Source organism: Azospirillum sp. TSO5 (assembly GCF_003116065.1).
GTDB lineage: Bacteria > Pseudomonadota > Alphaproteobacteria > Azospirillales > Azospirillaceae > Azospirillum.
Window position 1 is genome coordinate 173015 of the sequence record NZ_LGQY01000039.1, and the last position, 57671, is coordinate 230685.

The following is a 57671-nucleotide window of genomic DNA, read 5'->3' on the forward strand; positions in this document are numbered from 1 at the left end:
AACGATACGATGGCGCGCGCCGACATGGGTTGTCTCCTGTCCCCTGTCCCGATTTTCCCAAAACCTTGAAATTTGTCGCGGCCTTCTGGCCGTCTGTCCGGCGCCGCACCCCATCCCCATATCGACCAGGGAGATGGGCGGATGCGTCCGCTCACCGCAAAGCCTGCCACAGCCGCCACCCGTGCGGGGGCGTGGCATCCTGTCACTGCGCGGGCGCGCCGCACCCGTTAGTGACTGAACAGTTCCGGCCAACCAGTTTTCCAGGCGGTTCGGCAAACTGGTTTGCGTGGTCAACAAGTCTGTTGACAGCAAGGGGCACCTACCTTACCTTTACGTAAACGTCAGGGAAAGGAGCGGACAGCGTGGATCGGCTTTCGGTCGGCAAGGGCATGATGGACGGCGGGGAGGATGCGGGCGACGACCTGATGTCCGGCCCGCGCCTCGCCATCGGCGAACTGGCCGGGGAGTTCGGTCTGACCCACCGCACCATCCGCCATTACGAGGATGAGGGACTGCTGTCGCCCGAGCGGATCGGCAGCGCCCGTGGAAGCGCCCGTGTCTACGGCCACCGCGACCGCGCCCGGCTGGCGCTGATCTGCCGGGGCAAGCGGCTGGGTTTCAGCCTCGCCGAGATCAAGGATTTCCTGAACCTCTACGACACCGACGACGCCCAGATCGAACAGATGCGCTACATGCGCACGATCGCGCGCCGGCGGATTTCCGCGCTTGAACAGCAGCTCGCCGACGTCAAACAGACACTGTCGGAGCTGTGCACCATCGACACCCAGATCTCCGAGCATCTTCGCCGCAACGGCATCACGGAGACGCAGGACATGGAGGAGAAGCACTCATGAAGTCGGTCGTCATCGCCGGTTATGCCCGTTCGCCCTTCGCCTTCGCCCACAAGGGCGAGCTGACCAAGGTCCGCCCCGACGATCTGCTGGCCCGCGTCATCGCGGCGCTGGTCGAGCGCACCGGCCTGAAGACCGACGACATCGAGGATGTGATCGTCGGCTGCTCCTTCCCCGAAGGCGAGCAGGGGCTGAACGTCGCCCGCAGCATCTCCTTCCTGGCCAAGCTGCCGCAGACCGCGGCGGCCACCACGGTCAACCGCTATTGCGGCTCCTCCATGCAGTCGATCCATCAGGCGGCGGGCGCCATCCAGATGGGCGCCGGCGAGGTGTTCATCTGCGGCGGCGTCGAGTCGATGACCCGCGTGCCGATCATGGGCTTCAACCCGATGCCGAACCCGGCGCTGAAGGCCTCCTATCCGGAAGCCTACTGCTCCATGGGCATCACGGCGGAGAATGTAGCCCGCAAATACGCGATCTCCCGCGCCGAGCAGGAGGCGCTGGCCGTCGCGTCCCACGCCAAGGCGGCGGAGGCCCAGGCCGCCGGCCGCATGGCTAACGAGATCGTCGGCATCCAGACCCCGGCCGGTCTGGTCGACAAGGACGGCTGCATCCGTCCCGGCACCACCGCCGAAGGCCTGTCGGGCCTGAAGCCCGCCTTCATCGCCGACGGCACGGTGACCGCCGGCACCTCCTCGCCGCTGACCGATGGCGCTTCGGTCGTTCTGGTGACGACGGAGGAGTATGCCCGCGCCAACGGCCTGCCGATCCTGGCGAAGATCCGCTCGGTCGCCGTCGCCGGCTGCGCGCCGGAGCTGATGGGGCTGGGTCCGGTCCCGGCCACTCGCAAGGCGCTGGCCCGTGCCGGGCTGTCGATCAACGACATCGACATCATCGAGATCAACGAGGCCTTCTCGTCCCAGGCCATCGCCTGCATGCGCGACCTCGACATCGACCCGTCGCGCATCAACCCGGACGGCGGCGCGCTGGCGCTCGGCCACCCGCTGGGAGCCACCGGCGCCCGCATCACCGGCAAGGCCGCGGCGCTGCTGAAGCGCGAAGGCAAGCAGTTCGCGCTGGCCACCCAGTGCATCGGCGGCGGTCAGGGCATCGCCACCATCCTGGAAGCGGTCTGACGAACGGGATCGGGGAGGAAACGACCATGAAGATCGAACGCGCCGCCGTGATCGGTGCGGGCGTGATGGGCGCCGGCATCGCCGCCCATTTCGCCAACGCCGGCATCCCCTGCGTCCTGCTCGACATCCCAGCGAAGGAGGGTGCCGACCGCAGCGCCATCGCCAAGGGCGCCGTGGCGAAGATGCTGAAGACCGATCCGGCCCCCTTCATGCATCCCAAGAACGCCAAGCTGATCACACCCGGCAATCTTGAGGATGACCTGAACCTGCTGGCCGACGTCGACTGGATCGTCGAGGCCATCGTCGAGAACCCGGCGATCAAGGCCGACCTGTACAAGCGTATCGATCCGGTGCGCAAGGCGGGCTCGGTGGTGTCGTCCAACACCTCCACCATCCCGCTGGCGGTGCTGACGGAAGGCCAGAGCGAGCAGTTCGCCAAGGACTTCCTCATCACCCACTTCTTCAACCCGCCGCGCTACATGCGGCTGCTGGAGATCGTCGGCGGCGCCCATACGCGTCCCGACGCGCTGGCCGCCATCGCCGACGTCGGCGACCGCCGGCTCGGCAAGGGTGTCGTTCACTGCAAGGACACGCCGGGCTTCATCGCCAACCGCATCGGCGTCTTCTGGATCCAGGCGGCGGTGAATGCCGCGGTCGATCTGGGCCTGACGGTGGAGGAGGCGGACGCTGTCGGCGGGCGTCCGATGGGCATCCCCAAGACCGGCGTCTTCGGCCTGATGGACCTCGTCGGGCTGGACCTGATGCCGCACATCGCCAAGAGCATGTCGGCCACCCTGCCGGCGGGCGACGCCTATCGCGGCCAGATGCGCGAACACCCGGTCATCACCAAGATGATCGCGGAGGGCTACACCGGCCGCAAGGGCAAGGGCGGCTTCTACCGCATCAACAAGGCCGGCGGCGGCAAGGTAAAGGAGTCGGTCAACCTGCAGAGCGGCGAATACGCCCCGTCGGAGAAGGCCCGGCTGGACAGCGTGTCCGCTGCCGGCCGCGACCTGCGCAAGCTGTGCGAGCACCCGGACAAGGGCGGCCGCTTCGCCCGCCGCGTCCTGGCCCAGACGCTGGCCTATGCCGCCAGCCTGGTGCCGGAGATCGCCGACAGCATCGTGGCGGTCGATGAGGGCATGCGCCTCGGCTACAACTGGAAGCAGGGTCCGTTCGAGCTGATCGACCGGCTGGGCACCGAGTGGTTCGCCGAGCTGTGCCGCTCGGAAGGCATTCCGGTTCCGGCCCTGGTCGAAACTGCCGCCGGCCGTCCCTTCTACCGGGTCGAGGGCGGCAAGCTCCAGCACCTGACCACCGCCGGCGTCTATGACACGGTGGTGCGTCCGGACGGTGTGCTGCTGCTGTCGGATATCAAGCGCGCCGCCGGCAAGCCGGTGTGGAAGAACGGCTCCGCCAGCCTGTGGGACATCGGCGACGGCGTGTTGTGCGTCGAGTTCACCAGCAAGATGAACGCGGTCGATGCCGACATCATGGCCTCCTACGAGAAGGCCATGCGCCTGATCGGCGATGGCAAAGGCGACTGGAAGGCCCTGGTCATCCACAACGAGGCGGATAATTTCTCGGTCGGCGCCAATCTGGGCCTCGCCCTGTTTGCGCTGAACATCGGCCTGTGGCCGCAGATCGAGGAGATGGTCGAGGGCGGCCAGCGCACCTACCGCGCGCTGAAATACGCGCCCTTCCCCGTGGTGGCGGCGCCCAGCGGCATGGCGCTCGGCGGCGGCTGCGAAATCCTGCTGCATTCCGACCATGTCCAGGCCCACGCCGAGACCTATGTCGGCCTCGTCGAGGTCGGCGTCGGCCTGATCCCGGCCTGGGGCGGCTGCACCGAGATGCTGGCCCGCCATCAGGCCAACCCGAAGGCGCCGCGCGGGCCGATGCCCGGCATCGCCAAGGCCTTCGAGATCATCAGCACCGCCACCGTCGCCAAGTCGGCGGCCGAGGCCAAGGAACTGCTGTATTTCCGCGCCTCCGACGGCATCACCATGAACCGCGACCGCCTGCTGGCCGACGCCAAGGCCAAGGCGCTGGAACTGGCGGCCGACTATACCGCGCCGGAGAAGACCACGGCCTATGTCCTGCCCGGCCCCAGCGCCAAGGCGGCGATGGAGCTGGCAGTGGAGGGCTTCGCCCTGCAGGGCAAGGTCACGCCGCACGACAAGGTGGTCTGCGCCGCGCTGGCCGAGGTGCTGAGCGGCGGCGAGGAGGCTGATGTCTCCAAGCCGGTCGGCGAGGATCATGTCCTCCGCCTGGAGCGTGAGGCGTTCATGGGTCTTGTGCGCACCGGCGGCACCATCGACCGGATCGAGCACATGCTGCTCACCGGCAAGCCGCTGCGGAACTGAGGGGGAGGAACGAGAGATGCCGATCTACAAGGCTCCGCTTGAGGATGTGCGCTTCGTCCTGGACGAGATCGTCGGCCTGGACAAGCTGTCGGCCCTGCCGGGTTACGAGGACGCCACGCCGGAACTCGTCGGCCAGGTGCTGGAGGAAGGCGCCAAGCTGTGCGAGGAGGTGCTGTTCCCGCTGAACCAGTCCGGCGACGGCGAGGGCTGCCATTTCGAGAATGGCGAGGTCCGCACGCCCAAGGGCTTCAAGGAAGCCTACGACACCTACATCGCCGCCGGCTGGCAGGGTCTGGCCTGCGACCCGGCCTATGGCGGGCAGGGGCTGCCGAAGCTGGTCAACATCATGCTGGAGGAGTTCATCTGCTCCGCCAACCTCAGCTTCGGCATGTATCCCGGCCTGTCGCTCGGCGCCTACAACGCGCTGGCGATGTATGGCTCGGAAGAGCTGAAGCAGCGTTTCCTGCCCAAGCTGGTCGACGGCACCTGGTCCGGCACCATGTGCCTGACCGAGCCGCATTGCGGCACCGACCTCGGCATCATCCGCACCAAGGCGGTGCCGGACGGCGAGGGCGGCTACAAGATCACCGGCACCAAGATCTTCATCTCGGCCGGCGAGCATGACCTTACCGAGAACATCCTGCATCTGGTGCTGGCCCGCCTGCCGGACGCCCCGGCCGGGACCCGCGGCATCAGCCTGTTCCTGGTGCCGAAGTTCTTGGCCCGCGCCGACGGCACGCCGGGCGCGCGCAACGGCGTCGCCTGCGGCTCCATCGAGCACAAGATGGGCATCAAGGCGTCCTCGACCTGCGTCATGAACTTCGAGGACGCCACCGGCTGGCTGGTCGGCGAGCCGCACAAGGGCATGCGCGCCATGTTCGTGATGATGAACGCGGCCCGTCTGGCCGTGGGCATCCAGGGGCTGGGGTTGGCCGAGGTCAGCTATCAGAACGCCGTCAACTATGCCCGCGAGCGGCTCCAGGGCCGGTCGCTGTCGGGGGTGAAGGCGCCGGACAAGCCGGCCGATCCGATCATCGTCCATCCGGACGTGCGCAAGAACCTGCTGACCGCCCGCGCCTTCACCGAAGGTGCGCGCGCTCTGGGCGCCCTGACGGCCTACAAGCTCGACGTGGCGGAAAAGCACGCCGACGCCCGCACCCGCCGCGATGCCGACGAGTTCGTCCAGTTGATGACGCCGATCGTCAAGGCGCTGTTCACCGACATCGGTTTCGAGTCGGCCAACATCGCCGTGCAGGTCCATGGCGGCCACGGCTTCATCTGGGAGACCGGCGTCGAGCAATATGTCCGCGACGCCCGCATCTGCCAGATCTATGAGGGCACCAACGGCATCCAGGCGCTCGACCTCGTCGGCCGCAAGCTGCCGCAGGACATCGGCCGGCTGCTGCGCCACTTCTTCCATCCCGTCGGCCGCGACATCGAGGCGGCGATGGAAAAGGACGAGCTGGGCGAGTTCGTGATGCCGCTGGCCAAGGCCTTCGCCAAGCTGCAGCAGGCCACCGCCCTGATCGCCCAGAAGGGCCTGAAGGATCCGGAGGAGGCCGGTGCCGCCGCCAGCGACTACCTGCGCCTGTTCGGTCTGGTGGCGCTGGGCTGGAGCTGGCTGACCATGGTGGAGAAGGCGCAGGCCAAGCTCGCGGCCGGGGAGGGCAATGCCGCCTTCTATGAGGCCAAGATCAAGACCGCCCGCTTCTATATGGCCAAGCTGCTGCCCCAGACGAACAGCCTGTTCATCACCATCGCCGCCGGCGCCAAGCCGCTGATGGAGCTGGAAGAGGCCGCTTTTTAACAGACCTGTCGATCCGCGTCCTATCGTCCTCCGGGGCGCGCAACTTCAAAGCCGGTCGGGTGCCAGAAATTGGCGCCGGCCGGCTAATTTTTTAGATATTTCAAGATCCAGTGACGCATTCGCATATTGACCTAAAATTGTCATAGCGCTTTAGAAATATCACTCCCGGGAAGTGTTGCCTCCCTCCGCTAGGCCATCGGAGCGGTGACAAAAGTTAATTTCCGGTTGTCGGTCCTCGTCCCTGCGTGTTACATCTCAATAGAGATTACGTTCGGCCGGTGCCTGCTATATCCTTTGGATTTTAGGGAATATGCGGGTGGCGACAGCCCCCTCCTTTTCTCAAGCCCTTGGGGCGTCTTTCGGAGGGGCAGGCATGGTTCGGGAGTTTGAGCGATGAAGATCCTGATCGGTGATGATCACGTCCTGTTCCGGGAAGGTCTTCGCCGTCTGCTTGAGCAGCTTCGCGATAATGCTACCTTTGCGGAGGCCAGCAATTTCGACGAGCTTCTGGATATGGCGGCGTCGAAGGATGAGGCCTATGACCTTGTCCTGACGGACCTGCGCATGCCCGGCTGGCCCGGCTTCTCTGGCATCGGCATGCTGCGCGAGCGGCAGCCGAACGCCAAGGTCGTGGTCGTGTCGGCGTCGGAGGCACAGGCAGACGTGCGGGAGGCGCTGGAGAACGGCGCCGCCGGCTATATCCCGAAATCGTCCAGCGTGAAGATCATGCTGAGCGCGCTCGACCTGATCTTCTCCGGCGGCGTCTATGTGCCGGCGACGGTTCTGCGCGAGGGGATCGAGCCCGACCACCGCGGTGCCGGTGGCGTGATCCCGCCGACCGATCCGCAGCTGGAACAGCTTCTGACCCAGCGTCAGCGCGAGGTGCTGGACCGCCTGCGCGAAGGCAAGTCGAACAAGCAGATCGCCCATGAACTGGGCCTGTCCGAAGGGACGGTGAAGATCCACATGACGGCGATCTTCAAGTCGCTGGGCGTTCGCAACCGCACCCAGGCGGCGATGGCCTTCCCGCAGTCGCATTCGGCCTGACCCCACTCTTCCCGAGCAAAATGAAACGACCCGCCGGAGCGCTCCGGCGGGTCGTTTCGCGTTTCAGGCGGTGTGGACGCCTCACCCCATGCCGGCGACATAGCCCCGTAGCGACTCGACCTCCAGCTCGGCATCGTCGATGCGGGCCTTCACCACGTCGCCGATGCTGATCACGCCGATGACCCGGCCGGACTCGACGATCGGCACATGGCGGATGCGCCGCTGGGTCATCACCGCCATCATGTCGGCGACGGTGTCGGTGGGGGTGCCGGTGATCAGCTCCCGCGTCATCAGGTCGGCCGCCGGCCGGTCCAGCGCGCCGGCACCGTCGCGGGCGACGGCCCGCACCACGTCGCGTTCCGACAGGATGCCGACCGGTTGCCCGTCTTCATCGATCACCAGCACGGCGCCGATCCGGTGTTCGGTCAGCAGGCGGGTGACGGCGGCAACGCTGTCTTCCGGCGCGGCGGAGACGATCCGGTTGCCCTTGCGCTTCAATACGGCTGCAACATGCATGGCGGTACGGCCTCCCTTCCGTTGATCCCCGTAGGGGAATCATGGGGATAACCGTACAATCTGCAAGACTGATGGTAAAAAGAAAAAGACGGCCTCCCCCGTATGGGGAAGGCCGTCCTTCCGATGTCCAGAACTGGTTCCGGAAACCGGTCTTAGAAGCGGTAGCCGACGCCGACGCCGACCAGCCACGGGTCCAGCGTGACCTTCGAGGTGACCGGCAGGACGACGTTGCCCAGGCGGGCATTGGCAGTCACGTCGGTCTTCAGGAAGATCTTCTTGACGTCGAAGTTCAGCGACCAGTTGCCGGTCAGGGCGACGTCGACACCGGCCTGAAGGGCCCAGCCGAAGCGGTTCTTGTAGTTGGTGTCGGTGATGCGCAGGCCGGCCGCGTTCGGGTTCTCGGCCGCGTCCTCATTGTAGAACAGGGTGTAGTTGACGCCGGCGCCGACATACGGGCTGATACGCTCCTTCGGCATGAAGTGGTACTGCACGGTCAGGGTCGGCGGCAGCAGCGACACCTTGCCGATTTCCGTGACGCCGCCGGCGCCGGCGATCAGGTTGCCCTTCACGCGGTGACGGCTGGTGCCGGCGATCAGCTCGGCGGCGATGTTGTCGGTGAAGAAGTAGGTGAAGTCGACTTCGGGGATGTAGTCGTTGCCGACCTTGGCCGACCCGATGTCACCGAGAGCCGAGTTGTTGATCGTGCCCTTTTCCTGCGGCAGCACGGCCAGGCCGCGCGCACGGACGACGATGTCGCCGGCCGACTTGCCCTTGAAGTCCTGAGCGAGCGACGGGGAAGCGATGGCGACGAGGGCCGAGGTCGCCAGCAGGGCGGCGGCGGCGCGCGACAGGATGGTCATGGGGTCTGCTCCAGGCAATGCGTTGTTGCTGTTCTGTGGCATCAGCCGATGGAGCTATTACCAGACACCGTGTAAGGGTACTAGGGGGGCTGCAACCCTTCCTCTCCTTCTGCAGCAGCTATGCAACAGTGACGAGTTGTCGCATGGACAAGGAAATCAAGGGCTTGGTTTGATTGTCCGCTGCGGGATCAGCGCCATGCAGTTCTGAACGATGGCATAGCATTGACCAAGTCGCGCGGAGCCGCCGCTGGCGCCGCCATATACGACGCGCTCGACCACACCGTTTCTCAAACTGAAAGTTGCTTCACAGTCGAAGCTGTTGACTTCATAACCATATGACGGCCAGCCATAGCCGTAACCGTAGTGGGGCCATCCCCAGCCGCCATAATAGCCGAGGGGCGGCGCGCTGGGGTAGGAGACGATGCGGGAGCTGCGGTAGGTGAAAAACTCCCGGTTGTCGATGGTCGCCTGCCGTTCCGGCACCCCGGCGCAGGACAGCAGCGTCGCCTTGGACATGCCGATCAGCGCGGTCTGCGCCACCAGCGCCTCGTCCGCCGCAGGGTTGGCGCAGCCGCCAAGCACCCCGGCGGCGGTCAGCGCCGCGACGCCGAGCGCCCTCCGTGCCACAGGTCCCTTCGCCACCAGACGCACAGACATCGCACGCCTCCTCAGCCCTGATTCCGGGCTACCATAGCCTGCCTTATCGGGCCCTTGCCGGCGACAGGTCCGACTCGGCTACTCCCAATGCCCGTACATCCTCCGGCAGGCCGCGGCCGGTGGCCAGTCCCGCCGCCACCCGGCCCATGGCCGGCGCGGTCTGGATGCCGTAGCCGCCCTGGGCCGCCAGCCAGAAGAAGCCCTCCGCATCCGGCGCGAAACCCACCACCGGCACCTTGTCGGCGACGAAACTGCGCAAGCCCGCCCACCGGTGGGCCAATCTGCGAACGGAGAAGCGCGAGGCCTGCTCCAGCCGGTCCACCGTCACGGCGACGTCGATGTCCTCGGGCTGCACGTCGCAGGGCTCGATCGGCGTCTGGTCGGCGGGGGAGGCCAGCAGCCGGCCGGCATCCGGCTTCACATAGAAGGTCTCGGCCACGTCGGACACCATCGGCCAGCCATCCAGCCCGGTCTTGTCGGCCGGATTCTCGAACACCGGATCGAAGGTGATGGCGGTGCGCCGCTTCGGTACCAGCCCGACGGTGGCGACTCCGGCCAGCTTCGCCAACTCGTCCGCCCAGGCGCCGGCGGCATTCACCACCACCGGCGCGGCAAAGCTGCCGGCGCTGGTTTCCGCCACCCACAGCCCATCCTGCCGGGTGAGCGTCCGCACCTCCGCATCGGTCACCACCCGGCCGCCGCGCGCCTTCAGCCCGCGCAAGTAACCCTGGTGCAGGGCATGCACGTCGATGTCGCGGGCGTCCGGCTCCCAGACGCCGCCAGCGACATAGTCCGGGCGCAGGAAGGGGGCGCGGGCCAAAACCTGCTCGCGGTCATAGCGTTCAACCGACGGGGTGAGCCGCCGGCCCTGCTCGAATTCGGTATCCAGCCGGTCGATCTCATGCTCGCGACCGATGATGAGAACGCCGCGCGGCGTCAGCAGGTCGTGCTCGGCGAAGCCGGCGGGCGGGTTGGTGTAGAAGTCCCAACTCGCCACCGTCAGGGCGCGGATCGGCGCCGGGCCGTAGGTCTGGGTGTAGAGCGCCGCCGATCGGCCCGTCGAGTGATAGCCGGGCTGCGACTCGCGTTCCAGCACCAGCACCCGGCCCTGTGCGGCCAGCTCATAGGCGGCGGATGCCCCGGCGATGCCGGCCCCGACCACCAGAAAATTGACGCGCTCCACTCGTCCCGCTCCTCAAATCGTTATCGGCCGCCTATCGCGTGGCGACGCTTAGGCTTGGCATTTGATCCGGCAGGGCCACCATTTCAAGGATCAGCTTCTGCCGCAGGGCGGCGACGAAGCTGTCCCTGTCCATGGCGCTCTTCACGAAGCTGCCCGGCCCGCCGATCACGCTCTCGTCGAAATACTCCTCCAGCCAGGGGAATTCGTCGAGGATGGCGAGGCCGTTGACGATGATTCCGCGCTTCGTCACCCGGTCGCGGGCGTCGGCCGGATCGATCCCGCTGTTGGAAAAGCCGTTGGAAACCAGATCGATCACCTGCCGCGGCGCCTTGCCGCCGTGGTCGAACAGCTTCGCCGCCTCGATGATCGCGCTGCCGATGGCGGTCGAGTCGCCCTGGAAGCCGCGGGGCAGGGCGTCGATCCGGTCGGCGAAGCGCCCGGCATCCTCCGGCTTGTCCAGCGCTGTCCAGGGGATCAGCACCCGCAGGCTGTTCGGCCCCGAATAGGCGGTCAGCGTCACCCGCGTCCCGGCCGAAGCCAACGCATCGGCCACCGCGGGATCGCGGAAGGCGGCGGCATGGCCTTGCAACTGGAACTCCAGATCGCCGGTGGTGATGGAGGCGGAGCCGTCGAGCGCCAGCACCAGCGCCACCCCCGCCTTCTTCTCCGGTGTTTTCTCCGGCGTTTTCTGGGGCGGCGCGGCCAGCACCTCGCCGCACAGCGCCAGCAGGACGAACAGGACGGCGACCACGGCACGCAGCATTCTTATCGGCACTCCATCCTACGCGAGCCCTTCTCACACGTTGGAAAGGGCGTGGCGCACCACCTTCACCATCACCGACGGCAGGGCATGGTCGCCCAGCCGGTCCACCGGCACCCAGGTTCCGTCGGCCTGCCGCCAGTCGGTCCCGGCCTGCGCCGCGACCACCTCAAGCTCCAGGTGAAAATGGGTGAATGTATGGCGGACCAGACCGGGCAGCCGGCGCCAGCGCGCGGGCAGGGGCTGCTGCGCCGCCACCGCGGCCTCGCCGGGCAGTTCCGGTCCCCAGGATGTCGAGGGCACCTCCGCCATGCCGCCCAGCAGCCCTTCCTCTGCCCGGCGGCGCAGCAGGACGGCGCCGTCGGGGTTCAGCAGCCAATAGGCGACGCCGCGCCGGGTCGGCTTCTCCGCCTTGGCCGCCTTGCGCGGCAGGCTTTCGGCGATGCCGGCGGCGCGCGCCTCGCAATACTCCGCCCACGGGCACAGCATGCATTTCGGCTTGCGCGGGGTGCAGATGGTGGCGCCGAGGTCCATCATCGCCTGGGCATAGTCGCCGGGACGGAACTCCGGCGTCAGGGTAGCGGCCAGCCGGCGTAAGCTCGGCTTGGCATTGGGAAGCGGTTCCTCCACCGCGAAGATGCGGGCGATCACCCGCTCCACATTGCCGTCGACCACGGTGGCCTTGCGGCCGAAGGCGATGGCGGTGATGGCGGCTGCGGTGTAGGCGCCGATGCCCGGCAGTTCCAGCAGCGCCGCCTCGTTGTCCGGGAAACGACCGCCATGCTCGTCCGCCACCACGCGGGCGCATTTGTGCAGGTTGCGCGCCCGCGCGTAGTAGCCGAGCCCGGCCCAGGCCACCAGCAGATCGTCCAGCGGCGCATCCGCCAGATCGCGCACGGTCGGCCAGCGTTCGGTGAAGTTGCGGAAATAGGGGGCTGCGGCAGGGACGGTCGTCTGCTGCAGCATGATCTCCGACAGCCAGACCTTATAGGGATCGGCTATCTCCCCCGGCTTGGCGCGCCAGGGCAGGTCGCGGCGGTGGCGGTCGTACCAGGACAACAGCCGCCGGGCGGCCTCAGTGGAATCTGGAATCATGATGGGAAGAAATAGAGGGTCCGGAGCGTCTGGGGAAGGGAGCCGGCACAGTCTCCGGTCGGAAGCTGGGCATCGGCCCACGCTTGCGCTAGGGTGCCGGCATCCCACATGACCCGGAACCGGTGCCTCAGCCGGTGCCGCACAGGAGTGATTGCAGAGCATGAGCGGACCGCGTCGCATCGGCCAATCCGTTCCGGAGGTCGCCGGCAAGGTGCTGGGCAAGCGCGGGCTTGCCTTCGGCGCGCTGATCACCGACTGGCCGTCCATCGTCGGCCACCAGCTGTCGCTGCGCACCGCCCCCGACAAGCTCAGCTTCCCCCGCGGCAAGCGCGAGGAGGCGACCCTGCACATCCGCGCCATGGGCGCCATCGCGCTGGAACTGCAGCATCTGGAACCGCAGATCATCGAGCGCATCAACAGCTTCTTCGGTTATCGCGCGGTGGCGAAGATCAAGCTGATCCACGCGGCCCTGCCGTCCACGCCGTCGCCGGTGGTGCGTCCGCGCGCCCTGACGATGGACGAGGAGATCGGCATCACCACCACCACCGCGGCCATCGAGGACGAGGAACTGCGCGCCACCCTGGAACGCTTCGGCCGCTCGCTGATGGCGCGGCCGAAACGGGCGGCGCGCTAGCCGGCCTGCTGGACGCGCCGGGGCCTGATTGTCTATACGTCAACATCTGGTAGGAACGAGGGCAAAGTGAACCGCAAAATTTTGGGACGCAGGTACTTCGGGCTGGCCGGCCTTCTGGCCATCGGCTTCACCGCCGCCTTCGGCACCGCCGTGACGGCTCCGTCGGCCGCCCACGCCGCCGCCACCCTGCCGCCGGTGTCGGAGATGATGACCGATCGCGTCATGGGCGACGCCAAGGCGCCGGTGACGATCCTCGACTATTCGTCGATGACCTGCCCGCACTGCGCCCATTTCCACACCGACATCCTGCCGAAGATCAAGGAAGCCTACATCGACACCGGCAAGGTGAAGCTGATCTTCCGCGACTTCCCCTTCGACCAGGCGGCGCTCAGCGCCAGCATGCTGGCCCACTGCGCGCCTGCCGAGCGCTACTATCCGTTGACCGACGTGCTGTTCAAGAGCCAGTCGACCTGGAGCCGCGCCGCCGATCCGACCAAGGCGCTGGCCCAGTACGGCAAGCTGGCCGGCATGAGCCAGGAGACCATCGACGCCTGCTTCGCCAACAAGGAACTGGCCGACGCCATCCTGAACAGCCGCCTGACCGGCCAGAACCAGTATAAGGTCGAGGCCACCCCGACCTTCATCCTCAATGACGGCAAGGCCCGCATCGAAGGCGCCCAGTCGTTCGAGGAGTTCTCCAAGGCGATCGACAAGCTGTTGAAGTAAGCGCCGGCAGCATTCAAAGCCATATTGCCCCCTCCCTAACCCTCCCCCGCTGACGCGGGAGAGGGGACTGCCGCCACTTCGCATAAGGCACCCTCTCCCGCGAAGCGGGGGAGGGTCGGGGAGGGGGCAACAGTTCTCCAACGCCCGCACCTCCTCAAAGCCCAGTACACCAAAGGTTCTTCCCCAGTGCAGTTCACGCGTCTCCGCCTGTCGGGTTTCAAGTCTTTCGTCGATGCCACGGATCTGGTCATCGAACCCGGCATGACCGGCATCGTCGGTCCCAACGGCTGCGGCAAGTCCAATCTGGTGGAGGCGCTGCGCTGGGTAATGGGCGAGACGTCGGCCAAGCGCATGCGCGGCGACGACATGGACGACGTCATCTTCGGCGGCACCTCCAGCCGGCCTGCCCGCAATCTGGGCGAGGTGACGCTGGCGGTCGACAACCGGTCGCGCACGGCGCCGGCAGGTTTCAACGAGCATGACGAGCTGGAGATCACCCGCCGGATCGAGCGCGGCTCCGGCTCCGACTACCGCATCAACGGCAAGCTGGTGCGGGCGCGCGACGTCCAACTGCTGTTCGCCGACAATGCGTCGGGCGCCAGCTCCCCGGCGCTGGTCAGCCAGGGCAAGGTGGCGCAGATCATCTCGGCCAAGCCGCAGGACCGCCGCGCCCTGCTGGAAGAGGCGGCCGGCATCACCGGCCTGCACTCCCGCCGGCACGAGGCCGAATTGCGGCTGAAGGCGGCGGAGACCAACCTGACCCGCCTTGATGACGTCATCGGGGCGATGGACACCCAGTTGCAGAGCCTGAAGAAGCAGGCGCGGCAGGCCGCCCGCTATCGCAACTTGTCCGACCAGATCCGCAAGGCGGAGGCCGTGCTGTGGCACCTGCGCTGGCTCGCCGCGCAGGAGGAGCGCGCCCGCGCCCATGCCGCCTTCGCGACCGCCGAGGCCGAGGTGCGCGACCGCATGCTGGCCGTCAACCAGTTGACCGCCCGCCGGACGGAGGCTGCCGCCGGCCTGCCCGAGAAGCGCCAGGACGAGGCGCGCGCGGCTGCCGCCCTGCAACGGCTGGTAATCGCCCGCGAACAGCTGGATGCCGAGGAAAAGCGCGTCGCCGACCAGCAACGAACGCTGGAGGCGCGGCTGCGCCAGATCGCCGGAGACCTTGGCCGCGAGGAGGCGCTGGCTGCCGACGCCGGCGAGGCGCTGGCCCGGCTGGTGGCCGAACGCGACCGCCTGATCGCGGCGCAGGCCGATGAGGAAATGCTGGAGGAAGCCGCCGGCGAGGCTCTGGCCGAGGCGCGCGAGCAGGTCGATGCGCTCGACCGTGAACTGACCCGCCTGACCGAAGCCGTCGCCACCGACGAGGCCCGCCGCGCCGCCACCCAGCGGCAGGCCGCCGAACTGGAAACCCGCGCCGCCGGTCTCGCCAAGCGGCTGGCCGAGCAGCAGGCCCAGCGCGCCGCTTTGGAAGCCGAAATCGCCGCCCGTGCCGACCTGTCGGAGGCTGAACTGGCGGTCGAACTGGCCGAACAGCGGCTGGAGCAGTCCCGCGACGCCGCCGAGGCCGCCGAACAGGCGAAGGTGGAGGCCGAACCGGCGCAGTCCCGCGCCCGCGAGGCGCTGTCCGCCGCGGAGTCCGCCTGCGCCAAGCTGCGCGCGGAGGAGCGGGCGCTGGCCGAACTGCTGGAGGCTGGGGCCGGCGGACAGTTTCCGCCGCTGGTCGATGCGGTGACGGTGTCGCCCGGCTATGAGGGGGCACTCGCCGCCGCGCTTGGCGATGCGCTGACCGCTCCGCTGGACATGGCGGCGCCGGTGCATTGGCGCATGCTGCCCGCTTACGAGTCCGTGGCGCCGCTGTCCTCCGGGGCCGAGCCGCTGTCGAACCATGTGCAGGGGCCGCCGGCCGCCGCCCGCGCGCTCGCCCATATCGGCGTGGTCGCCGATGCCGGAACGGGGGTGGCGCTGGCCGCGACGCTGGCGCCGGGACAGGTGCTGGTCAGCCGCGACGGCGGGGCATGGCGCTGGGACGGGCTGACCGTGCAGGCCGGCGCCCCGACCGCCGCCGCCATCCGATTGAAGCAGCGCAATCGGTTGGCCGAACTGCGCGGCGAACTGGAGCTTGCCGAGGAACAGGTCGAGTTGGCCCGCGAGGCGCTCGACGTCGCCAAGCTGGCGGTGGAGGCGGCTGCCCAGGCCGACCGCCGCGCCCGCGACGCCGTTCGCGAGGGCTTCGCCGCGCTGAACGCTGCCCGCGACCGCCATGCCAAGCTGGCGCGCGAGGCAGACGCCGCATCCTCCCGCCTCGCCGCCTTGGTGGAGGCGGTGGAGCGACTCGCCGCTGACGAGCGCGAGGCCGCGGCCCGCCGGGACGAGGCGCTGGAACTGCTGGACTCGCTGCCCGACCCGCGCGAAGGACGGGAGCGGGTGAACGACCAGCGCGCCGCCTTGGCCGAACGCCGTGCGGTTCTGGCCGAGCGGCAGAACGCGCTGGACCGCCTGACCCGCGAAGCGCAGGCGCGGCGCCAGCGTCTGGCTGCCATCCAGTCTGAAACCGCCTCCTGGGATACCCGCTCGGCCGGGGCCGGCGGTCGCGTCGCCGAACTGCGCCAGCGCTCGCATGAGGCGGAGGGCGAGATCGCCGCGCTGTCCGGCCGCCCGGTCGCGATCGCGGCGGAACGCCAGGAGCTTCTCGACCGGATCGCCATGGCCGAGCGCGATCGCAAGCGTGCCGCCGACGCCCTGGCGGAGGCCGAAGCCCGGCTGGCCGGGACCGAACAGGCCCTGCACGAGGCCGAAGCGGCATTGGCCGATGGCCGCGAAGCCCGTGCCCGTGCCGAAGCCGCCGTTTCGGCCGCCCAGCAGCAGGAACGCACCCTGACGGAGCGCATCGCCGAACGGCTGGACTGCCGGCCGGAGGACACCCGCGCCGCCGCCGACCTCGACCCTGCCGAACCGATGCCCGATGCGGCGGCGGTGGAGTCGCGGCTCGACAAGCTGACCCGCGAGCGCGAGAACATGGGGCCGGTCAACCTGCGCGCCGAGATCGAGGCGGAGGAGCTGGAAGCCCAGATCACCGGCCTGCATGGCGAACGCGAGGATTTGACCGCCGCCATCGCCCGCCTGCGCCAGGGCATCTCCAGTCTGAACCGCGAGGCGCGCGAGCGTCTGATCGCCAGCTTCGACGTGGTGAACCGCGACTTCCAGGAGCTGTTCACCCGCCTGTTCGGCGGCGGCAAGGCCTATCTGGAGTTGGTCAACGCCGAGGATCCGCTGAATGCCGGCCTTGAGATCTACGCCAGCCCGCCGGGCAAGAAGCTGCAGGTTCTCTCATTGCTGTCGGGCGGCGAGCAGGCGCTGACGGCGCTGTCGCTGCTGTTCGCCGTCTTCCGGTCGAACCCGGCACCGATCTGCGTGCTGGACGAGGTTGACGCCCCGCTGGACGAGGCGAATGTCGGCCGCTTCTGCGATCTGGTCGAGGACATCGCCAAGCAGGGCGACACCCGCTTCCTCATCATCACCCACCACCGCCTCACCATGGCGCGGGTGGACCGCCTGTTCGGCGTGACGATGGTGGAGCGCGGGGTGTCGCAGCTGGTCAGTGTGGATCTCAGCCGCGCCAAGGAATTGCGCGGGGTGGCGTGAGACGCCCCGCCCCCTCCCGCCATGGAACGCGGAAGGGGGCGAGGGGGGTGGTTACGCCGTGACCGGCATCCGCCCGTCCCGCGTGCGCATCAGCAGCCAGACCACCGAAACGCCCAGCAGCTTCGACGCGAAGCTGGCGGCCCAGACTGTGGGGTCCCAGACGTCCAGCATGCCGAAGAAGATGGCAGTATCCACCGGCACCGACAGGGCGGCGCTGATCCACAGCCGGTCGCGCAGGGGGCGGCGGGTGATGGTGAAGACCGCCCAGTCGATCATCTCCGACACGGCGAAGGCGACGACGCTGGCGGTGGCGACGAACGGATCGGTCAGCAGATAGGACAGCACGGTGCCGCCCAGCATGGCGGCGAGCGCCCAATGGCCGAAGCGTACCTGCACCATATCGCGCAGGATGAAGATCAGGCCGGCCCAGCAGGACCAGACCAGATCCAGGTGCGGAAACAGGCTGAAGGCGTAGTTGATGGCAAGAATGCTGCCGATATAGGCGGCGAGCCAGAGCATGGCGATGTTCCTCCGAGAGCGGACCCGCGGCAATACGGGCGCTGATGACCGGAGCCGACCCCGCGTGAATGCGAGCGCCCCGAAACCGCTCTAGCTAACAGAACATCGCCATGGTGGGAAGGTGCCGTGTGCCCTGTCGCGAGCCTGTGCCCCCTCCCTAACCCTCCCCCACCTGCGGTGGGAGAGGGAACTGCCGCCGCATTGCAAGCTCACCCTCTACCGCCAAAGCTCTCGCACAAAGCTATGCTTTGTGCTGACGCGACAGGCGGACCGTAGGTCCGCTGAGAGCGGGGGAGGGGAGGGGCCCATGCGCAAGCATGGGAAGGGAGGGGGCCCCCAGCCCTTGCACTTCAGCCCCTTACACCGGCGTCGCGTCGCTCTTCATCAGGGCGTAGGTGTAGCTGTCCACCAGCGCTTCCATCGAGGCCTCAATGATGTTGGTGGACACGCCCAGCGTCGACCATTCGCTGCCGTCGGTGCGGGCGCTGCGGATCAGCACGCGCGGCATGGCGCCGGTGCCGTCCTTCGCCGCCAGGATGCGGACGCGGTAGTCGGACAGGCTGACCTTCGCCAGCGCCGGATAGACCGGCTCCAGCGCCTTGCGCATGGCGACGTCCAGCGCATGGACCGGGCCGTTGCCGTCCGCCACCTCCATCCGCACGGTGTCGCCGACGCGCACGCGCACCACCGCCTCCGACTCCACCACCAGCTTGCCGACGGCGTTGTAGCGGCGCTCGTCGGTGACGTGGAAGCGCAGCAATTCGAAGAAGCGCGGCACCTCGCCCAGTTCGCGCCGGACCAGCAGCTCGAAGCTGGCTTCCGCCGTGTCGTAGGCATAGCCGTCGCTGTCGCGCTGCTTCACCAGATCGAGCAGGCCGGCCAGCCGCTCGTCCTTGGCGTCCACCGCCATGCCGATGTCGCGCAGCCGTACGATCAGGTTGGAGCGGCCGGCCTGATCGGACATGACGATCTGGCGGCGGTTGCCGATGGCCTCCGGCGTCACATGCTCGTAGGAGGACGGGTCCTTCTCCACCGCCGAGACATGCAGCCCGCCCTTGTGGGCGAAGGCGCTGGCGCCGACGTATGGGGCGTGCCGGTTGGGGGCGCGGTTCAGCCGGTCGTCGAAGGCGCGGCTCAGCTGGGTCAGCAGCGGCAGATCCTCGCGCCGGATGCCGGTTTCGTAGCCGAGCTTCAGCATCAGCGTCGGGATCAGCGAGACGAGGTTGGCGTTGCCGCAGCGCTCGCCCAGCCCGTTGATGGTGCCCTGGACCATACGGGCGCCGGCCCGCACCGCCGCCAGCGAGTTGGCGACCGCGTTCTCGGTGTCGTTGTGGCAGTGAATGCCGAGATGGTCGCCCGGGATGCCGTGCGTCTCCACCACCTCGCGGACGATGGCGTCGATTTCGTGCGGCAGGGTGCCGCCGTTGGTGTCGCACAGCACGATCCAGCGCGCCCCGGCGTCAAAGGCCGCCTTGACGCAGGACACCGCATAGGCCGGGTTGCGCTTGTAGCCGTCGAAGAAATGCTCGGCATCGAACAGCGCCTCGCCCTTGGCGGCATGGAGGGCGGCGATGCTGTCGCGGATCAGGTCGAGATTTTCCTCGCGCGGGATGTTCAGCGCGACGTCGACATGGAAATCCCAGGTCTTGCCGACCATGCACACCGCCTTCGCGCGCGACTGGGCCAGCGCCGTCAGCTGCGGGTCGTTGGCGGCGCTGCGGCCGGGGCGGCGGGTCATGCCGAAGGCGGTGAAGGTGGCGCGGGTCAGCTCCGGCGCCTCGGCGAAGAACTGGTCGTCGGTCGGGTTGGCGCCCGGCCAGCCGCCTTCGATGTAATCGATGCCCAGCTGGTCGAGGTCCTTGGCAATCGCAATCTTGTCGGCGACCGAGAAATCCACATCCTGGGTCTGCGCCCCGTCGCGCAGCGTGGTGTCGTAGAGATAGATGCGCTCGCCCGTCATCGCCGCCTGACCTGTAAAGACAAGGGGACCGGCAATGTTTTGCCGCCCTGTGGAAAGCCGGGAGAATGGACGATGCGACGCTTATCCTCAACCGTTTTGACAAGAAACTTGCGGAAAGTGGGCTTTCGCCGCAACGGAAGGGAACGGCGGAGCGATACGCTCCGCCTTCCGGGGTCAGCGCGCGAACAGGCGGTAGAGGGCGGAATGGTCCAGCGCGCCGTCGCCCTGGTCCACCAGCATCTCGAACAGCTCCAGCGACAGGCCGAGCGTCGGCAGGTCGATGCCGGACTGCTGGGCCAGCTCCTCCGCCTGCCGCAGATCCTTGACCTGGGTGGTGACGCGACCGCCGGGGGTGAAATCGCCGCTGACCATGCGGCCGCCATGCAGGTCGAGGATGCGGGATTCGGCGAAGCCGCCGCGAATGGCGTCGCGCACCTTGGCCGGATCGGCGCCGGCCGCCTTGGCAAGCGCCAGAGCCTCCGCCACCGCGCCGATGGTCAGGGCGACGATGACCTGATTGGCGGACTTGGCGATCTGGCCGGCGCCGCTGGCCCCGACATGGGTGATGCGGCGGCCCATCGCCTGCAGCACCGGCAGGGCGCGGGCGAAGGCGGTCTCCGTCCCGCCGGCCATGATGGTCAGGATCGCCCCCTCCGCCGCCACCGTGCCGCCGGAGACGGGCGCGTCGAGCCACTCCGCCCCGGCGGCGGCGACACGCTCCGCCAGCGCGCGGGTGGCGGCGACGGCGGTGGTGCCCATGTCGATCACCAGATGGCCGGGGCGCAGGACCGGCAACAGCGCTTCGGCCACCGTTTCCACCGCGGCGGTGTCGGTCAGCATCAGGACGATGGTCCCGGCCTGTCCGGCAACGGCGGCGGGGCCGGTGGCGGCGATCATGCCTTCCCCCGCCATCTCGGCGACCGGGCCGGGGCTGCGGCTGGTCACCACCAGCTCCGCGCCGGCACGGGCGAGCGCGCGGGCCATCGGCTTGCCCATCAGGCCGAGCCCGATGAAGCCGATGCGCTGGCCGGCGAGGTCGGGGCGGAGGGTCTCTTCGGTCATGTCAAAGCTTTCAGCAAAGAATGGAAGACGGTCACAGGCGCATGTGGCGGGCGCGGGCGCCGCGTTCGATGGCGGCGGCGCACAGCCGGTCGACCCCAAGCCGGTGGCGGATCAGCTCCAGCATCCGCAGTTCCTCCTGCGAGGCCTTGGGATCGGCGGCGGCGATGTCGCAGGCCACCGCATAGGCGGTCTCGCGCAGCTTCGACGGCAGCGCCTGCTCGACGATGGTCAGCACGGTGTCCAGCCCGTCGTTGTCGGACAGCATGGCGGTGCATTCGCGCGTCGCGGCCATCACCTGATCGCCGCTGTAATCCTTGAAGATCGGCAGGTAGCGCACATTCTCGCCGATGGCTTCCAATTCAGGGTCGGTCATGTCGCCGTCGCAGGCGGACACCAGGACCATGATGTAGATGAGCGCGCTGTGGTGGTCGATCATGGCGTCGGTCGGCTTTCTCATGAGGCGGTCTCCCCTGGGGAGTGGTCGCAAGTCGGGTCGGCAATCTCGAACGCCGCCTGCGCGGCGTCAAGGGTGCCATGCCGGAAGTGGAGGGGTCGGCTTCTCGACGCGACGGTTGGCGTTGCCTATTGTCGCGCACCATGAACGTCGTCCTCAATGTCGCATTTCCCGTATTCGCCATCATTCTGGCCGGCTTCCTGTCCGGGAAGTCGAAGCTGCTCGGCGCCGCCTCGTCGGAGGCGCTGAACAAGTTCGTCTATTGGATGGCGCTGCCGCCGGTGCTGTTCCTGGGCACCGCGCGGCGGTCGATCCCGGAAATCTTCAATGGCCCCTTCATCGGCGCCTTCCTGGGGTCGATGCTGATGGTCTATGCGCTGGGCGCGATCATCGGCCGGCTTCTGCGGCGGGAGCGCACGCAAATCCAATGCATGCAGGGGCTGAACTCCGCCTTCTCCAACACCGGCTACATGGGCATTCCGCTGTTCCTGGCCGCCTTCGGCCCGGACCATCTCGCCCCGACCATCCTGGCGACCGTCATCATGAGCGCCATCATGGTCGGCATCGCCGTGATCTGGATGGAGTTCGCCAACAGCCACGGCAGCGGGCTGGGCAAGGCTTTGCGCGACGTCGGCCGGGCGCTGGCGAAGAACCCGCTGATCCTGTCCACCGCCGCCGGCCTCGCCTGGTCGGCGCTGCTGCCCGGCGTAGCGGTGCCGAAGCCGATCGCCACCTTCTGCGAACTGATGGGCTCCCCCGCCGGCCCCTGCGCGCTGTTTGCCATCGGCCTGTTCCTGGCCTCGCAACGGCTGACCGCCGGGCTGGCGGAGGCGGGATGGATCAGCGCGCTGAAGCTGCTGGTCCATCCGGCGCTGGCCTGGGTGCTGACGCAGACCCTGTTCCCGATGGACCCGTTCTGGACCGGCAGCGCCGTGATCCTGGCGGCATTGCCGACCGGCGCCCTCACCTTCGTGGTGGCGAGCCAGTACCAGACCTATGTCGAGCGCACGTCCTCGGCGATCCTGGTGTCGACGGTGTTGAGCGTGGTGACGCTGTCGGCGTTGCTGGCAGTGTATGCGCCTGGGGGGTGAGGGGCGCAGCTTCCCCCATTGCGCGTGGCCGATTTCTTCTGCACGATTTTTCGTATCAGCTATCCAAAGCGGAGAAAAGTCATGCCGTCGAGCCGCGTGCGAGAGTGGGTTCTGTTGAATGACTTTTTTGAGCACAAGGTCCGGCAGGGAAATGACGTATTCGTACCGGACACATCCTATCCCCACATACACATCGGCAAGGGCTTCGTCGTCTTCTCCAGGACTTCGAACGACCATCCGGACCTGATCCGCGGCGACATCGTTTCGACGGCGCGGGCGCAGTCACTGGTCATTGACCTGCAAGGCACTAAAGATCCCCGCAAAGAGCGGTTTGCCGACATTCTTCAGATCTGCCGCTTCATCGCGCACCAGTTCTGAACGGACGCCCTCACCACCCCCGCAGGAACTCCGCCGTCTCCTCCACCGCCTGCTTCAGCCCGACCCGGCGCATCTCCACCCCCTCGGGGAAGGCGCCGGCAAGCCGGCTGGGCATCATTGAGTCGAGCAGGACGAACACGCCCGTGTCGTCGGCGCGGCGGACCAGACGGCCGAAGGCCTGCTTCAGGCGCAGGCGGGTGATCATGTCCTCGTAGCGCCGGCGGCCGAAGGCCTCGCGCCGCGCGCGGTGCAGGATGTCGGGACGCGGCCAGGGCACGCGGTCGAAGACGATCAGGCGAAGTGAGCGGCCCGGCACGTCCACCCCGTCGCGCACCGCGTCGGTGCCGAGCAGGCAGGCGTGCTCCTCGTTGCGGAAGATGTCGATCAGGGTGGAGACGTCGAGCGGATCGACATGCTGGGCATAGAGCGGGATGCCGACCTGATCCAGCGGCTCGGCAATGCGGTCGCGCACGGCGCGCAGGCGGCTGATCGCGGTGAACAGGCCCAACCCGCCGCCGCCTGCCGCCAGGAACAGCGATTTGTAGGCCGCCGACACCTGCCCCAGATCGTCCTTGCGCACGTCGTTGACCACGAAGACGCGGGTGCGGTTCGGATAGTCGAAGGGCGAGGGGACCTGGGCGCGGATCGCCGGGGCTGGCAGGTGGCTGGCGCCGCAGCGGTCCTCCGCCGCGCGCCAGTCCTGGCCGATATCGCCGGTGCCGTCGGTCAGCGTGGCGCTGGTCACCACCAAGCCATGGGCGGGACCGGCCAGAGCCTCGGCGAAGGGAACGGTCGGGTCGACCCAGTGGCGGTACAGCCCGACATCGACGTCGCGGCCGTCGATCCGCTCCACCGCGAACCAGTCGACGAAGTGGGAGGGCGTTTCGGTCGGCAAGGTGCGCAGCATGGCACGCCACGCCTCCACCGTCAGGGTGCCGCGGCGGTGCAGGCTGCGCGACAGCGCGTCGATGCGGCGGCGCTGGTCGGAGTCGAGTTCGGCGCTCTCGTCTTCAAGCCGCTGCGCCAGCCGGCGGGCCAGCGCCTCCACCGGTTCCGACAGGCGGACCAGCGCCTGCTCCAGCTCCGCCGCGGCCTCCAGCAGCCCATCCACCGGATAGGCCTTGTCGGCCTCCAGGCTGTAGGGACCGCCTTGGCCGGCGGTGCGGGCATAGACCTGCTGGCGGGCGAGCAGAAGGAAACGCTCGGTCGGCCCCTGCGGGTTGTCGGCGGCCAGACGCGCCGACCAGCCGTCGCCGGGCAGCACGCGGGCGCCCATCAGGATGTCGTCGAGATGGCGCAGCGCCTCCTCATCGCCGGCGACGATGTCCTCCAGCCGGCGCTTCAGGCCGCGGGCGCGGCTGCGCCCGGTTTCCTCGGCACCGAGCAGCCAGCGCCGCAGTTCCTGAGTCTCGCGGCAGGTCAGATGGCCGGCGAAGGCGCTGTCGGCGGCGTCGAAGACATGGTGCCCCTCGTCGAAGACATAGCGGCTGGGAAGCGTCGGCTCCTCGCCGCCGCCAAGCGCCGCCTGCACCATCACCAGCGCGTGGTTGGCGATGACGATGTCGGCGCGCCGCGCCCGGCGCACGCTCTTCTCGATGTAGCAGCGGGCGTAATGGTCGCAGGCGGAATAGATGCACTCGCCGCGGCGGTCGGCCATCCCCATGGTCGGGCCGCGCCCGGCGATGTCGACCAGCCAACCGGGAAAGTCGCCGCCGGTCATGTCGCCGTCGCGCGTCGCCGCCGCCCAGCGCGCCATCAGCCCGACGCCGATGGCGTTGTGCGGTTGGAAGGGCATGGCGCGCACCGCCTCTTCCAAATTCAGCAAGCAAAGATAATTCTCGCGCCCCTTGCGCAGAACCACCTTGCGCGCCTTGGTCGCCGGATCGGCATAGAGCCGGTCCAACTCCGCGTCGATCTGGTGCTGGAGGTTGCGGGTGTAGGTGGAGATCCACACCGTCCCGCCATTCTTCTCCGCCCACACCGTGGCCGGGGCCAGATAGCCCAGCGTCTTGCCGACGCCGGTTCCGGCCTCCGCCAGCACGACATTCGGGGTGTCGGGCAACTGGCGCGGGGCGAAGGCGGCGGACACCGCGCTGGAGTAATCGGCCTGCTGCGGCCGCGGCTCCGCCACCTTGCCCAGCACATTGGCCGACAGCATGGCGGCGAGGCGGCGGCGCGCCTCTTCCGGATCGACCGGGTTTTGGGCAGGCGGCGGCGGGGGTGCGCCTTCCTCCCACTCCTTGATACGGGTCCAGACGCGCAGGCCGGAGCGGGCGGCACCCTTCTCCGGTCCGTCGGGCTTGCCCAGCGCCGCCAGCACGGCCGGCGCCCAGGGCCATCCGGCACGCCCCATCTCCCAGGCGAAGGCGACGGGGTCGGAGGACTCCTCCCGCCCGGCCGCACCCAGGTCGCCCAGCAAGCGGCGCACGGCGCGCTGCAGGGCCAGCGCCTCCGCCTCGTGGCCGTCGGGGGTGGGCAGGTCGAGCGCCTCGGCGATGCCGCGCGGGGTTGGGACGCAGAAGCGGGCGGGGTGGACGAAGGCGAACAGTTCCAGCACGTCGAAGGCCGGGAAGCCGTCGATCCCCAGCCGGCGGGCGAAGGCGCGGGCATGGCAGACCAGCGGCGGCTGGCGGCGTACCTTCGACGCGGCGGCGGCCAGCGACAGCTCCTCCACCTCGCCGTCGAGCGTCAGCGACACGACGCGGCGCGCGCCGGCGACCATGGCGGGCGCGTCGTCAAGGCTGTGGAGCGGGGTGGGGTCGGCGGTCAGGTCCATCGGCGGCACTATATGGCGGCGGCATGCCGCAAAGCGAGTGCCGGATGTTGACGGCCCGCCGCTTCACCCCCATTGAGGGAAGTCCGGGGAGCCAAGCGGAGACGGGACCTTATGCGGAAACTGCTGCGCTGGGCGCTGATCGGGGCGGCGGGGCTGATGGCCTTCACCATTCTATGGGCGGTGCTCTACCGGATCGTGCCACCGCCGGCCACGCCGCTGATGCTGATCCGGGCGCTGGGCGGCTCCGGCCTGTCGCGCGACTGGGAGCCGCTGGAACGCATCTCGCCGGCCCTGGCAGAGGCGGTGATCGCGTCGGAGGACACCGGCTTCTGCGGCCATGGCGGCTTCGACTGGGCGGCCATCGAGGACGCCTTCGAGGACAATGAAGAGGGCAAGCGCCTGCGCGGCGGCAGCACGATCAGCCAGCAGACCGCCAAGAACGCCTTTCTCTGGCCCGACCGCAGCTGGACCCGAAAGGGGGCGGAGACTTGGTTCACCCTGCTGATCGAAAGCCTGTGGAGCAAGCGCCGCATCCTGGAGGTCTATCTGAACATCGTGGAGTGGGACGACGGCGTCTATGGTGCCGAAGCTGCGGCGCGGCATCATTTCCACAAATCCGCGGCGGCGCTGACCCGGCGCGAGGCGGCGCTGCTGGCCGTGGTGCTGCCCAACCCGCGCAACTGGTCGCCGTCCCGCCCCGGCCCCTATGTCGCCCGCCGGGCGGGAGTGATCGAGCGGCGGATGGCGGTGGTGCGGCGCGACGGGCTGGCGGACTGCGTGAGGTGAGGGGCGTCGGGCAGCCACCCTCCACCGAATCTTAACCCCCACCGCACTACGCTTCTTGATGCCCCCGCCGCTCCGGAGGAGGCCGACCATGGCCACGCGTCGCACGCTGCACGGAACGCCGTACCCGACCCCGCCTCCCGACCCGTTGCGCGAGGAGTTGGTGCCGCACCATGCCCCGCAGCCGGAAGCGGCCCATCCCACCCGCCTGCTGATCATCGTCCTGATCTCGCTGCTGACCCTGGCCGGGCTGGCCTATGGCGGCGGCATCGCGGTGGACCGCATGCTCGAACAGCGGCGGATCGAGGCGCGGATGGGGCCGAAACCGCATCTTGCGCAGCTGCCGGCGATGGAACTGCCGCTGGGCGGGTCGCGGGCGGTGGAGATGCAGGTCTCGCTGGTGCTGGCGCCGAAGGTGACCGCCGACCGGGTGCTGCGCTACCAGGACCGCATCGCCGACCGCCTGTTCCAGACCGTCGGCCAAACCGACAGCGAAATCCTGACCGGCCCCGGCTCGGCCGCCTTCCTGAAGGCGCGTATCAGGGACGCCGTCAACCGCGAGGCGGGGACCGGCCTGATCCGCGACATCTACATCGAACGCATGGTCGTCAAGTGACGCACGCGGGGCTCGTTCGGCGATCCCCCTTGTCTTGTGCGGCGCAATAGCCTATGTAGGGCGTCTTGATCGCTGGAGGCTCGCGCGTCTCTTGAGCGAGACGCGCTGTGATTGCGCAACGGCAGCTCCTTCGGGGGCAAACGTCCCAGGGTTCTAGGGACGCTCTGGCCGCTGCATCGGATAGACGCCTCTCCCTCTATCGACCTCCTCCCGGCGAGTCCGCCGGTATGTCCCACGCCCGCCATCGGGGCGCGCGGGGCCGTGCCGTGTTGCTTTGAGAAGGTTGTTACGACTTGACGTTTTCCGAACTCGGCCTGCACCCGCTCGTCCTGAAGGCCCTCGAGGCGTTCGAATACACCGTTCCCACCCCGGTCCAGCTCGCCGCCATTCCGCCGGCGCTCCAGGGCCGCGACATCCTCGCCACCGCCGAGACCGGCACCGGCAAGACCGCCGCCTTCATGCTGCCGGCGCTGACCCGCACCGCCGAGCTGCCGCTGAACGGCGCCGCCACCCCGCGCGTGCTGGTTCTGGCTCCGACCCGCGAGCTGGCCAAGCAGGTCACCGACGCCGCCCGCAAGTACGCGAAGTTCATGAAGCTGAACATCGTGGACGTGGTCGGCGGCATGCCCTACCGCGAGCAGCTGCGCCTGCTGTCGCGCCCGGTCGACGTTCTCGTCGCCACCCCGGGCCGCCTGCTGGACCATGTCGCCCGCCGCCGCATCGCGCTGGACGAGGTCGAGGTGCTGATCCTCGACGAGGCCGACCGCATGCTGGACATGGGCTTCCTCGACGATGTCGAGACCATCGCCAAGTGCTGCCCGCCGACGCGCCAGACCCTGCTGTTCACCGCCACGCTGGACCGCCGCATGGCGCATCTGGCCGGCAACCTGCTGCGCAACCCGGAGCGCGTGGCCGTCGAGAGCCAGGCGACCGCGATCAACGTGGAACAGCGTCTGCACCATGCCGACGATCTGGACCACAAGCGCCGCCTGCTGCAGCATTTCGCCGCCCAGGAAGAGGTTGGCAAGGCGATCATCTTCGCCGCCACCAAGCGTGATGCCGACACGCTGGCCGAGGAGCTGAGCGCCGCCGGCCATGCCGCCGCCGCCCTTCACGGCGACATGGACCAGACCAAGCGCAACCGCACGCTCCAGCGCCTGCGGTCCGGCCAGGTCCGCCTGCTGGTCGCCACCGACGTCGCCGCCCGCGGCATCGACGTGCGCGACATCACCCACGTCATCAACTTCGACCTGCCGCGTTCGGCGGAGGACTATGTCCACCGCATCGGCCGCACCGGCCGCGCCGGCGCCTCGGGCGTTGCGATCTCCTTCGCCGCCCGCGCCGACCGCGAGACGCTGGTCCGCATCGAGCGCTACACGAAGGCGACGCTCGAGGTGCATGTGGTGCCCGGCCTGGAGCCGACGCGCCCCTTCACCACCGGTGGTGCCGGCCGTCCGGCCGGTCGCAACGGCCGTCCGGCTGGCGGCGCCGGCAAGCCGTGGCACCGCAACGGCGAGTCCAAGGGTCCGCACGCCCCGCGCGGCCCGCGTCCGGACTATGGCCGCAACGACAACCACCGCGGCGACGCCCGTCCGGACCATGGCCATGCCCGTCGTGAAGCCCACGGCAACGGCAAGCCGGCGGCCCGTGCCAAGAGCTGGTAAAAGATAGCTGGTAAGTCTTGTTCTTGAAGTGACGGAGGGGGCGTCGCCGGCTGGCGGCGCCCCTTTTGTTTATCCGCCCCGCTTCCACACCGTCGTTTCGATGTAGCGGCTCGCCAGGAACCGGTAGGTCTGCTTTTGCAAGGCCTCCACCTTCGGCGAGCGTTCCATCGTGATCTCGTCCCAGCCATGCAGCAGGTCTTCCCACTCCAGCAGCTTGGCGCGCAGATCGTCGCGGATCTTGCGGATGAACTGGATGGTGGGGTGGAAGTTGCGCAATGCGCCGACGATGTCGCCGGTCTGGGCGTCGGCCTGATCGAAGATCATGTCGTATTCGCGCACCGGCTTGCGGATCAGCCCTTGCATGCGGTTCAACTCGCTGCAGAAGGTGCGGTCGGTGCGATAGATGGTGGCCAGCTTCGCCATCGCCTGTTCGATGCGGCGGATGTGCCTGAAGCGGTCGCGCAGCGCCTCGATGTAGGACAGTTCCTGCGCCAGATCGTCGATGCGGTCGGTCAGATACTGCTCGGCGTTGGTGGTCAGCTTCAGCCGCTCGGCGATCTTGGCGAAGGCCGCCTTCATCTTCTCGTGTGTCTGCGGATCATCCAACAGCTGTTCCAGTTGCGACTGGTCGGAAACGATGATCTCGTTTCCGGTGAAGGAGGAGACGATCTGCATGGTCAGCCGCCCTTTGGCGGTGATGCGGTGCCTGTCCTCCACCGACCAGGAGGCCCGGCCGTCCAGCAGTTCGCCCGGAATTTCCTCGCCCGGCCGGATCTGCTTCACGAAGGCCAGCCCCTGTTCGATGATCTCCAGCAGGCGGGCGTCATGGCTGCCCTCCTCGATCTGGAAGGATTCCATCAGGGTGGGAAAGGCGAGCGCCGCCTTCAGGTCGCCCAGCAGGATGTTCAGCACCGCTTCCTTGCTGTTCGGCTCCTGGCAGAAGAAGGCGCCGGGCAGGCTGAAGACCTTGTGCTGAAAATCGAAATGCGTGTCCCGCATCGGCTGGACCAGAACATTCTCCTGCGCGGCCTTTTCGGCGATGCCGGAGTCCGGGGCGCCGTCCGGGGAGGGGGTGGTCTCGTCGCTGCTGGGGGTATCGGTCATGGGCGGGGAGGGGACTCAAGGCCGGAGGAGGGGGCTGTCGATTGCTTGCGCAGCCTACAGCAGATCGCGCAGACGGAACCACATCATTGCGAGGACCAGCGCCGGCGTGCGGAATCGTCTCCCGCCGGGGAACGGCATGTGCGGGATGCGGGCGAACACGTCGAAGCGCCCGGCGGTGCCGCTCACTGTCTCCGCCATCAGCCGCCCGGCCATGCCGGCCAGCGCCACGCCATGGCCGGAATAGCCGTGGGCGTACAGCGTCGTCGGCGACAGCCGGCCCAGATGCGGCATGCGGTTCATGGTGATGGCGACCCGCCCGCCCCAGAAATACTCGACACGGGCGTCCTTCAGCTCCGGATAGATCGCCAGCATCTTCAGCCGCATCGCCTGCTTCAGCCCCGGCGCGTCCACCCCCGAATAGCTGACGCCGCCGCCGAACAGCAGCCGGTGGTCGGCGGAGCGGCGGAAGTAATCGAGCGAGAACTTCATATCCGACACCGCGATGTTCGTCGGCAGCAGCGCGGCGGCCCGCTCCGCCCCCAGCGGCTCGGTGGCGATCATATAGGTGGCGACCGGCATGATGGTGCGGTCCAGCGCCGGGGCCAGCCCGCCGAGATAGGCGTTGCCGGCCAGGATCAGGTGCTTCGCCGTCACCCGGCCGCGTTCGGTGCGGACCCAGGGCGCGGCGCCGCTGTCCATGGCGAGGGCGCGGCTTTTCTCGAAGATGCGCACCCCGGCGGCATCGGCGGCGCGGGCGAGGCCGAGGGCGTAGTTCAGCGGGTGCAGATGGCCGCTGCCTTCGTCCAGCAGGCCGCCGATATAGGCCTCGCTGCCGACATGGGCGCGGATGCCGGCGCGGTCGAGCCGCTGCACCCGGTCATAGCCGTAGTCGTCGCGCATTTCCCGCTCCAGCGCCGCCACGTCCTGCATGTGGCGCGGCTTCAGCGCGGCATAGGCGAAGCCCCAGGTCAGATCGCAGGCGATGGCGTGACGTTCCACCCGCTCGGCCAGCTGGGCCTTGGCCTCCTCGCCGAACTCCCACAGGCGGCGGGCATCCTCCTTGCCGATCCAGCCCTCGATGGCCGCCATCGGCTTGTTGTAGCCGGTGATGATCTGCCCGCCGTTGCGGCCCGACGCCCCCCAGCCGCAACGCTCCGCCTCCAGCAGGACGACGTCGAAGCCGCGCTCCGCCAGTTCCAGCGCCGCGGTCAGACCGGTGTAGCCGCCGCCGACGATGCAGACGTCGCAGGCGACCTCCCCCTCCAGGGTCGGGCGGTCGACACGGGGCGCGGCGGAGGCCGCGTACCAGCTGTTCAGGTATGAGGCTTTCGGCATGGCGGCAGTTAAGTCCCAGCCGATGGGGGAGGTCAACGGAAAGGCGGATGTTTCACCAAAGCATCATGCGGAACCCTCTGGCGCGTCCCGCCGGAACGGCGTCATAGTGTCGCTGTCGTTCACAGCACGGAGGGGGCTGCCCATCGCCCGGAGCGGTCCGCCATACCCATGGGTTTTATGGAAGACTTCATCAAGAAGAACCGCATTACCGAAGTCGAATGCCTTGTGCCCGACATGTCGGGCATTGCGCGGGGAAAGATCGTCCCTGCCGAGAAGTTCCTCCGCATCCTGCGCGACCGCGGCCTGCGCCTGCCCGAGGCGATCTTCGTCCAGACCGTGACCGGTGAGTTCCCCGAGGACGAGGACATCACCTCGGACGAGAATTCCGACATCTACATGATCCCGGACGAACGCACGATCCGCTTCGTTCCCTGGTACAACGAGCCGACGGCCCAGGTCATCACCGACTGCGTCTATGCCGACGGCAAGCCGGTCGACGTCTCGCCCCGCCATGTCCTGAAGCGCGTGCTGTCGCTGTACGAGGAGCGCGGCTGGAAGCCGCTGGTGGCGCCGGAGCTGGAATTCTTCCTGGTCCAGGTCAACAAGGATCCCGACTATCCGCTGGTGCCGCCGGTCGGGCGCAACGGCCGGATGGAAAGCGGGCGGCAGGCCTTCGGCATCGACGCCGTCAACGAATTCGATCCGATCTTCGAGGCGGTCTATGATTTCTGCGAGAAGCAGGACATCGACATCGACACGCTGACCCACGAGGCCGGCGCCGCCCAGATCGAGATCAACTTCAACCACGGCGACGCCCTGGAACTGGCCGACCAGGCTTTCCTGTTCAAGCGCACGGCGCGCGAGGCGGCGATGCGCCACCATATCTACGCCACCTTCATGGCCAAGCCGATGCAGGGCGAACCCGGCAGCGCCATGCACATCCACCAGTCGGTGGTGGACGCCGACAGCGGCCGCAACCTGTTCGCCAATCCCGACGGCACCGACAGCGCCCTGTTCATGTCGCACATCGCCGGCCTGCAGAAATACCTGCCCTACGCGATGCCGCTGCTGGCGCCCAACGTCAACAGCTACCGCCGGCTGGTTCCCAACTCCGATGCGCCGATCAACGTGCATTGGGGCCGCGACAACCGCACCACCGGCCTGCGCGTTCCCGTCTCCCAGCCCGACGCCCGCCGGGTGGAGAACCGGGTGGCCGGCGCCGACGCCAACCCCTATCTCGCCATCGCCGCGTCGCTGGCCTGCGGCTATATCGGCATGATCCAGGGGCTGGAGCCGAACGACCCGATCAAGGGCTCCGCCTACCGCCTCGCCTTCACCCTGCCGCGCCACCAGTCGGAGGCGCTGACCAAGTTCAACGCCTGCAAGCCGCTGAAGGAAATCCTCGGCGAGCGCTTCATCGACGCCGTCGCCTGCGTCAAGGAGGCGGAGTACGAGGCCTACAACCGCGTCATCAGCTCGTGGGAACGGGAAAACCTGCTGCTGAACGTCTGAAATCTTAAGCTGACGAACGAAGGGGCGGCCCGCGGAGACATCCGTCGGCCGCCCTTTGACGTGTTTGGTTCCCTGTTCCTGCGCGGGATCCGGCAGTCCGGCACCTGCCCGGCGCTTAGCGGATCGCGCCGGCCGGCACCCCGTTCGTGCGCCGATCCGCCACGGAATTTCGCAAGTTCGGCCAGGAAGACCGGCCGTGTGCTGGCAATGGCCGCCTGTCCTACTCCGACCGGTCCGCAGCCCCACCCCGATCGATCGCCGGGCGCCGTTCCATGCCACGACCGCGCTGATCGGCCGTGTCGGCACAGCCGTGAATTTCAAAGCTGGCGTTAATCCGCTTATGGCCGCCCGAACACGAAATCGAAGACTTTCAAAGCAAAGCCGCAGTGTATTTTCGGCTGTGTCAGAGGAGGCGGAAGGAGATGCGGGCGCTGCATGGCGTTTCGGCATCGCTGCACTTTGTTATCTCCTTTGAAAATAGTCAACACACGTAACCGTTTTTCGCGGAGACGGCGCCCCCTGCCGCCGCACTGTGCCTTCGATTGCCTATTTGGATAATCCAGGCGAGCGGTCGGACCGGCGCACGGGCACTGTCTCCACACAATCGATGGGCAACCGATGGATGGCCAAGCATGAGCATGCAACCAGCGATCCCGTCCCTTCGGACCGGCCTCCACAGCGTTGGCTGGGTCCAGCGCAGCATCATCCTGGCGTCGTTGTTCATCGTGCTGACGACGGGGCTGCTCGGGCTGGCTCTGCACCGCGGCGGCCATGCCAGCAACCTGACCGACATCCAGAACCTGTTCGTGCTGGAAAACCAGGACCTGATTCCGGTCGACAGCTGGGATCCGATGATCGCGGCGCTCAACTGGCTGCACGAGCGGCCCGGCGAGAATGTCTATGAAGGGGTGTTCTTCCAGCAGCACATCAAGTTCCAGTATCCGGTGACCTCGCTGTTGCCGCTGGAGGCGATGAAGGCGCTGGGGGTGCTGAACCTCGTGGCCTTCGAGCGGGTCAACCTGCTGTTCGTGCTGGCGACCGCGGCCGGCATGGCGATCCTGGTGCTGGAGATGGCCGCCCGCTTGCGGGTGCCGGGCGCCCGTGACGACCGCATGACCCAGGTGCTGCTCGGCGGCTTCGGCTTCGTCGCGACCCTGTGCTTCTACCCGGTGCTGAAGGCCTTCTCGCTGGGGCAGGTGCAGGTCTGGCTGAATGCGGCCTTCGTCTTCGCCTGCATCGCCCTGTTGCGGGACCGCCGCGCCCTGTGCGGCGCCCTGCTCGGCGCATCGACGCTGATGAAGCCGCAGATGTCGCTGTTCCTCGTCTGGGCGGTTCTGCGCGGCGACTGGCGGATGGCGGCGGGCTGGGCGGCCGTGGTGGTGCCGGGCGTGGCGCTGGCGACCCTGTTCTACGGCTTCGCCCCGATGGTCGATTACCTCGACGTTCTGCTGTTCATCGGCCGCCATGGCGAGAGCTATCACGTCAACCAGACCGTCAACGGGCTGGTCAACCGCCTGCTGCACAATGGCAACAACCTCGACTGGTCGGCGGAGGCCTTCGCCCCCTACCATCCGGCGGTCCACATCGCCACGCAGATCTCCGGCCTTGCCTTCGTCGCCCTCGGCCTGCTGTGGCGCCGGCGCGACCGGGGGGCCGAGCGGATCCTGCCCTTCGTCGTCGCCGGCATCTGCTTCACCGTCGGCTCGCCGGTCGCCTGGGTGCATCATTACGGCATTCTGCTGCCGGCCTTTGCGCTGGCCTTCCTGATCTTGCTGGAGCCCGGCCTGCGGCGTCCGGCCGGGGCGGCGGCTCTGCTGGCCGTGGCCTATTTCCTGGCCGGCAACCTGCTGTTCTGGCCGGTCAACGCGCTGGCCGACACGCCGCTGAACGTCCTGCAATCCTACCTGTTCTTCGCCACCCTGATGCTGCTGGGGCTGACGGTCGTGCTGGCAGGGCGGCACGACCGCGCCACTTTGGTCTGGGGCGGGGCGGACGCCGGCGACCGCAGGGACCGCGTTCCGCATGCGGGCGCTCCCGGCCTGACCGCCACCACGGTGGCGCTTCCCCGCGCCGCCGCGGCCGAAACGCCGGTCCCGCCGCCCGCCGCGGAGGAGCCGCCGCTGTTCGTCGATCTCGACGGCACGTTGCTGAAGACCGACCTTCTCTATGAGTCGCTGTTCGGCCTGATCAAGGCCCGGCCCTGGGCGGCGCTGCTCGTGCCGGTCTGGCTGGCGGGGGGCAAGGCGCGGCTGAAGGCGGAGCTGGCCCGGCGTGTCGACATCGATCCGACCGGCCTCGTCTACAACCCCGCCGTCCTGGAACGGCTGGATGCCGAGCGCAAGCGCGGGCGCCGGCTGGTGCTGGCCACCGCCGCCCACCACCGCTATGCCGACGCCATCGCCCGCCATCTCGGCCTGTTCGATCAGGTCCTTGCCAGCAATGACGGCGTGAACCTGAAAAGCGAGCGCAAATACGAGGCGATCCGCGCGCAGGTGCCGTCCGGCGTCTTCGATTACATGGGCAACGACGAGGCCGATTATGCGATCTGGCGCGGCGCCCGTTGCGGCATCGCGGTGGATGCGCCGGCCGCCGTGCTGCGCCATGCCGCCACCCTCTGCCCGCTGGAGACCGTTACGACCCCGCGCCGGCCGCGCCTGCTGCTGATCTTCAAGGCGCTGCGCCTGCACCAGTGGCTGAAGAACCTGCTGGTCTTCGTGCCCCTGCTGGCTGGCCAGAAGTTGGGCGAGGTCGGCCCGACGCTGCAGGCGGCGGCGGCCTTCCTCGCCTTCGGGCTGTGCGCGTCGAGCATCTATGTGCTGAACGACCTGCTCGACCTGCCGGCCGACCGGCGCCACCCGCGCAAGCGCCGCCGTCCCTTCGCCGCCGGCGACCTGCCGCTCGACCTCGGCCTGACGCTGATCCCCGGCCTGCTGCTGGCGAGCCTCGTCCTGTCGCTGGTGGCACTGCCGCCGCTGTTCCTGGCGGCGCTGGCGACCTATGCCGCCTCGTCGCTGTTCTACAACCTGTTCGCCAAGAACCGGGTGATCTGGGACGTGATGCTTCTGGCCGGGCTCTATTCGCTGCGGGTGCTGGGCGGCGCCACGGCCACGGCCATCGTCCCGTCCTTCTGGCTGCTGGCCTTCTCCATGTTCCTGTTCCTCAGCCTCGCCATGGTGAAGCGCTATTCCGAGATGGACAGCATGGTGAAGCTCGGGTTGGAGCAGGCGGAGGGGCGCGGCTATGTGACCGCCGACATGCCGGTCCTGCAATCCATCGGCGTGTCGGCCGGCTTCCTCTCGGTGCTGGTGATGGCGCTCTATATCAACAGCCCGGAGGTCGGGCGCGTTTATGACCAGCCGCAGGCGCTGTGGATCATCTGTCCGCTTCTGCTCTTCTGGATCGGGCGGGTGTGGCTGCAGACCCACCGCGGCCTGATGCACGACGATCCGGTGGTGTTCGCCGCCCGCGACAAGTGGAGCCTCGCCATCGGTGCAGTCTGCGGCGCCGCCCTTCTCTTCGGCCGGACCTGAGCCGCCGTCCTCCACCATTCCGCCTTTAGCCGGGAGCCCCCATGCCCATCGCCGTCGTCGGATTGATCCTGCTGAGCGTCACCCTGTCCGCCATCGCCCAGATCTCGCTGAAGATCGGCATGTCCAGCCCGGCGGTATCCACCGCGCTGGCGCGGGGGGAGGCCGGGCAGATCGCCCTGTCGGTCGTCGCCACGCCGCACATCCTGACCGGGCTCGCCTGCTATGGGCTGGGCATGGTGGTGTGGCTGGCGGTGCTGGCAAAGGTCGAGGTCACCATGGCCTATCCCTTCGTCGGGCTGGGCTTTCTGGTCACGCTGGCGCTCGGCGTCCTGCTGCTGGGCGAGACCATGAGCCTGACCCGCGTCATCGGCACCCTGCTGGTGGTGCTGGGCGTCGTGCTGACCGCACAGAGCTGAAGCCCCCACCAAACCAACCTCCAAGACCCCGGCCGCCATAGGTGGGGGACGATGAAGGCGCCGCGGCAGCAGTCGCGGCGCTTTTATTTTGCGCTGCACAAAAACTGCGGCAACGCGACTGTCAGCCTCTTGGTGAATACCCCGTTATGGCAACTATTTTCGTCACCGAATCTTTCAATTCCAAAATCAAATGTCACGATTCCGGTATTGACCGGAATCCTCTGATGGATATAACTGACGGCATATTCGCGAGCGAAAATATCAGCGTATGCAATTTCAACGACAGGAGGTCCGGGCGCCGGCCGTCAGGCTGTTGCCTGGAAAGAGGGATCTCTTCGCCGGTCGCGACATCAAACGCACGGGATTTTCGCCCCATGCGGTCGCGACCGGCCTCCCTCCTACCGCTCTACCGTTGACGATCGCCAACGCCGTGAAACCAACCAAATCTTGAAGATCGAAATCGCCGAGGTCGAAACCGACCCTCTGGCACCGCTTTGCGCTGAAGCAAGGACGCCGTCCGAATGGTGCGGCGTCCTTTTTCTTTGCGTCCGGTGCGAATGATTTCCCGCGCACCGGCGCCGGATGGAGCGCCAGTCGCCTACTGCGAAACACAATAATCAGTTACAAAAGCATTCTTTCAAAAACAAAATTAAAAATAACATATTAACAATTGACCTCCACCAGAACGTGGATATAGCTTTCTGAAAATAAGGCGCGACGTTCACACAATAGTATGAAAACTCGAGGCGTGTGGCGTTTATGTTTTAAAAAGTCGTTCTCTGACTTTGCATAGATTTGCCGATTTTCAGCTGCCGTCCATTCAATCAGGAATTTCGTCAGTTTCAAACATCGGCATCAAGCTGCGCATTGAAAGCGCATTTCTCCAATCATGTCTTGCCAATCATGTCTTGAAGGAGATCACCGGATGTCCACCGCTCCCATTCGCATGCTCTACGGCGGCGCCATGACCGAGGCGATCGCCAGCGGCGACCTGTCCAAGATGAAGGAGGTCGCCGCGGCGGCCGAGACGCACCTCGCCGAGCATGGCGACGTCGGCTCGATGCTGCAGATGCTGAAGGTCGAGATCGCGAAAGCCGAATCGTAAGGGCTGAGCGGGCGCGCAGTCGCTTTTCCATTTTTCCTGCGGAGCAGCCTCCACATGTCCGAAGCACCCATGCGCTCCATCAAGCCTTACGGCGTGGCGATCTCCGACGCCATCGCCGGCGGCGATCTGGCGAAGATGAAGGAGGTGGCCGCGGCCGCCGAGCAGCATCTCGCCGAACACGGTGACGTGGCCGGCGTCCTCAACCTGCTGAAGGTCGAGATCGCCAGGGCCGAAGCCGGTCTCTGACTCTGATTTTCAATCGACCGATTTCCAACCTCCCCGCTATTCGAAACCGAGGAACCGACAGATGTCCAAATCGCACCTTCCCCATCCCCGTCCGATGTACATGGCCACCATGACCGACGCCATCGCCGGCGGCGATCTGGCCACGATGAAGCAGGTCGCGGCCGAGGCCGAGGAGCATCTCGCCACCTACGGCGACGTCCCGGGGCTGCTGCAGCTCCTGAAGGTCGAGATCGCCAAGGCCGAGGCGAAGGGCTGATCGGCTTCGGCCGGGTGCTGCGGCCGGGGTGCGGCGTCCATACCGTCCGCACCCCGGCGGCGCCGCGCCGCCGATATACGGAGCCGCCGATATTCAGAGCCAATGCCATTCCGAGGAAGATACCGGAACCATGGACCAGCCGCTTCCCAGCCCCGACCTTTCGGCCCGCTCCCCGGATCGGCCCCCGGATCAGCCCCCGGAACAGTTGGCGTCCGTGCCGGCGCGCTATTGTTTTGAGGACGACTTCCGCAAGCTGGTCCCGGTCCTGGTGGTCTGGGAAACCACGCTCGCCTGCAATCTGAAATGCCAGCATTGCGGATCGCGTGCCGGCCGGCCGCGGCCGGACGAGCTGAGCACCGAGGAGGCGCTGGACCTCGTCGACCGTCTGGCCGCGCTCGGCACCCGCGAAATTTCGCTGATCGGCGGCGAGGCCTATCTGCGCAAGGATTGGGTGGAGATCATCCGGCGCTGCCGCAGCCATGGCATCAGGACCGCCGTGCAGACCGGTGGCCGCAACCTGACCGACCGCCGGCTGGACGAGGCGGTGGAGGCCGGGCTCCAGGCGATCGGCGTCTCGATCGACGGGCTGCCCGACCTCCACGACCGGGTGCGCGGCGTTCCCGGCTCCTACGATCAGGCGATGAGCGCCCTGCGCCGCGCCAAGGAGCGCGGGCTGGCGGTGTCGGTCAACACCCAGATTGGCCCCGAAACCCCCGACCATCTGCCGGAGCTGATGAACCGGATCATCGAGGCCGGGGCCACCCACTGGCAGATCCAGTTCACCGTCGCGATGGGCAATGCCGTCGACAATCCGGACCTGCTGCTGCAGCCCCACCGCCTTCTCGACGTCATGCCGCTGCTGGCCCGCCTCTACCGCGAGGGGCTGGAGCGCGGGCTGCTGATGGTGGTCGGCAACAATGTCGGCTATTACGGCCCCTACGAGCATATCTGGCGCGGCCTGGGCGACGACCGGATGCATTGGTCCGGCTGCGCCGCCGGTCAGATCGGCATCGGCATCGAAGCGGACGGCACCCTGAAGGGCTGCCCGTCGCTGGCGACCTCCCTCTATGCCGCCGGCAACATCCGCGAGATGAGCGTGGAGGACATCTGGCGCCATGCCGACCGGATGCAGTTCGGCCGCCTGCGGTCGGTGGACGAGCTGTGGGGCTATTGCCGCACCTGCTATTACGCCGACATCTGCCGCGCCGGCTGCACCTGGACCTCCGAATCGCTGCTGGGCAAGCGGGGCAACAACCCCTACTGCCATTACCGGGTGCTCGACCTCGCCAAGCATGGCCTGCGCGAGCGGGTGGTGAAGATCAAGGACGCGCCGAACGAGGCCTTCGCCATCGGCGAGTTCGCGCTCATCACCGAGCCGATCCCCGGCGCCGAATCCCCCGGCCTGCCGGAACGCGACCCGGCGGCGGTGCATCGCCACGCCTACGAACGCTCCCCCGAAGGCGGCGTGGTGCCGCCCAGCCTGATGCTCTGCCGCGCCTGCAACCAGTATATCTGGCCGCACGAGACCGATTGCCCCCATTGCGGCGCCGACGTCGCGGCGGCGGCGGCGCAGCACGAGATCGACAGCGCGCGCCGCCGTGACCTGATCGTCGAGACCCAACGCCTGCTGGACGAGGCCCGGGCGCAGAAGCAATCAGCGGCCAGGCAATCCACGGCAGCGCTCCCCGGATAGCCGGTTGATCGGGCACGGCTTCGGGCAGATGACCGGCGCCCGGAAACCGGCTCCCGACCTCGACCCTAACCGTTGACAACATGCCCGGCCGTGGGTGCAATAGCGCCCGCGAGCCGGGTATGCCGTTGGGATGTGGCGGCGCCCGCAACACTCACGAACAGGTCGGGGCAAATCATGAAAAAACTCGCTCTCAGCCTCATCGGCGCGGTCGCGGCGATTGCCATCGCCGGCCCGGCGATGGCCCAGGCCAAGAAGCCGGTCAACATCTACATCTGGAACGATTATCTGGGTGAAACGACCCTCGCCGACTTCACCAAGGCCACGGGCGCTGAGACGAAGGTCGACCTGTACGACAGCCTGGAACTGCTGGAGCAGAAGGTGCTCGTCGGCAAGTCCGGCTATGACGTGATCGTGCCGACCGCCGAACCGACCCTGTCCCGCCTGATCCAGGCCAAGGTGGTGGGTCCGCTCGACAAGTCGAAGATCCCCAACTACAAGAACGTCGACCCGAAGGTCTTGAAGCTGCTGGAGAATTCCGACCCCGGCAACAAGTACGCCGTGCCCTATCTCGGCGGGACCGTCGGCATCGCCATCATCCCGGAAAAGATCAAGGCCGTCGCTCCCGACGTCGCGCTCGACAGCTGGGACCTGATCTTCAAGCCGGAAGTGGCCAAGAAGGTCGCGGCCTGCGGCATCACCGTGATGGATTCGGCCATCGACGTCATCCCGTCGGTGCTGAACTATCTCGGCCTCGATCCGAACTCCGAGAAGAAGGAGGATCTGGAGAAGGTCGAAAAGACGCTGATGGCGGTCCGTCCCTACATCAAGCGGTTCGTCACCGGTGAGAACATCAACATCCTGGCCGGCGGCGACGCCTGCGTCGTGATGGCCTACAACGGCGACGCCATCCAGGGCGCCGCCCGTGCCGCCGAGGCCAAGAGCGCCAAGGTCGAATACATCACGCCGAAGGAAGGCGTGCAGGTCTGGTGGGACACGCTGGCGATCCCGGCCGACGCGCCGAACAAGGAAGGCGCGTACGAGTTCATCAACTTCGTGCTCGACCCGGCCAACATGGCCAACATCTCCAACAAGGTCAGCTACGCCAACGCGGTGCCGGCCTCGCTGCCGATGGTGGCCGACGATATCAAGTCGAACCCCGGCATCTTCCTGCCGGCCGACAGCAAGGTGAAGCTGTTCTCGCTGAAGCAGATCAAGCAGACCACCGACCGCGCCCGCACCCGCGTGTGGACCAAGGTCAAGACCGGCAAGTAAGCCGCTCCCAACGAGGCGCCGATCTGTGGCGCTGGCCCGCCCCGGCCGATCCCCAGCGATGGGGAGCGGCCGGGGCGTCGTCATGAAAGAGGAACCCGGATGGCCGGTCAGCCGATTCGCAAACCCACCCGTCTGGAACCGTGGCAGGACGCGGGCCAGACGCCGTATGTCCGAATCGAGAAGGTGACGAAGACCTTCGGCGACTTCGTCGCGGTGGACGAGGTCAGCCTGTCGATCTATCGCAACGAGTTCTTCGCTCTGCTCGGCGGTTCCGGTTCCGGCAAGACGACTCTGCTGCGCATGCTGGCGGGGTTCGAGCAGCCGACCGAAGGCAAGATCTTCATCGACGGCGTCGATATGGCCGGCATCCCGCCCTATGAGCGGCCGGTCAACATGATGTTCCAGTCCTATGCCCTGTTCCCGCACATGACGGTGGAGCAGAACGTCGCCTTCGGCCTGAAACAGGACGGGGTGGCGAAGGCGGAGATCCGCGACCGGGTGGCGGAGATGCTGGGAATGGTCCAGCTGTCGGCCTTCGGCAAGCGCCGCCCGCACCAGCTGTCCGGCGGCCAGCGCCAGCGCGTGGCGCTCGCCCGTTCGCTGGTCAAGCGGCCGAAGCTGCTGCTGCTGGACGAGCCGCTGGGCGCGCTGGACAAGAAGCTGCGCGAACGCACGCAGTTCGAACTGGTCAACATCCAGGAAAAGCTGGGCGTCACCTTCATCGTCGTGACCCACGACCAGGAAGAGGCGATGACGATGTCCTCGCGTATCGCCGTGATGAACCACGGCGTCATCGCGCAGGTGGGCACGCCGACCGAGATCTACGAGTACCCGCACAGCCGCTTCGTCGCCGAATTCATCGGTTCGATCAACATGTTCGACGGCCGTGTCGTCTCCACCGAAGGCGATCAGGTCATCGTCGCGTCGGAGGAGGCCGGCTGCGAACTGCTGATCGCCCACGCCACCCCGGCGCCGGCCGGCTCCCCCGTCTCCGTCGCCATCCGGCCGGAGAAGATCGCCCTGTCGAAGGACCCGGTCGCCGGCGGTGACGGCCGCAACCAGACCACCGGCATCGTGCGCGAGATCGCCTATCTCGGCGACGTGTCGATCTATCTGGTGCAACTGCCGACCGGCAAGACGGTGCGGGTCACCGCCCCCAACGTCACCCGCCGCACCGAAATGCCGATCACCTGGGAGGACGAGGTGACCCTAACCTGGCGCCCCTTCGCCGGCGTGGTGCTGACCCAATGAGGGCGGTCGTCGCCATTCTCGTTTCCGGGCTCAGCCGGATCGGGCTGTGGGGCCGCGGCGTGGTCGTCGCCGTCCCCTATCTGTGGCTGATGCTGTTCTTCCTGGTGCCCTTCCTGATCGTCTTCGGCATCAGCTTCTCCGAATCGATCATCGCCCAGCCGCCCTATTCGTCGCTGGTGGAGTGGCTGACCGACGAGGATGCCGGCACCTCCAAGCTGCAGATCCTGCTGAACATCAGCAATTACTTCCGGCTGGGCGGGGACGACCTCTACATCCTCGCCTACCTGAACTCGCTGAAGATCGCGGCGGTCACCACGCTGTTCTGCCTGCTCATCGGCTATCCCATGGCCTACGCCATCGCCAAGGCCGAACCGGCGCGGCGCGGGCCGCTGATGATGCTGGTGATCCTGCCCTTCTGGACCAGCTTCCTGATCCGCATCTATGCCTGGATCGGTATTCTCAAGGGCAACGGCGTCATCAGCAACCTGCTGGAATGGGCGGGCATCACCAGCGGTCCGGTGGAGATTCTCTATTCCGACTGGGCGGTCTATATCGGCATGACCTACTGCTACCTGCCATTCATGGTGCTGCCGCTCTATTCCACCCTGGAGAAGATGGACCCCAGCCTGCTGGAGGCGGCGGCCGATCTCGGCTCCCGTCCCTTCAAGTCCTTCCTGTCGATCACGCTGCCGCTGTCGCTGCCGGGGATCATCGCCGGCTCGCTGCTGGTCTTCATCCCGGCGGTGGGCGAGTTCGTGACGCCGGAACTGCTGGGCGGCCCCGACACGCTGATGATCGGCCGCGTGCTGTGGAACGAGTTCTTCGCCAACCGCGACTGGCCGGTGGCGTCGGCCGTCGCCATCGCCCTGCTTCTGGTCCTGGTGGTGCCGATCATGATCTTCCAGCATGTGCAGGGCAAACAGGCGGAGGCCGGGCGATGAAGCGGTTCGGGTTCCTGTCTTGGGCGCTGCTGTTCGGCTATGCCTTCCTCTATGTCCCCATCGCGCTGCTGATCGTCTTCAGCTTCAACGAGTCGCGGCTGGTGACGGTGTGGGCCGGCTTCTCGACCAAATGGTATGCAGAGCTGATCCACAACGACACGCTGCTGGACGCCGCCCTGCTGTCCTTCCAGGTGGCGGCGGTGTCGGCGACGCTGGCGGTGCTGCTGGGCACCTGCGCCGGGCTGGCTTTGACCCGCTTCGGGCGCTTCCGCGGCCGGACGCTGTTCGGCGGCATGATCACCGCGCCGCTGGTCATGCCAGAGGTCATCACCGGCCTATCGCTGCTGCTGCTGTTCGTGGCGATGGAGCAATGGGTGGGCTGGCCCGACGGGCGCGGCGTCACCACCATCACCATCGCCCACACCACTTTCACCATGTCCTATGTCGCGGTGGTCATCCAGTCGCGGCTGGCCGGCATGGACGGCAGCCTGGAGGAGGCGGCGATGGACCTGGGCGCCCGCCCGGCCAAGGTCTTCTTCGTCATCACCCTGCCGCTGATCGCCCCGGCGCTGGTCGCCGGCTGGCTGCTGGCCTTCACCCTGTCGCTGGACGACGTGGTGGTGGCGAGCTTCGTCTCCGGTCCCGGATCGACGACGCTGCCGATGGTGATCTTCTCCAGCGTGAAGTTCGGCATCAGCCCGCAGATCAACGCGCTGGCCACCCTGATGGTGCTGGTGGTGGCGACCGGCATCTTCGTTGCCAGCATCGTCATGGCCCGCCAGGAACGCCAACGCAAACGCGACGAGCAGATGGCGATCCAGAACGGCTGATGGAGTTTTATAGACCGGTCGGACGCCATAGCCCGGCCGGTCCATAGACGATCCCGGCACCCCATCCGTCCGCGCAGAGGAGAAACCTGCCGCCATGGATGGCAATTGCCTGCTTCTTTTGCTATGTTGAAGCCATCTGCAACAGCGAAAGAGGCCGTGCCATGCGCGCGCTCCTGTGGTTCCCCTTGTTGAGACTCGGATTTTTCAATCCCGTTTCCAGTGCTTATTCGACCACCCGTACGGTCACTGCCCGCCGCGCCCTGCGCCCGCCGTCCGGCGCCTGATCGGCCGCCGATGGCCTTCATGCCGGCCCCCTCCCGGCATGCCGACGCGACCCGACGTCGTGTTCTTTCAAAAGTTCCTCTGCCATAAGGCCAAGTGCCGGCTGCCGTGGACGCGATTGCCAAACGCGCGCTCCCGTGGTTAGGGTGGACCGGGACGGAAAATGTCCCGGTCTTGCGGTTTGAGGCTCGCGGTTTCGAGTCACGCGGCCGCCGCGACGGGCAGGGACTTTTTAAAAAAGGGTAGGGGGATCGACGCATGACGACACCGAACGCCCCGATGCCGACGGGCCAAGGCTTCCACATGCCCGGCGAATGGGCGCGCCACAGCGGTTGCTGGATGGCGTGGCCGTGCCGGCCGGAAACCTGGCCGGAGGGTGCCTTCGACGCCGCGTGCGACGCCTACGCCGAGGTCGCGCAGGCCATCTCCCGCTTCGAGCCGGTGACGATGGTGTGCGACCCGGCGGATGTGGCGGAGGCTTCTCTCGCCTGCGGTGCCGGCATCCAGATCCTGCCGCTGCCGATCAGCGATTCCTGGATTCGCGACACCGGGCCCAGCTTCGTTATCGACGGCAAGGGCGGGCTGGCCGGCGTCCATTGGGGATTCAACGCCTGGGGCGGCAATTACGAGGGCTGCGAGAAGGACCGGCAGGTCGGCCGCCTGATCCTCGACCACCTCAAGCTTCCCTGCTTTTCCGCGCCCCTGGTTATGGAGGGCGGCTCCTTCCATGTGGACGGGGAGGGAACGCTGATCACCACCGAGCAATGCCTGCTCAACCCCAACCGCAATCCCGGCCTGTCGCGTGAGGAGATCGAGCGGCATTTGAAGGACCATCTCGGCGTCGAGACGGTGATCTGGCTGGGGCAGGGCTATCAGGACGACGAGACCGACGGCCACATCGACGAGATCGCGCTGTTCGTGCGTCCCGGCGTGGTGATGGCGATCACCACTGACGATCCCGGCGATCCCAACTTCAAGATCTTCCAGGACAATCTCGACCGGCTGAAGCGTGCCCGCGACGCGAAGGGCCGCGCGCTGGAGGTCATCCCGATCCAGCAGCCGGCCCGCCGCGACGTGAACGGCGTGCGCCTGACCCTGTCCTACACCAACCTCTACATCGCCAACGGCGGCATTGTCATGCCGGCCTTCGAGGATCCGGCCGACGACGAGGCATTCCGCGTCGTCCGCAAGGCCTTCCCCGACCGCGAGGTGGTGCAGATCGCGGCCCTGGACATCGTGCGCGGCGGCGGCGGCATCCACTGCATCACCCAGCAGCAGCCGCTTCCCTGAAACCGGCGCTCTGATCCGGCGGTTCAGGCCGCCATGGCGGGGGCCGGCCGCAAAGCCCGGCGTGCCAGTTCGAACGGGATCAGACCGACGGCGACCAGCGCCAGCAGCGCGCAGCCGAACTCGACGGTGACGAGGTCGCTGCCGGTCCGGTCGCGGATCAGGCCGGCCAGCATCTGGATGAGCGTCATCAGGATATAGAAGACGGTCATGAACCAGCCCAGCGACCATGCCGTCTCGCCTGGGGCGGAGTGGCGGGCGGGCAGGGCCAGGATGCCGCCGGCCGGCAGGCCGAGAAACAGGCCGGCGGCGATGCAGCTCGCCACCGGCGGCGCCCCCAGGCTGAAGGCCATCCCCGCCGCCGCGGCACCCAGCGATCCGACCGCCACCGGCATCAGCGGCCGGCGGCAACGGTCGGTCAGCAGGCCGCCCAGCGGCATGGTCGCCATGGTCACCCACACGGTCAGGCTGACGGTGCGCGACGCCTCGGTCACCGACATGCCGGTGGAGGCCAGCAGGGCCGGCGCATAAGTCAGGAAAATCACCTGTCCGACATTGTAGGCGGTCCAGATGATGCCGGCCAGGGTGGGGAGGATGCTCTGCCGTCGGGCGATCAGCCGCAGGCTGGGCAAGCTCCGCCGCGCCGTGGCGGTGGCAATGGACATGGCGGTGGCCGTGCTGGCGGGCGAGCGGTAGGTCAGCCCCACCAGAACCGCCACCGTCAGGCAGACCAGAGTCGTCAGATGACAGGCCCAGCGCCAGGACGCCGCCTCCGCGATCGCCGGGAACACCGCCAGCGCGACGGCGAGGCCGAACTGCCAGCTGATGAACACGATGGACAGCGCCGTCGACAGGTCGCGGTCACGGAACCATTCGGCCACCATCGCCGAAACCAGCACGCTGAGCACCGCGTTGCCGGCCCCGCCGACCAGACGCCCGGCCAGGGCGGTGCCATAATCGTGACTGACCGAGAACAGCGCGCTGCCGCCGGCCAGCAAAAGCAGGCTGAAGACCGCCAGCCGCTTCAGTCCGAACCGGCTGCTCAGCATCCCCGCCGGCAAGGCCAGCACGATGCCCGGCAGCATGAACAGGCCCATCAACTGGCCCATGGCGGCATAGTCGCTGTCCAGATCCGCCCGCGCGAACGGCATCACGGCGCCCAGGATCTGGAACTCCAGCGCCATGCAGGTGCGGGCGATGAACAGGATGGCAAGAATGAACCAGCGCATGGTCGTCGCTTTCCCCTGCCCACCATAATTGTCCACGTGCCCGTGTCGAAGATGACACCGAAACGCGCCGTGTCCAGCGCCCTTCCAATGCTTGGGCCTCCTCGAAACGCGGCGGCAGGGAACGTGGCGGCGCGGCCGGTGTTCCTGTCGGGCATTCTCCCATCCGGAAAGCCCGACGATCATGGCCGAGGACACCGCCCGCCGGCTGCAGGCACGCCCCATCGCGGTGACGAAGGCCGCTCCGCCCGTCTCCACCCAGACCATCCTGCTCATCATCACGCTGATCGTGGTGACGCTCTATGTGGCGGCGGACATCCTGATGCCGATCGCCCTGGCGGTGCTGCTCGGCTTCGTGCTGACGCCCATCGTCAGCCGGCTGGAGCGCTGGCGCCTGGGCCGGGTGCCGTCGGTGCTGGCGGTGGTGGTCCTGCTGTTCCTCGCCATCATCGGCTTCGGCGCGGTGGTGGGCAGCCAGCTTGGCGATCTGGCCGACAATCTGCCGACCTACCAGCGCAACATCCACACCAAGATCGAATCCCTGCGCAGCGCCACCGCATCGACCGGCGACCGCGGCGCCATCAAGCAGGCGACCGAGGCCTTCCGCGACCTCAAACAGGAGCTGGAGAACGCCACCGGCGGCGCGACGCCGGCGCAGCAGGGCACCACGGCCGCGCCCGCGCCGCAGGCCGGCGCCGCCGCCACCCCGCCGCGCCGCGAACCGGTGCCGGTGCGCATCGACCAGTCCGACACCGGAGTGTTCGACCTTGCCAGCCGATTTCTCGGCCCGGCGATGACGCCCATCGCCACCGCCGGCATGGTGCTGGTCTTCACCATCTTCATGCTGCTGCAGCGGGAGGATCTGCGCGACCGCCTGATCCGTCTGGTCGGGTCCGGCGATCTCAGCCGCACGACGGAAGCGATGAACGACGCCGGCGAGCGGGTCAGCCGCTATCTGCTGATGCAGGTGGTGGTGAACGTCACCTACGGCATTCCGATCGGCGTCGGGCTGTGGCTGCTGGGCGTGCCGAACCCGCTATTGTGGGGATTGCTGGCGACGGTTCTGCGCTTCATCCCGTTCCTGGGGCCGGTGATCGCGTCGGCGTTTCCGATCCTGCTGTCCTTCGCGGTCGACACCGGCTGGACCCTGCCGCTGCTGTGCATCGCCCTGTTCGTGGCGGTGGAGCTGTTTTCCAACAATGTGGTGGAGCCTTGGCTCTACGGCACGGCGACCGGCCTGTCCTCCCTCGCCATCATCGTCGCGGCCGTCGTGTGGACGACGCTGTGGGGGCCCATCGGGCTGCTGCTGGCGACGCCGCTGACGGTGTGCCTCGTCGTGCTGGGCCGCCATGTGCCGCAACTGCATTTCCTGGAGGTGATGCTGGGCGACCGCCCGGTCCTGCCCGACGAGGCGAAGGTGTACCAGCGCCTGCTCGCCCGCGATCCCACCGAGGCGACGGAACTTGCCGAGGAGCGGCTCGGCACCTGCAGCCCGGTCGAACTGGCCGACGGCCTGCTGCTTCCCGCCCTGTCGCTCGCCGAGCAGGACCGCCAGCGCGGCACCCTGAACCCGGAAGGCCGGCAGGCGGTGGCCGAGGGCATGGCGAGCCTGCTGGACGAGTTGAGCGACACCGTGGCCCCGGCCGGCGATGCGCCCCATGTGCTCTGTGTCGGCGCCCGCAACAATCTGGACGAGGCGGCGGCCGGGCTTCTGGCCTACCTGCTGACCGGCCGTGGCACCCGGACCGATGTCGTGCCGTGCGAGAAGGTGTCATCGCGCACCATTGCCAGCCTGGGAACCGCCGGGGTGGATGCGGTGGTGCTGTCCTCCCTCAACCCGTCGGCCCTGGGCCACAGCAGGCGGCTGGTGCGCCGCCTGCGCCTGCATTTCGGTCCGCACGTGCCGATTCTGCTCTGCCTGTGGAGCGCCCATCCGGAGGCCGATGTGCCGGAGCGCGCCAGTGCCGAGACCGACGCCAATCTGGTCGCCACCGGCATGGCCGGCGCCCTGGCGCAGTTGGAGGAGTTGAGCATCGGCGTGGTTGCCGCCCCCGCTCCCGAGCCGACGTCTCCGCAGCCTTAGTCAGGCCGCCTCACTTAGGCCGCCGCGGCCCACCTGTTCCGCCCGGCGCGCTTGGCGATGTATAGGGCATCGTCTGCCGCCTGGATGCAGGCATCGGCCGTCCGCCCTTCGCGGTAGGCGGCGACGCCCAGGCTCAGAGTCACGACGATGTCGTGGTCCTGATGCGCGATGGGATGGCGGGCGATGATCTCCCGCAGCTTTTCCGCCACCGCTTCGGCCTGGATTTGATCGGTGTCGGGCAACAGGATCAGGAACTCCTCGCCGCCCCAGCGGGCGCACAGATCGTGCCCGCGCAGGTTCCGCCGCAGCAGGCCGGCGGTTTCGACCAGCACATGGTCGCCGGCGGCATGGCCGAAGGCGTCGTTCACTTCCTTGAAATGGTCGATGTCCAGCATGATGAGCGTGAAGCCGCCACCGCTGCGGCCGACGCGGCACAGCTCCGCCTCCAGCCGTTCGATCATCTGGCGGCGGTTGGGCAGCTCGGTCAGCGGATCGGTCTGCGAGGCGGCATGCAGCGCCCGCGCCATCTGGCGGGTGTCGGTCTGCATGCGGTCGCTGATCTTGGCGATCTTGGTCAACTGCCGCATCAGCTTCAGATGTTCGTCGGCAAGCGCGCGGAATTCCCCCATCAGCGGATGGGCGGCGTAATCAGGGTCCTCCGCAAGGCGGGCGAGCCAGTCCTGGATCTTCTGCTCCTGCAGCATCATGCCCACCGTTCCCCGCCGCAAGGCCCAGCGCCTGGGCAAACCCGTCACCGTCGCGCCCTCAAGCCCGGTGCCAAGCCCGGTGTCGGCGGATTTGGTGTCGCCGGTCATGATGCCTCCTCTGCCACCGGGACCGTCGCGGTCACCGGAAGCGTGGCCCGCGGCACCGGCAGCCGGACGGTGAAGGCCGATCCCCGCCCCAGTTCGCTCGTCATCGAAATGCCGCCGCCATGGTTGTCCACGATGCAGCGGGCAAGGTGGAGCCCAAGCCCGGCACCGGTCGTCCCGGCGGCGTTGGATGCGCGGAAATACTTGTCGAACAGCCGCGCCGCGTCGGCCGCATTGACGCCGATTCCCTCGTCCGTGATCCGAACCGTGACCTGACCCTCTCCGGCCGAGAGGTCGACACGGACCGTCCCCCCGTTCGGCGAGTATTTGACAGCGTTCTCCAGCAGGTTGGAAAACACAATCGCCAAAAGGTCGCGGTCGCCGGGAATCGGGAGCGGACGGTCGGCGCCATGCAGCTCGACCCGGTGGCCGCAGGCCGACGCCCCCACCTCGCCCGCCAGCGCGGTCAGCATCGCCGCAAGGTCGAAGGCCATCGGCCGTGCCGCCGCGGTGCCGAGCCGGTCGTTGGTCAGGCAGCGTTCGATCAGGTGCAGCATCCGCTGGACCGCATTGCGGATCTTTCCCACCCGCGGCATCGCCGAAACCGGCAGCTTCGGCTCAAGCTCCAGCATCTGCGAGGCGCTGTCGATGATCGCCAGCGGCGTGCGGAATTCGTGGCTGACCATCAGCACGAACTGGCGCTGCTGGAGCGCCATCTCCTTGGTCTCGGTCTGGAGGCGGTCGCTGATCTTGGCGATCTTGCGGAACTGGCGCAAAAGCTTGCCGTGCCGTTCCGCCAGCGTCTGGAATTCCGCCAGCAGCGGGTTGTCGGCATTGGCCGGATCCTCGGCCAGCCGCTGAACCCACTGACGAAGCTCCTGTTCCTGCGACCGCATCGTCATCCCGGGTGCTCAGTGTGCCATCAATGGGCCAGAATTTCGAACGGCAGAGACACGTCCTCGGCGAACTCCTCCGCCATGTCGAGCGCGCGGTCGTTGTCGCTGTCGTAATGCCAGCGCACCGACACCGTCTGACCCTTCTGGTGGGCGCCGTCCAGCATCTCCAGCACGTCGATCATGCATTTGATGCTGCTGGTGTTGAGATAGCTCAGCCCGATGTCCAGCACCACCGCCGGTGCGGGGTCCTTCAGATACTCCTCCAGCCAGCTGAACACCGGCGCGTAGAAGTCGAAGGAGTTCTCCGGATAGGATTCCCCTTCGATGCGCAGCAGCCCGGCCGCCGGATCGAAATCGATCAGGGGCGAGCAGGAGGTTGCCTCGATCCGCAAACTGTCCATTATGCGTGTTCCGTGATTTCTTATAGCTGGACTTCAAGGCTGAAGAAGAAATAGGCGTCGTCCACCGCGCGCAGCGAGTATTCCAGCGGCCGGGTGGCCTTGCGCGCCATGTCGATCAGCCCCAGCCCGGCGCCGCTGGCGCCCGGCTCGCGCGGCTTGCGCGACTGCTCCTTGTAGACCGCCTTGAGGCCGGCCTTGTCCAGTCCGCGCAGCTTTTCCAGCATCGCCGACAGGCCGGGCACGTCGTCCGCCTCCACCAGATTGCCGGAGCTGACGACGTAATGGTCGCCCTCCTTGCCGATCACCACGATTCCGCTGTTGGCCGGGATCGGCCGGCCCAGCGCTTCGCGCGATGCCGTGTAATTGCGGACATTCTGCGCCTGCTCCACATAGACGGAGAAGACGTCCATGATCGCCGACTTTTCGATCCGCTCATTTTCCAGATGGTTGCGGACCGCCTTGCCCAGCTCCTCGATGACGCTGTGGCTGAAGGGGCCGCTGAAGCAGATCAGCAGCTTCTGCCGCGACAGCAGCTCCTGCAGGTTGAAGAGTTCGTTGCCTTTCATCGTACTTTGACGACCTGCCTTACGGGTGGACGGGGTGGGAGGAGGATGCGTCGGCCGCGGACACCGCCGCAAGTACCGGCGAAACGCTGAAGCCGACCAGGGTGATGTCGTCGCGCTGGGCCCGCTCGCCCTGATGCTCGGCCAGGGCCTGAGCGAAGGCGGTCCGGCGCTCCGCCATCGGGATCGCGTCGTGCTCCAGAAGCATGGTGCTGAAGCGGCGGTTGCCGAAGCCGAAGCCGCGGGCGCCGCCGGCCTGATCGAGGAAACCGTCGGTGGTCAGGTAGAAGCTGCGGCCCGGCGCCAGTTCCACCCGGTGGGTGGTGAAGCGGTGGCCGATGTCGGAGCGGCGATAGCCCAGGCTCTGCGGGTCGCCCTTCACCTCGCCGACCTTGTCGGTGCTGGGGTCGACGATGTGCAGGCCGATCCGCCCGCCGGCGAACAGCAGGTCGCCGCGATCCGGTCGCACCAGGCACAGCCCGATGTCCAGCCCGTTGTCGAAACGCGGGTTGTCACGTCCGCGGGCCAGCGCCGCGCGCACCATGCGGTTCAGCCTGCCCAGGATCGCCGCCGGATCGCTGTCCGGCGTCTCCGACAGCACATGGTCGAGGATGGCCGATACCGTCATCGTCATGAAGGCGCCCGGCACGCCATGGCCGGAACAGTCGGCGACGCCGATCAGGAAGCGGCCGTCCTCCAACTCGCGGAAGATGTGGAAATCGCCACCGACCACGTCGCGTGGACGCCACAGCACGCAGACGCCGTCCAGATGCCGCGCCATCTCGCGCTCGTCCGGCAGGATGGCCGACTGCAGTAGGCTCGCATACTGGATGCTGTCCATCACCTGCCGGTTGACGACCGCCAGCTGCTCGTTGGACTGGCGCAGTTCCTCCGTCCGTTCGGCGACGCGCTGTTCCAGCCGCTCGGTATAGTCGTGGACGGTTTCCGCCATATGGTTGAAGGCGACGGTCAGCTGCCCGATCTCGTCGGCGCGGGTGTTGCGCAGGCGCACGCGATAGTCGCCGGCTGCGATGGCCCCCGCCGACCGCGTCAGCCGGGCGAGCGGCGCCAGCACCAGCCGGTTCAGCAGCACGCTGATCATGCCGATGACCGCCAGCAGCGAGAAGATGACGAGACCCGCCATCGGCGCCAGCGCCGTCAGGGTGGCGCTTTCCGCCTCCTCCAGCGAATAGGTCATGCGCAGCAGGCCGACCATCGTGCGCTCGCCGTTGCTGCCGGACATGACGATCTGCCGTTCGACGGTCGCCAGCTCCGCCCGGCCGGACGGACGGTCCAGCTCCACCAGCGGTTCGCCATGGCCGCCGCGTCCGCCGGTCGCCGCCCACACCTTGACGCTGCGCACCGCCGGATCCTCGGCCATCAGGCCGCGGATCATCGCCTCCACCGCGCGGGTGTCGAACTCCCACACCGCCTGCCCCATGGCCGAGGCCTGGAGCGTGCCGACCAGCGTCGCGCGGTGGGTCAGCGCGTCGCGCTGCTGCCGGCCGACCAGCACGGACGACACGCCCATGGCGATCAGCCCGACCAGCAGGGTGCAGCCGACGATCATCAGAATGACGCGGGTCAGCAGAGACGATCCGCCGGGGCGGGCGACTTCGTCACCCGATCCACGGGGGCCGGCGCCGCGAAGCGTATAGGATTCGGTGTCGTCCCATCCCGTGACGCTCATCCACATCCTCCTGACCCGGCCGATCGGGGCCTCTGCATTCATGGCGGGTTTCATGCCAACCCCGTCCCGGAGGTTCGGGGGTGCGGTAGTCCCATTTCCATCAGTAAATCCACCCTCGCGTGCAACATGCCGACAGTCATCGAGCCAGCCGGCGGGCATCATGCGAGTGGCCGATGAGCCTATCCATAACACGATCGGTTTACTCAGTCCTGAAATAACATTTGGCGAAGAGGTGTTCATTGTCGGAGCGGTTGACAAAATGGGAACGACCGGCAACGGCCGGCGACCAATCCCAACCAATTGCGACGAACTGTAACATACGCCTCGTTCAAGTCGCCGAAGCCTTTGCCGGACGCGGGAATTTCCGTGGACGGCGCCGCCGTCGCCCATGCTACTTTCCGGGGCCGTCGCCTCCTGGCCGGACGCGGCGGTTGCGGCGGACTTGAGCTGAGGCTGGCAAGGACGGAGTGCGAAGGATGGCGTTCGGTGTTCGTGCATTCGCTGCCACGGGGGGAGTCGCGGCCCGCCTAGCCCTCTTCATCGGCCTCGCCTCCGCGGCGCTGCCCGCGGCGGCCCGCCCGGTGACGATCCTGGCGCCGGAGCTGCCGCCGATGATGACCGCCGACGGCACCGGGCGCGAGGCCTCCATCATCAAGGAAACCCTGGCCACCTGCGGGCACGAGGCGCATTTCAAAGTTGTCCCCTTCGGCCGCCACTGGAACGATTATCGCGACGGTGTCCAGGCGGGCGGGCCGGTGGATGCCGTCACCACCGTTCCGGCGGGAATGGAGATGCCGGGGGCCCGCTCCGTCCCCTATATCCATTACCAGAACGGCGCCTCTGTGCTGAAAAGCAGCGGCCTGACGGTGCGGTCGCTGGCCGATCTGGCGGGCAAGCGGGTCATCACCTTTTCCGGCGCGCCGGACGTGCTGCCGGGCCTGCGCGCCGCGATCCCCAGCTTCGGCGATTTCCGCGAGCGCGCCGACCAGATGGTGCATTCCAACCTGCTGTTCGCCGGCCGGGTGGACGCGGTGCTGGCCGACGGCCTGATCTTCGCCGAATACAACCGCCAGCTTCAGGAGAAGGTGAAATCGGCCGGCGGGCTGCCGTTCGATCCGGCCCAGCCGGTGCAGTTCACCGCCATCTTCCCGCCGACGCCCTACAGCATGGTTTTCCGTGACGAGTCGCTGCGCGCCGACTTCGACCGCTGCTTTGCCGAGCTGAAGGCAAAGGGGCGTATCGACGCCATCGACCGCGAGTGGGTGGCCCGCTATGCCGCCACGGTCGGCGACCGCTACCTATCCAATAGGTAAGGCAGCGGAACCGATGGTACGCGGCCTCGTTTACTCCATTCGTCCGATAGGGTTTGCGTAACCCGTCCGGGCGTTTAAGATAAGTTCATATGAATGTGAATGGGGGCGTGAGGCGTCGTGGCCCGGATCATTGTGGTCGAAGACGAAGCCGACCTTCGTGACGATCTTGTCGAATATCTCGATCGCTGCGGCTTCGAGGTGCAGGGGGCGTCGCGCGGTGCGGAGCTGGACCGGCTGCTGGACGCAGGACCGGCCGACGTCATCGTGCTCGACGTCAACCTGCCGGACGAGGATGGCTTTTCGGTCGCCCGCCGCGTGCGTGCCGGCTCCCCGGCCGCCATCATCATGCTGACGGCGCGGTCCAGCCTGATCGACCGCGTCATCGGGCTGGAACTGGGCGCCGACGTCTATCTGGTCAAGCCGGTGGATTTCCGCGAGGTGGAGGCGCAGATCAAGGCGCTGATGCGCCGGATGCAGAAGGGCGCCGATTCGCCGCCTGCCGCGGACCATGTCCAGGCGCCGCCCGCCGCTCCCGCCGGCGCACCGCCTGCGGACCTGCGCAAGGCCTGGCTGTTCGACGACATCGAATGGCGCATCCAGCCGCCGAGCGGCGCCGCCGTTCCGCTGACCGCAACGGAGTACAAGTTCCTCTCGCTGCTGGTCACCGCGCCCGGCGAAGCGGTGAGCCGTCAGGACATCTCCCTGGCGCTGACGGGCCGCGACTGGGACCCCTACAGCCGTTCCATCGACTCGCTGGTCCGCCGCCTGCGCATCAAGGTGGAGGAGCGCAGCGGCTGCGCCCTGCCGGTCCAGGCGGTGCACGGCGTCGGCTATGCCTTCGTCGGCCCGGTGGTGACCAGCGCGGTGGAGGACAGCGCCGGCTGAGGGCGCTCTACCCCGGTCTCGGCACTCGACTCCCGGCCCTCCTTCGGCGATGGTAGCGCCCGCAAGGAAGGGACAAGAGACCACCATGACTGATGCCACCGCCTCCGAGAACACCGCGACCGAAGCCAAGGCCACTCCGGGCGGCACCACGTCGGGCGGCGATGGCAGCGGCCTGTATCTGGTCGACGGGTCGGGCTTCATCTTCCGCGCCTTCCATGCGCTGCCGATGCTGACGCGGCCGGACGGCACGCCGGTCAACGCGGTGCTGGGCTTCTCCAACATGCTGCTGAAGCTGCTGGCCGACGCCAAGGCGGAAGCCGTTGCGGTGGTCTTCGACAGCAAGCGCCTGAATTTCCGCAACGAGTTCTACCCCGACTACAAGGCCCACCGCCCGGAACCGCCGGAGGAGCTGAAGCCGCAGTTCGCCCTGATCCGCGAGGCGACGGAGGCCTTCTGCCTGCCCTGTCTGGAGCTGGAGGGCTTCGAGGCTGACGACCTGATCGCCACCTACGCCCGTCTGGCGCAGGAGGCCGGCCGTCAGGTCACCATCGTGTCGTCGGACAAGGACCTGATGCAGCTGGTCCGCCCCGGCGTCGGCATGTTCGACCCGATGAAGAACAAGTCCATCGGCCCCGACGAGGTGTTCGAGAAGTTCGGCGTCCCTCCCGAGAAGGTGGTGGATGTCCAGGCGCTGGCCGGCGACAGCGTCGACAATGTCCCCGGCGTGCCCGGCATCGGCGTGAAGACCGCTGCCCAGCTCATCACCGAATATGGCGACCTGGAAGCCCTGCTTGCGAACGCCGAGAAGATCAAGCAGCCGGCTCGCCGCCAGAAGCTGATCGAGTTCGCCGATCTCGCCCGCGTCTCCCGCCGTCTGGTCCTGCTGGACGATCAGGTGCCGCCGCCGAAGCCGCTGGACGAGCTGCGCGTGCGCGAACCCGACCACCAGAAGCTGATCGACTTCTTGCGCGCCCAGGGCTTCCGCAGCATCGTCTCGCGCGTCGAGATGGAGATGCAGAAGGACGGCCGCATCGCCGACGGTGCCAGCGGTGGGCTCCCGTCCCCCGGCTCCGTACCCGCGCCCGCCGTTAAGTCTCCGGCCCCTGCCGAAAGCCCAGCGGGCGAAGACCGCCCGGCCCGCAAGACGGTGCTGCATGTGCCGGAGGTGCGCTATGAACTGGTGCAGGATGCCGACGCGCTGCGCCGCTGGGTCGAGCGGGCGCGCGAGACCGGCGTGCTGGCGGTCGATACCGAGACCGACAGCCTGACCCCGGCGACCGCCACGCTGGTCGGCGTTTCGCTGTCCACCGAACCCGGCATCGCCTGCTACATCCCGCTCGCCCATGGCGCCTCGACCGCCGCCGCCGGACAGCTGGACTTCGACGCTCCGCCGCCGCCCAAGCAGATCCCGACCGATGAGGCGATGGCGATCCTGAAGGATGTGCTGGAGGACCCGTCGGTCCTGAAAATCGGCCACAACTTCAAGTTCGACCACCAGCTGTTCGCCCGCAACGGCATCAAGGTCTCGCCGGTGGACGACAGCATGCTGATTTCCTACGTGCTGGAGGGCGGTTCGCACGGCCACGGCATGGACGAGCTGGCGGAGCTTCACCTCGCCTACACGCCGATCCCCTTCAAGGAGGTCTGCGGCACCGGCAAGAACCAGATCACCTTCGACCGCGTGCCGCTGGACAAGGCGCTGGCCTATGCCGCCGAGGACGCCGACATCACGCTGCGCCTGTGGACGCTGCTGAAGCCGCGCCTGGTCGACGACCGCATGGTCACCGTCTATGAGACGCTCGACCGCCCGCTGGTCCCGGTGGTGGCGGACATGGAGCGGGCCGGCGTGCGCATCGACAAGAAAGCGCTGTCCGATCTGTCGCAGAGCCTGTCCGTCCGCCTCGCCGAGATCGAGAAGGACGTCCACGCCCTGGCCGGCCAGACCTTCAACATCGGCTCGCCCAAGCAGCTGGGCGAAATCCTGTTCGACACGCTGAAGCTCGGCACCGGCAAGAAGGGCAAGACCGGCGCCTATTCCACCGACAGCAGCGTGCTGGAGGAACTGGCGGAGCAGGGCCACACCATCGCCCAGCGCGTGCTCGACTGGCGCCAGCTCGCCAAGCTGAAAAGCACCTACACCGACGCGCTGCAGG

The 57671-nt window shown here is 67.6% G+C and carries 49 protein-coding genes (2 of these 49 running past the window's edge); 29 read left to right on the forward strand and 20 right to left on the reverse strand.

The features are described from left to right. Positions 1–26 carry the 5' end (the start) of a hypothetical protein gene (locus tag TSO5_RS12215; protein ID WP_109151845.1) on the reverse strand. It extends 163 nt beyond the left edge of the window, so the window shows 26 of its 189 coding nt (coding positions 1–26); its start codon is at positions 24–26; the stop codon falls past the left edge of the window. 336 nt (positions 27–362) lie between these two features. Between TSO5_RS12215 and TSO5_RS12220 the strand changes: the two genes are divergently transcribed. The 5 genes from TSO5_RS12220 (at position 363) to TSO5_RS12240 (ending at position 7207) form a co-directional block, all read left to right on the forward strand. Then, positions 363–854 (forward strand): MerR family DNA-binding transcriptional regulator, encoded by a 492-nt coding sequence (locus tag TSO5_RS12220; RefSeq protein WP_109151846.1) that lies wholly within the window; start codon positions 363–365, stop codon positions 852–854. Next, on the forward strand, positions 851–1987 hold the full coding sequence (locus TSO5_RS12225; protein WP_109151847.1) for a thiolase family protein: 1137 nt from the start codon (positions 851–853) through the stop codon (positions 1985–1987). The genes TSO5_RS12220 and TSO5_RS12225 overlap by 4 nt, the downstream gene beginning before the upstream one ends. Before the next feature lie 26 nt (positions 1988–2013). Next, the gene (locus tag TSO5_RS12230; RefSeq protein WP_109151848.1) at positions 2014–4353 is read left to right on the forward strand and encodes a 3-hydroxyacyl-CoA dehydrogenase/enoyl-CoA hydratase family protein; all 2340 of its coding nucleotides are present in this window, start codon (positions 2014–2016) and stop codon (positions 4351–4353) included. A 16-nt stretch (positions 4354–4369) separates the two neighbouring features. Continuing rightward, positions 4370–6160, forward strand: coding sequence for an acyl-CoA dehydrogenase C-terminal domain-containing protein (locus tag TSO5_RS12235; protein WP_109151849.1), 1791 nt, complete (start codon positions 4370–4372; stop codon positions 6158–6160). Between the two features lie 393 nt (positions 6161–6553). Next, complete coding sequence (locus tag TSO5_RS12240; RefSeq protein ID WP_109151850.1) at positions 6554–7207, forward strand: response regulator transcription factor; 654 nt, start codon at positions 6554–6556, stop codon at positions 7205–7207. Between the two features lie 81 nt (positions 7208–7288). Here TSO5_RS12240 and TSO5_RS12245 read toward each other — a convergent pair whose 3' ends face one another. The 6 genes from TSO5_RS12245 to mutY all read right to left on the reverse strand — a co-directional run bounded on the left by TSO5_RS12245 (position 7289) and on the right by mutY (position 12278). Continuing rightward, on the reverse strand, positions 7289–7723 hold the full coding sequence (locus TSO5_RS12245; protein ID WP_109151851.1) for a CBS domain-containing protein: 435 nt from the start codon (positions 7721–7723) through the stop codon (positions 7289–7291). Between the two features lie 152 nt (positions 7724–7875). Next, a complete protein-coding gene (locus tag TSO5_RS12250; protein WP_247870722.1) occupies positions 7876–8583 on the reverse strand; it encodes an OmpW family outer membrane protein in 708 nt (235 codons plus the stop codon). 156 nt (positions 8584–8739) lie between these two features. Further along, positions 8740–9240 carry a hypothetical protein gene (locus TSO5_RS12255; protein ID WP_247870723.1) on the reverse strand — a complete coding sequence of 167 codons (501 nt, stop codon included), beginning with the start codon at positions 9238–9240 and terminating at the stop codon, positions 8740–8742. A gap of 43 nt (positions 9241–9283) precedes the next feature. Continuing rightward, on the reverse strand, positions 9284–10423 hold the full coding sequence (locus tag TSO5_RS12260) for an FAD-dependent oxidoreductase (protein WP_109151853.1): 1140 nt from the start codon (positions 10421–10423) through the stop codon (positions 9284–9286). 31 nt (positions 10424–10454) lie between these two features. Then, a complete protein-coding gene (locus TSO5_RS12265; protein ID WP_109151854.1) occupies positions 10455–11186 on the reverse strand; it encodes a DUF1194 domain-containing protein in 732 nt (243 codons plus the stop codon). A 33-nt stretch (positions 11187–11219) separates the two neighbouring features. Continuing rightward, on the reverse strand, positions 11220–12278 hold the full coding sequence (mutY, locus tag TSO5_RS12270; protein WP_109151855.1) for an A/G-specific adenine glycosylase: 1059 nt from the start codon (positions 12276–12278) through the stop codon (positions 11220–11222). A 160-nt stretch (positions 12279–12438) separates the two neighbouring features. Between mutY and TSO5_RS12275 the strand changes: the two genes are divergently transcribed. From TSO5_RS12275 to smc, 3 genes are all read left to right on the forward strand, one after another. After that, complete coding sequence (locus TSO5_RS12275; RefSeq protein ID WP_109151856.1) at positions 12439–12912, forward strand: DciA family protein; 474 nt, start codon at positions 12439–12441, stop codon at positions 12910–12912. Positions 12913–12978: 66 nt separating this feature from the next. Beyond that, on the forward strand, positions 12979–13638 hold the full coding sequence (locus tag TSO5_RS12280; RefSeq protein WP_109151857.1) for a DsbA family protein: 660 nt from the start codon (positions 12979–12981) through the stop codon (positions 13636–13638). Positions 13639–13824: 186 nt separating this feature from the next. Next, positions 13825–17286 carry a chromosome segregation protein SMC gene (gene smc, locus TSO5_RS12285; RefSeq protein ID WP_109151858.1) on the forward strand — a complete coding sequence of 1154 codons (3462 nt, stop codon included), beginning with the start codon at positions 13825–13827 and terminating at the stop codon, positions 17284–17286. Positions 17287–17337: 51 nt separating this feature from the next. On the opposite strand, the gene TSO5_RS12290 is transcribed toward smc, so the two are convergent. The 4 genes from TSO5_RS12290 to TSO5_RS12305 all read right to left on the reverse strand — a co-directional run bounded on the left by TSO5_RS12290 (position 17338) and on the right by TSO5_RS12305 (position 21284). Next, positions 17338–17805 carry a preQ0 transporter gene (locus tag TSO5_RS12290; protein ID WP_109151859.1) on the reverse strand — a complete coding sequence of 156 codons (468 nt, stop codon included), beginning with the start codon at positions 17803–17805 and terminating at the stop codon, positions 17338–17340. A gap of 358 nt (positions 17806–18163) precedes the next feature. Beyond that, entirely contained in the window at positions 18164–19765 is a 1602-nt protein-coding gene (gene cimA, locus TSO5_RS12295; RefSeq protein WP_109151860.1) for a citramalate synthase, read from the reverse strand. A 174-nt stretch (positions 19766–19939) separates the two neighbouring features. After that, positions 19940–20827, reverse strand: coding sequence for an NAD(P)-dependent oxidoreductase (locus TSO5_RS12300; protein ID WP_109151861.1), 888 nt, complete (start codon positions 20825–20827; stop codon positions 19940–19942). Between the two features lie 31 nt (positions 20828–20858). Next, positions 20859–21284, reverse strand: coding sequence for a tellurite resistance TerB family protein (locus TSO5_RS12305; protein WP_109151862.1), 426 nt, complete (start codon positions 21282–21284; stop codon positions 20859–20861). 140 nt (positions 21285–21424) lie between these two features. Between TSO5_RS12305 and TSO5_RS12310 the strand changes: the two genes are divergently transcribed. Together TSO5_RS12310 and TSO5_RS12315 are read left to right on the forward strand one after the other, a co-directional pair. Next, positions 21425–22372, forward strand: a complete 948-nt coding sequence (locus TSO5_RS12310; protein ID WP_109151902.1) for an AEC family transporter — start codon at positions 21425–21427, stop codon at positions 22370–22372. 81 nt (positions 22373–22453) lie between these two features. Then, the gene (locus tag TSO5_RS12315; RefSeq protein ID WP_109151863.1) at positions 22454–22750 is read left to right on the forward strand and encodes a hypothetical protein; all 297 of its coding nucleotides are present in this window, start codon (positions 22454–22456) and stop codon (positions 22748–22750) included. Between the two features lie 10 nt (positions 22751–22760). Here the strand turns inward: TSO5_RS12315 and TSO5_RS12320 are convergent, their stop codons facing one another. Beyond that, on the reverse strand, positions 22761–25526 hold the full coding sequence (locus tag TSO5_RS12320; RefSeq protein ID WP_109151864.1) for an ATP-dependent DNA helicase: 2766 nt from the start codon (positions 25524–25526) through the stop codon (positions 22761–22763). A 111-nt stretch (positions 25527–25637) separates the two neighbouring features. On the opposite strand from TSO5_RS12320, the gene mtgA reads away from it, so the two are divergent. From mtgA to TSO5_RS12335, 3 genes are all read left to right on the forward strand, one after another. After that, positions 25638–26312, forward strand: coding sequence for a monofunctional biosynthetic peptidoglycan transglycosylase (mtgA, locus tag TSO5_RS12325; protein WP_109151865.1), 675 nt, complete (start codon positions 25638–25640; stop codon positions 26310–26312). Positions 26313–26400: 88 nt separating this feature from the next. Beyond that, positions 26401–26925: a flagellar basal body-associated FliL family protein gene (locus TSO5_RS12330; RefSeq protein ID WP_109151866.1), complete on the forward strand. Its 525-nt coding sequence runs from the start codon at positions 26401–26403 to the stop codon at positions 26923–26925. 293 nt (positions 26926–27218) lie between these two features. Beyond that, positions 27219–28589: a DEAD/DEAH box helicase gene (locus TSO5_RS12335; RefSeq protein ID WP_109151867.1), complete on the forward strand. Its 1371-nt coding sequence runs from the start codon at positions 27219–27221 to the stop codon at positions 28587–28589. A 69-nt stretch (positions 28590–28658) separates the two neighbouring features. On the opposite strand, the gene TSO5_RS12340 is transcribed toward TSO5_RS12335, so the two are convergent. Together TSO5_RS12340 and TSO5_RS12345 are read right to left on the reverse strand one after the other, a co-directional pair. Beyond that, entirely contained in the window at positions 28659–29693 is a 1035-nt protein-coding gene (locus TSO5_RS12340) for a hypothetical protein (RefSeq protein WP_109151868.1), read from the reverse strand. A gap of 54 nt (positions 29694–29747) precedes the next feature. Further along, positions 29748–31028, reverse strand: a complete 1281-nt coding sequence (locus TSO5_RS12345; RefSeq protein ID WP_109151869.1) for an FAD-binding oxidoreductase — start codon at positions 31026–31028, stop codon at positions 29748–29750. Positions 31029–31196: 168 nt separating this feature from the next. Between TSO5_RS12345 and TSO5_RS12350 the strand changes: the two genes are divergently transcribed. From TSO5_RS12350 to TSO5_RS12410, 12 genes are all read left to right on the forward strand, one after another. Next, positions 31197–32540: a glutamine synthetase family protein gene (locus TSO5_RS12350; RefSeq protein WP_109151870.1), complete on the forward strand. Its 1344-nt coding sequence runs from the start codon at positions 31197–31199 to the stop codon at positions 32538–32540. A gap of 632 nt (positions 32541–33172) precedes the next feature. Beyond that, positions 33173–36070 carry a UbiA family prenyltransferase gene (locus TSO5_RS12355; protein WP_109151871.1) on the forward strand — a complete coding sequence of 966 codons (2898 nt, stop codon included), beginning with the start codon at positions 33173–33175 and terminating at the stop codon, positions 36068–36070. Positions 36071–36111: 41 nt separating this feature from the next. Then, the gene (locus tag TSO5_RS12360; protein ID WP_085085754.1) at positions 36112–36486 is read left to right on the forward strand and encodes an EamA family transporter; all 375 of its coding nucleotides are present in this window, start codon (positions 36112–36114) and stop codon (positions 36484–36486) included. 925 nt (positions 36487–37411) lie between these two features. Beyond that, complete coding sequence (locus TSO5_RS12365) at positions 37412–37591, forward strand: DUF1843 domain-containing protein (protein ID WP_109151872.1); 180 nt, start codon at positions 37412–37414, stop codon at positions 37589–37591. 54 nt (positions 37592–37645) lie between these two features. Next, positions 37646–37837, forward strand: coding sequence for a DUF1843 domain-containing protein (locus TSO5_RS12370; protein WP_109151873.1), 192 nt, complete (start codon positions 37646–37648; stop codon positions 37835–37837). Between the two features lie 61 nt (positions 37838–37898). After that, positions 37899–38093, forward strand: a complete 195-nt coding sequence (locus tag TSO5_RS12375; protein WP_109151874.1) for a DUF1843 domain-containing protein — start codon at positions 37899–37901, stop codon at positions 38091–38093. A gap of 214 nt (positions 38094–38307) precedes the next feature. After that, entirely contained in the window at positions 38308–39786 is a 1479-nt protein-coding gene (locus tag TSO5_RS12380) for a GDL motif peptide-associated radical SAM/SPASM maturase (RefSeq protein ID WP_247870724.1), read from the forward strand. Positions 39787–39960: 174 nt separating this feature from the next. Continuing rightward, the gene (locus tag TSO5_RS12385; protein WP_109151875.1) at positions 39961–41058 is read left to right on the forward strand and encodes an extracellular solute-binding protein; all 1098 of its coding nucleotides are present in this window, start codon (positions 39961–39963) and stop codon (positions 41056–41058) included. 99 nt (positions 41059–41157) lie between these two features. Then, positions 41158–42309 (forward strand): polyamine ABC transporter ATP-binding protein, encoded by a 1152-nt coding sequence (potA, locus tag TSO5_RS12390; protein WP_109151876.1) that lies wholly within the window; start codon positions 41158–41160, stop codon positions 42307–42309. Next, complete coding sequence (locus TSO5_RS12395; RefSeq protein ID WP_109151877.1) at positions 42306–43250, forward strand: ABC transporter permease subunit; 945 nt, start codon at positions 42306–42308, stop codon at positions 43248–43250. Before potA ends, TSO5_RS12395 begins: the two co-directional genes overlap by 4 nt. Continuing rightward, positions 43247–44080 (forward strand): ABC transporter permease subunit, encoded by an 834-nt coding sequence (locus TSO5_RS12400; RefSeq protein WP_109151878.1) that lies wholly within the window; start codon positions 43247–43249, stop codon positions 44078–44080. Before TSO5_RS12395 ends, TSO5_RS12400 begins: the two co-directional genes overlap by 4 nt. A gap of 540 nt (positions 44081–44620) precedes the next feature. After that, entirely contained in the window at positions 44621–45652 is a 1032-nt protein-coding gene (locus tag TSO5_RS12410) for an agmatine deiminase family protein (protein WP_109151879.1), read from the forward strand. Between the two features lie 23 nt (positions 45653–45675). On the opposite strand, the gene TSO5_RS12415 is transcribed toward TSO5_RS12410, so the two are convergent. Continuing rightward, on the reverse strand, positions 45676–46878 hold the full coding sequence (locus tag TSO5_RS12415; protein ID WP_158282411.1) for an MFS transporter: 1203 nt from the start codon (positions 46876–46878) through the stop codon (positions 45676–45678). Positions 46879–47059: 181 nt separating this feature from the next. Here TSO5_RS12415 and TSO5_RS12420 point away from each other — a divergent pair, with 181 nt between their 5' ends. Continuing rightward, positions 47060–48958, forward strand: coding sequence for an AI-2E family transporter (locus TSO5_RS12420; protein WP_109151881.1), 1899 nt, complete (start codon positions 47060–47062; stop codon positions 48956–48958). A 14-nt stretch (positions 48959–48972) separates the two neighbouring features. Here the strand turns inward: TSO5_RS12420 and TSO5_RS12425 are convergent, their stop codons facing one another. Genes TSO5_RS12425 through TSO5_RS12445 form a run of 5 tightly spaced genes read right to left on the reverse strand, consistent with a single transcriptional unit; the run spans position 48973 to position 53320 of the window. Then, positions 48973–49773, reverse strand: coding sequence for a diguanylate cyclase (locus TSO5_RS12425; protein WP_109151882.1), 801 nt, complete (start codon positions 49771–49773; stop codon positions 48973–48975). Continuing rightward, positions 49770–50672 carry a HAMP domain-containing sensor histidine kinase gene (locus tag TSO5_RS12430; protein WP_109151883.1) on the reverse strand — a complete coding sequence of 301 codons (903 nt, stop codon included), beginning with the start codon at positions 50670–50672 and terminating at the stop codon, positions 49770–49772. Before TSO5_RS12430 ends, TSO5_RS12425 begins: the two co-directional genes overlap by 4 nt. A gap of 20 nt (positions 50673–50692) precedes the next feature. Continuing rightward, a complete protein-coding gene (gene siaC / locus TSO5_RS12435) occupies positions 50693–51067 on the reverse strand; it encodes a biofilm regulation phosphoprotein SiaC (protein WP_109151884.1) in 375 nt (124 codons plus the stop codon). Between the two features lie 20 nt (positions 51068–51087). Further along, complete coding sequence (locus TSO5_RS12440; RefSeq protein ID WP_085085722.1) at positions 51088–51633, reverse strand: SiaB family protein kinase; 546 nt, start codon at positions 51631–51633, stop codon at positions 51088–51090. A gap of 19 nt (positions 51634–51652) precedes the next feature. Continuing rightward, positions 51653–53320, reverse strand: coding sequence for a SpoIIE family protein phosphatase (locus TSO5_RS12445; RefSeq protein ID WP_109151885.1), 1668 nt, complete (start codon positions 53318–53320; stop codon positions 51653–51655). A 476-nt stretch (positions 53321–53796) separates the two neighbouring features. On the opposite strand from TSO5_RS12445, the gene TSO5_RS12450 reads away from it, so the two are divergent. From TSO5_RS12450 to polA, 3 genes are all read left to right on the forward strand, one after another. Further along, positions 53797–54633, forward strand: a complete 837-nt coding sequence (locus TSO5_RS12450) for a transporter substrate-binding domain-containing protein (protein WP_109151886.1) — start codon at positions 53797–53799, stop codon at positions 54631–54633. A gap of 117 nt (positions 54634–54750) precedes the next feature. Continuing rightward, a complete protein-coding gene (locus TSO5_RS12455; RefSeq protein WP_199230870.1) occupies positions 54751–55518 on the forward strand; it encodes a response regulator transcription factor in 768 nt (255 codons plus the stop codon). A gap of 85 nt (positions 55519–55603) precedes the next feature. Next, a protein-coding gene (polA, locus tag TSO5_RS12460) for a DNA polymerase I (RefSeq protein ID WP_109151887.1) crosses the window boundary here: on the forward strand, positions 55604–57671 show its 5' portion. 851 nt of this gene lie beyond the right edge of the window; 2068 of the gene's 2919 nt are visible here — the first part of the coding sequence; the start codon lies at positions 55604–55606; its stop codon lies off the right edge, out of view.

Excerpts from the sequence above, each read along its gene's own strand:
- TSO5_RS12375 (WP_109151874.1), top strand. The coding sequence starts at position 37,899 with ATGTCCAAATCGCACCTTCCCCATCCCCGTCCGATGTACATGGCCACC.
- TSO5_RS12230 (WP_109151848.1), top strand. The coding sequence starts at position 2,014 with ATGAAGATCGAACGCGCCGCCGTGATCGGTGCGGGCGTGATGGGCGCC.
- TSO5_RS12250 (WP_247870722.1), bottom strand. The coding sequence starts at position 8,583 with ATGACCATCCTGTCGCGCGCCGCCGCCGCCCTGCTGGCGACCTCGGCC.
- TSO5_RS12420 (WP_109151881.1), top strand. The coding sequence starts at position 47,060 with ATGGCCGAGGACACCGCCCGCCGGCTGCAGGCACGCCCCATCGCGGTG.
- TSO5_RS12440 (WP_085085722.1), bottom strand. The coding sequence starts at position 51,633 with ATGAAAGGCAACGAACTCTTCAACCTGCAGGAGCTGCTGTCGCGGCAG.
- TSO5_RS12330 (WP_109151866.1), top strand. The coding sequence starts at position 26,401 with ATGGCCACGCGTCGCACGCTGCACGGAACGCCGTACCCGACCCCGCCT.
- TSO5_RS12290 (WP_109151859.1), bottom strand. The coding sequence starts at position 17,805 with ATGCTCTGGCTCGCCGCCTATATCGGCAGCATTCTTGCCATCAACTAC.
- TSO5_RS12350 (WP_109151870.1), top strand. The coding sequence starts at position 31,197 with ATGGGTTTTATGGAAGACTTCATCAAGAAGAACCGCATTACCGAAGTC.
- TSO5_RS12370 (WP_109151873.1), top strand. The coding sequence starts at position 37,646 with ATGTCCGAAGCACCCATGCGCTCCATCAAGCCTTACGGCGTGGCGATC.
- TSO5_RS12300 (WP_109151861.1), bottom strand. The coding sequence starts at position 20,827 with ATGACCGAAGAGACCCTCCGCCCCGACCTCGCCGGCCAGCGCATCGGC.
- TSO5_RS12255 (WP_247870723.1), bottom strand. The coding sequence starts at position 9,240 with ATGTCTGTGCGTCTGGTGGCGAAGGGACCTGTGGCACGGAGGGCGCTC.
- TSO5_RS12340 (WP_109151868.1), bottom strand. The coding sequence starts at position 29,693 with ATGACCGATACCCCCAGCAGCGACGAGACCACCCCCTCCCCGGACGGC.
- siaC (WP_109151884.1), bottom strand. The coding sequence starts at position 51,067 with ATGGACAGTTTGCGGATCGAGGCAACCTCCTGCTCGCCCCTGATCGAT.
- TSO5_RS12320 (WP_109151864.1), bottom strand. The coding sequence starts at position 25,526 with ATGGACCTGACCGCCGACCCCACCCCGCTCCACAGCCTTGACGACGCG.
- TSO5_RS12225 (WP_109151847.1), top strand. The coding sequence starts at position 851 with ATGAAGTCGGTCGTCATCGCCGGTTATGCCCGTTCGCCCTTCGCCTTC.
- TSO5_RS12400 (WP_109151878.1), top strand. The coding sequence starts at position 43,247 with ATGAAGCGGTTCGGGTTCCTGTCTTGGGCGCTGCTGTTCGGCTATGCC.
- TSO5_RS12305 (WP_109151862.1), bottom strand. The coding sequence starts at position 21,284 with ATGAGAAAGCCGACCGACGCCATGATCGACCACCACAGCGCGCTCATC.
- TSO5_RS12265 (WP_109151854.1), bottom strand. The coding sequence starts at position 11,186 with ATGCTGCGTGCCGTGGTCGCCGTCCTGTTCGTCCTGCTGGCGCTGTGC.
- TSO5_RS12365 (WP_109151872.1), top strand. The coding sequence starts at position 37,412 with ATGTCCACCGCTCCCATTCGCATGCTCTACGGCGGCGCCATGACCGAG.
- mutY (WP_109151855.1), bottom strand. The coding sequence starts at position 12,278 with ATGATTCCAGATTCCACTGAGGCCGCCCGGCGGCTGTTGTCCTGGTAC.
- TSO5_RS12275 (WP_109151856.1), top strand. The coding sequence starts at position 12,439 with ATGAGCGGACCGCGTCGCATCGGCCAATCCGTTCCGGAGGTCGCCGGC.
- TSO5_RS12410 (WP_109151879.1), top strand. The coding sequence starts at position 44,621 with ATGACGACACCGAACGCCCCGATGCCGACGGGCCAAGGCTTCCACATG.
- TSO5_RS12395 (WP_109151877.1), top strand. The coding sequence starts at position 42,306 with ATGAGGGCGGTCGTCGCCATTCTCGTTTCCGGGCTCAGCCGGATCGGG.
- TSO5_RS12450 (WP_109151886.1), top strand. The coding sequence starts at position 53,797 with ATGGCGTTCGGTGTTCGTGCATTCGCTGCCACGGGGGGAGTCGCGGCC.
- TSO5_RS12315 (WP_109151863.1), top strand. The coding sequence starts at position 22,454 with ATGCCGTCGAGCCGCGTGCGAGAGTGGGTTCTGTTGAATGACTTTTTT.
- TSO5_RS12430 (WP_109151883.1), bottom strand. The coding sequence starts at position 50,672 with ATGACGATGCGGTCGCAGGAACAGGAGCTTCGTCAGTGGGTTCAGCGG.
- TSO5_RS12245 (WP_109151851.1), bottom strand. The coding sequence starts at position 7,723 with ATGCATGTTGCAGCCGTATTGAAGCGCAAGGGCAACCGGATCGTCTCC.
- TSO5_RS12445 (WP_109151885.1), bottom strand. The coding sequence starts at position 53,320 with ATGAGCGTCACGGGATGGGACGACACCGAATCCTATACGCTTCGCGGC.
- potA (WP_109151876.1), top strand. The coding sequence starts at position 41,158 with ATGGCCGGTCAGCCGATTCGCAAACCCACCCGTCTGGAACCGTGGCAG.
- TSO5_RS12310 (WP_109151902.1), top strand. The coding sequence starts at position 21,425 with ATGAACGTCGTCCTCAATGTCGCATTTCCCGTATTCGCCATCATTCTG.
- mtgA (WP_109151865.1), top strand. The coding sequence starts at position 25,638 with ATGCGGAAACTGCTGCGCTGGGCGCTGATCGGGGCGGCGGGGCTGATG.
- cimA (WP_109151860.1), bottom strand. The coding sequence starts at position 19,765 with ATGACGGGCGAGCGCATCTATCTCTACGACACCACGCTGCGCGACGGG.
- TSO5_RS12345 (WP_109151869.1), bottom strand. The coding sequence starts at position 31,028 with ATGCCGAAAGCCTCATACCTGAACAGCTGGTACGCGGCCTCCGCCGCG.
- TSO5_RS12240 (WP_109151850.1), top strand. The coding sequence starts at position 6,554 with ATGAAGATCCTGATCGGTGATGATCACGTCCTGTTCCGGGAAGGTCTT.
- TSO5_RS12425 (WP_109151882.1), bottom strand. The coding sequence starts at position 49,773 with ATGACCGGCGACACCAAATCCGCCGACACCGGGCTTGGCACCGGGCTT.
- TSO5_RS12385 (WP_109151875.1), top strand. The coding sequence starts at position 39,961 with ATGAAAAAACTCGCTCTCAGCCTCATCGGCGCGGTCGCGGCGATTGCC.
- TSO5_RS12360 (WP_085085754.1), top strand. The coding sequence starts at position 36,112 with ATGCCCATCGCCGTCGTCGGATTGATCCTGCTGAGCGTCACCCTGTCC.
- TSO5_RS12355 (WP_109151871.1), top strand. The coding sequence starts at position 33,173 with ATGAGCATGCAACCAGCGATCCCGTCCCTTCGGACCGGCCTCCACAGC.
- TSO5_RS12235 (WP_109151849.1), top strand. The coding sequence starts at position 4,370 with ATGCCGATCTACAAGGCTCCGCTTGAGGATGTGCGCTTCGTCCTGGAC.
- TSO5_RS12415 (WP_158282411.1), bottom strand. The coding sequence starts at position 46,878 with ATGCGCTGGTTCATTCTTGCCATCCTGTTCATCGCCCGCACCTGCATG.